Origin of the sequence: Acrocarpospora pleiomorpha, from assembly GCF_009687885.1 — a bacterium.
Classification (GTDB): Bacteria; Actinomycetota; Actinomycetes; order Streptosporangiales; family Streptosporangiaceae; genus Acrocarpospora; species Acrocarpospora pleiomorpha.
This window is the reverse complement of record NZ_BLAF01000040.1, coordinates 1-56,637: the sequence shown is the minus strand read 5'-3', so window position 1 is coordinate 56,637 and position 56,637 is coordinate 1. Positions and strand designations below refer to the sequence as shown.

Here is a 56,637-nt window from a genome sequence, read left to right as displayed (position 1 = left end):
GGCGGGCGTGCTCTCGCACGGCCAGCGCCAGTGGCTGGAGATCGGCATGCTCATCGCGCAGGGCCCGCGCCTGCTCCTGCTGGACGAGCCGGTGGCCGGCATGTCCTCGGACGAACGCGCCCGCACCGGCGAGCTCCTCACCTCCATCGCCAAGGACCACACGGTCATCGTGATCGAGCACGACATGGAGTTCCTCCGCAGGTACGCCTCCCAGGTGACCGTCCTGCACGAAGGCAAAGTCCTGATCGAAGGCTCGGTGGACGAGGTACGCGCCGACCCCCGCGTCCAGGAGGTCTACCTGGGCCGCGCCCGCGAGGAGGCCGCCCACGATGCCGTCACGTGACCTCCTTCACGCCCGTCATGGGCTCGCCCCCCTGAAAGCCAGTCACGGGAAGGCCGCGCACAATGTTGTCAGTTGACCGTCTGGAATCCGGATATGGCCGCGCCCGCGTCCTGTTCGGCGTCTCCCTCGAGGTGGCCCCCGGCCAGCTCGTCTGCGTGATGGGCCGCAACGGCGTCGGCAAGACCACCCTGCTCAACACCCTGATGGGCGTGCTCCCCACCACCGCCGGCACCGTCACCTTCGCCGACCGCGACATCACCAAGCTCAAACCCCACGAGCGGGTACGGCTAGGCCTCGGCTACGTCCCCCAAGGCCACGAAACCTTCCCCCAACTCACCGTCCACGCCAACCTCCAGGTCACCCTCGACGCCTCCGGCAACCCCGCCTCCGCCCTCGACGAGGCCCTGGACGTCTTCCCCCGCCTGAAACCCCTACTCAAACGCCGCGCCGGCTTCCTCTCCGGCGGCCAGCAACAACAGCTCGCCATCGCCCGCGCCCTTGTCACCCAACCCAAACTCCTCATCCTCGACGAGCCCACCGAGGGCATCCAGCCCTCGATCATCATCGAGATCGAGGAGGCGATCGAGCAGCTGCACGCCTCCGGCATCGCCATCCTCCTGGTCGAGCAGTACCTCGACCTCGCCATGCGCCTGGCCGACCGCTACGTCATCCTCGACGCCGGCCGCGTCGTCCACGCGGGCACGGCCGCCGACCTCCAGGGCGAGGAGGCCCGCCGCCTGCTCGCCGTGTGACGCGCGGCCGTGACCCCGCGATGGGCATCACCCGTCCAGCTGCCAGGTCGCCGGACGGGTGATCGGCGCGCCCGCGCCTGGAGGTCTAGAGCGAGAGTTGCCACTCGTTCCAGACGTCGAGCAACTGGTAGCCGAGTCGTTCGTTGATGGCGATCATGCGGGCGTTCGTGACCGCGTTCCAGGTGATTATCCGGGTGGCGGTGGGTTCCTGGTTGTGGAACCAGGTGGTGTTGGCCTGTTTCATGATCAGGCCGAGGTGGTGGCCGCGGTGTTCGCGGAGGACGGCGGTGTCGGTTTGGCGGCCCCAGCCGTCGGGGGTGTTGTCGGCGATGATGCGGGTGAAACCGACGGCGTGGCCGGTGGCGCGGTGGCGGGCCACCGTGGTGTAGGCGGTTTGCTGGGCTTTGGCCCAGCCCGCTTCGAATGTGCGGACTCGGGCGGCGTCCCAGCGGATGGGTTCGACGTCCATGCCGTCGGTGGGGGCGTCGTTCATGGCGGCCATCAGGGTGGCGGCGTCGTCGACGAGGTCGTCGGGGGCCGCGTCCTGCCAGCGGTCCAGGATGTAGTCGGGGGAGAGGCTCGCCACGCCTTTCTCATACGCGTTCCAGTCGACGGCGGTCAGGTCGAGGATGCGTCTGGCCTGGGCGGAAGCGGCTTCGAAGCCGTGTTCGCGGGCGAAGGCGCCGCCGGGGGAGTCGGGACGGGCCTCGGCGAAGATGACCTGGCGGTCGTGGGCTCGGGCGCGGGCGATGGCGTGTTCGAGGAGGGCGGTGCCGATGCCTTGGCGGCGGTGGGCGGAGCCGACGTGGAAGATGCGTAACAACGCCGCGTGCGCGTTGTCGGGGCCCGGGAAGTGCACCGCGACGCCGCCGACGATCTGGCTGTCGAGGCGGGCGACGTAGGTTTCGCCGGGTTGGGCGACCCAACCGTGTTCGGCCACCACGGCGAAACGCGGGAAGGACGAGACCGGGCCGGGTTCCTCATCGGCGGCGGCGATGGCGTGGAACGAGTGCAGGCGGTCGCCGGGGTCGGCGTAGTCAAGACGCTCGATGTCCATGCGTCCAGCAAACCCTCTGGCGCGGGCGCCGAGCGACCGGATTTATCCGCTTATAGCGGATGGGACGCGCGTTACTGGCGGTAGCCCTCGACCTCGGTGACCGAGCGGGTTTCCGCGTTGTCGGGGTTGTCGCCGACCTGGCGTTTGGCGCGGCGCTGGCGGAGCAGGTCCCAGCACTGGTCGAGGGACTCTTCCAGGGTCTTGATCCGGGAGCGCTCCTCGCTGCTGGAGACCTGGCCCGCGGCCAGCCGCTCGCGAAGCTCCCGTTCCTCCTCCACCAGTTCGCCGATCTTGGAGAGGATCTCGTTGTCCCGCATGACGTGCCTCCTTCTCGCTTTTCCGACACTCTATGTCCTGGCGATCACCACGCCAGTACGGGCCTGGTTTGACAGATTTGAGAGTTTTGAGAGGTTGTCGGGGATGTTGCCGACAGTGGGAGACGCAGCGGTGAGCCATACCCAAGCCGAGGTCCAGAGCCAGCCGGAGATGTGGACCAGGACCCTGGCTGTCCCGTACGCGGATCTGCCCCGAGCCGGGCTGAACGTGCTCGGGGTCGGCTGCGGGACCTCGTTCTACATCCTCGACGCGTACGCGCGACGCCGGCAGAGCCTGGGCCGGGGGCGGACCAGGGCCACCATCGCCACCGAGTTCGCCGACGAGGATCCGTACGACATGGCGATCCTGCTGTCTCGGTCGGGCACGACCAGCGATCTGCTGCCGCTGGCGGAGCAGCTGTCCGAGCGCATGACCACGGTCGCGATCACCGGCACGCCCGGGTCGCCGATCACCGAGCTGACCCACCGGCAGGTGCTGCTGGACTTCGCCGACGAGCGGTCGGTAGTGCAGACCCGCTTCGCCACCTCGGCGCTCACGCTGCTGCGCGCCTCGATCGGCGAGGACGTGAGCGGACTGCCCGCCGAGGCCGAGCACGCCCTCCAGGAGCCGCTGCCGGATCCCGCGGACTTCGATCACGTCGTCTTCCTGGGGACGGGGTGGACGCTGGGGCTGGCCGAGGAGGCGGCGCTCAAGTGCCGGGAGGCGGCCAAGTTGTGGACGGAGTCGTACGCGACGCTGGAATACCGGCACGGGCCGATCGCGTGCGCGGGGCCGCGGAGCCTGGTGTGGTCGCTGGCGCCGTTGCCTGAGGACGTCATCGGCGCGATCGCCGGGACGGGGGCGACGCTCAGGATCGCCGCAGCCGATCCGCAGGCGGAGCTGGTTGTGGTGCACCGGCTGGCGGTGGCTTTCGCGCGGCATCGAGGGCTGAACTGCGACAGCCCTGATCATCTGTCCCGTTCGGTCGTGACCGGATGACGTTGATCACCACCGCCGAGATCATCGACAACGCCCGGCGGCGGCGGGTGGGGGCGGGCGCGTTCAACGTGATCGAGATCGCGCACGCCGTGGGCATCGTGACAGGGGCGGAACGGATCGGGGAGCCGGCGATCCTGCAGGTCAGCGAGAACACGGTCGCCTATCACGGGGGGATCGACGCGATCGGGGCCGCCTGCCTGGCGGTCGCCGACGCGGCGCGGGTTCCGGTCGCGGTGCATCTCGATCACGCCACCACGTGGGAGCTGGTGGAGCGGGCGGTGCAGCTGGGGTTCTCGTCGGTGATGTTCGACGCGTCGGCGTTGCCGTACGGGGAGAATGTCGCGGCCACCGCGGAGATCGTGCGGCGGTCCGGGGTGTTCGTGGAGGCGGAGCTGGGGGAGGTGGGCGGGAAGGACGGGGTGCACGCGCCGGGGGTTCGTACCGATCCGGCCGAGGCCGCGGCCTTTGTGGAGGCGACGGGGGTGGACGCGCTCGCGGTGGCGGTGGGGACGTCGCACGCGATGGTGACGCAGGACGCCGAGCTGGACTTCGAGCTGATCACGCGGCTGCGGGAGGCGGTCGAGGTGCCGCTGGTGCTGCACGGTTCGTCGGGGGTGCCCGACGCGGGGCTGGTCCGGGCCGTCCGGCATGGGATGACAAAGATCAATATCGCGACCCAGCTGAACGTCATGTTCACCGCTGGAATTCGTGGGGGATTGACCGACTCCAAAGTGGTCGATCCCCGGCACTACCTGGCCTATGGGCGGGCCTCGGTGGCCGGGCGGGTCCAGCAGCTCCTAGAGGTGCTGACAGTTTGAGCTCCCGGGTCTGCTACTGTGCAAGACATGCTGCGCGGTCTGCTTCTTAGCTGCCGCGGCGAGGGCCTGTAGAAGCTAGGCCGGCTCCCTCGTCGCGGAGCGAGCCATGCGCGTCGGCCACTTCTCTGTGAATCCGACCACCAGGAGCCCTTCCGTGTATCCCCAGCAGCAGCGCAGCCCCATGCCGTTCCAGCGTTACGCCCCCTTCGAGCCGATCCGGCTGACCGACCGCACCTGGCCCGATCAGGTCATCGACCGCGCGCCGCGGTGGTGCGCCGTCGACCTCCGGGACGGCAACCAGGCCCTGATCGATCCGATGGACGCCCACCGCAAGCTCAAGATGTTCGAGCTGCTGGTCCGGATGGGCTACAAGGAGATCGAGGTCGGCTTCCCGGCCGCCTCGCAGACCGAGTTCGACTTCATCCGCCAGATCATCGACGAGGGCCGGATCCCCGACGACGTGGTCATCCAGGTGCTCACCCAGGCGCGGCCCGAGCTGATCGAGCGCACCTTCGAGTCGGTGAAGGGCGCCAAGCAGGCCATCGTGCACCTGTACAACTCCACCTCGACGTTGCAGCGCCGGGTCGTGTTCGGTCAGGACAAGGACGGCATCACCGCCATCGCGGTCGAGGGCGCCAAACTGTGCAAGAAGCTCGCCGAGGACATGGGCGACACCGAGATCTACTTCCAGTACTCGCCGGAGTCGTTCACCGGCACCGAGCTGGAATACGCGGTGGAGGTCTGCAACGCCGTCAACGACGTGTGGCAGCCGACCCCGGACCGCAAGGTGATCCTCAACCTGCCGGCCACCGTCGAGATGGCCACCCCGAATGTGTACGCCGACCAGATCGAGTGGATGCACCGCAACCTGGCCTACCGGGACTCGGTGATCCTCTCCCTGCACCCGCACAACGACCGCGGCACCGCCGTGGCCGCCGCCGAGCTGGGATACCAGGCGGGCGCGGACCGGATCGAGGGCTGCCTGTTCGGCAACGGCGAGCGCACCGGCAACGTGTGCCTGATCACGCTGGGCATGAACCTGTTCTCGCAGGGCATCGACCCCGAGGTCGACATTTCCGACATCGATGAGATTCGCAGGGTTGTTGAGTACTGCAACCAGCTGCCCGTGCATCCGCGGCACCCGTGGGGTGGCGAGCTCGTCTACACCGCGTTCTCCGGGTCGCATCAGGATGCGATCAAGAAGGGGTTCGAGCATCTGGAGCGGGACGCCGCCGCGGCGGGGGTGCCGGTGGACGAGTTCACGTGGGCGGTGCCGTACCTGCCGATCGATCCTAAGGACATCGGGCGGACGTACGAGGCGGTCATCCGGGTCAACAGCCAGTCGGGCAAGGGGGGCGTGGCCTACATCATGAAGGCCGACCACCACCTCGACCTGCCGCGGCGGCTGCAGATCGAGTTCTCGCGGGTGGTGCAGGCGCGCACCGACGCCGAGGGCGGCGAGGTGACGCCGGCCGCGATGTGGGCGGTGTTCACCGATGAGTACCTGCCCAATCCCGACCGGCCGTGGGGGCGGCTCGGGCTGCTCGCGCACCGGAACGTGTCCTCCGCCGACGGGCAGGATGTGATCAGCGCGGACGTGCGGGTGGACGGCCAGATCCGCGAGATCCAGGGCCGGGGGAACGGGCCGATCTCGGCGTTCTGCGACGCGCTCGCCTCGGTCGGGGTGGACATCCGGGTGCTCGACTACACCGAGCACGCGATGAGCGCCGGCACGGACGCGAAGGCCGCCTCCTACGTGGAGGGGGAGATCGGCGGGCAGGCCCTCTGGGGGGTCGGCATCGACGCCAACACCACGACCGCGTCGCTGAAGGCGATCATCTCGGCCGTCAACCGAGCGCACCGCTGACATTCGGCTCCGGGCCACCTGACGAGGTGGCCCGGAGCCGAGTTTTTGTCGGCGGCTCACGTTAGGCTGACACTTGCAGATTTGCTTAATTGCCCATCATGGCAAGCGAGGAGGAGAGGCCATGGGACGGGGTCGGGCCAAGGCAAAGCAGGTGAAGGTCGCTCGCGAGCTGAAATATCGCGATGGCGGCGATCTGGAGTCGCTCCGACGGGAACTGGGCGTCGATGGGGCGCCCGCCGCGAACCGGAGCGACGACAGCGAGACAGAGCAGTACGAAACGGAGCAGGGCGTCTAGTAATGCCCGTGCCGCTCTACCAGGCCAAGGCCGAACTGTTCAAAACCCTCGGCCATCCGCTCCGCATCCGGGTGCTCGAGCTCCTGTGCGAAGGGCCGAAACACGTGCGCGACCTGCTGGTCGAGATGGAGGTCGAAGCGCCCAACCTCTCCCAGCAGCTCGCGGTGCTGCGCCGGGCCGGGCTGGTGACGGCCCGGCGCGACGGGACGACCGTCGCCTACGAGCTGGCCGGTCCCGACGTGTCCGAGTTGATGCGGGCGGCCCGGGGGATCCTCACCGAGCTGCTGGTGGGGCAGCGTGAACTGCTCGCCGAGCTGGAGCAGTCCCGGCGGAACTAGTCGGGGATGCCGAGGAAGCGGGCCAAGCCGCGCATGTTGTGGTCGAAGAGTTCGGCCCGGTGGGTGACCACGTTGTTGAACTGGCCGAAGAGCTCGAAGCTGATCATGCCGTACAGGCCGGTCCAGGCGGCGATGGCGCGGGTGATCACGTCGTCGGAGACGCCGGGTATGAGGGATCTGATGATCTCGGCGTCGGTGCTCAGGATGGGCGGGACCGGGGGGCAGATGTCCGGCGGCGACAGGCGCCCGGCGCGATGGGCGTCGCCGAGGATGCGCCCGTAGACGGTGGTGGCGCGGGTGGCCGGGCCGACCGTGTCCTGCGGGGCGCGGTAGCCGGGGACCGGTGAGCCGTGGATCAGCGCGTATTCGTGTGGGCGGGCCAGCGCCCAGTTCCGGACCCCGTGGCAGACGGCCAGCCAGCGCGCGCCGAAGTCGTCCGGCGGGCTCGCGGCGTCCGCGTCCTCGGCGGCGGCGCCCACGGAGTTGTAGCCGTCCACGATCAGGGCAGTAAGCAGATCATCCTTGGTCGGGAAATAGCGGTGCACGGCGGAGGACACCATGCCCATCTCGCGCGCGACCGCGCGCAGCGACAGGCCGCTCGCCCCCTCGCTGGCCAGCTGGACTCGGGCGATGTCGGTGATCTCCCGGACCAGTTCGGCCCGGACACGTTCCCGTGCGGTACGGCTTGCGTTCACATGGGCACCATACCAGAGCGCCGCGATAAATCGAGAGCAGTGCTCTTGACGATTGGTGCTCTAATGGGAGAGCATTGCTCTCATAAAGAAGGGTTGCTTGTCCGCACTCGAAGCCGAGAAACAGGAGCACATCATGGGTAAGCACGTCATCGTCGGAGCAGGTCAGGTCGGCCGCCAGGCCGCCGAAATGCTGGACGCGCAGGGGCACGAGGTCGTCCTGGTGTCCCGGTCGGGCTCCGGGCCCGAGCACATCACGAAGATCGCCGCCGACGCCTCGGACGCCGACGCGCTCGGCCGCGCCGCCCGGGGAGCCGATGTCCTCTACAACTGCGTGAACCCGAAATATCACCGCTGGCCGACCGACTGGCCGCCCATCGCGAGCGCGATCCTCCGCACCGCGGAGGCCAACAGCGCCGTGCTGGCCATGGTCGGCAACCTGTACAGCTACGGTCCTGTGGACGTCATGACCGAGGATCTTCCGCTGGCCGGGACGGGCCACAAGGCCAGGGTCAGGGCCGAGATGTGGCGGCAGGTGCTGGCCAGCCACGAGGCCGGGCGGATCCGGGGCACCGAAGTGCGCGGGTCTGACTATTTCGGTCCGGGCTCCACGGACCAGGCGTACCTGTCCATGCAGGTGATCGGTCCGGTGGCGGCGGGCAAGCGGGCCGTCGTGCTGAGCGATCCCGATATTCCGCACTCGTGGACGTACCTGCCGGATGTGGCGCGGGCGTTGGTGATCGCGGGAACGGATGAGCGGGCCTGGGGGCGGCCCTGGCACGTGCCGACGACGCCGCCGCTCACCATCCGCCAGGTCGCCGAGCGGGTCGCCACCCTGGCCGGGGCACGATCTCCCCGGATCACGGAGATCCCCGTGTGGGGGGTCAACGTTCTGGGGCTGTTCATGCCGTTCATGCGGGAGCTTCGCGAGACCCGCTACCAGTTCGACCGGCCGTTCGTGCTGGACTCCTCCGCCTTCCAGAAGACCTTCGGCGTCGCGCCGACGCCGATCGACGAAGCTCTCAAGGCGAGCATGCAGCATCTCGCCACGCAAACCCGGTGATGTCGTCTTATGTAGGGTCGGGGGATGCTGCGTATTGGAGTGATCGGGCTCGGGGATATCGCCGCGAAGGCGTACCTGCCGGTGCTCGCCGCCACCCCCGGGCTGGACTTACGGCTCTGCACGCGTGACCCGGGGACGCTGCGGCGGCTGGGTGACACCTATCGGGTGTCCGGCCGGTTCTCGCGGGTGGATGATCTGATCGACGATGGGATCGACGCGGCTTTCGTGCACGCGGCCACCGCCGCGCATGTGGAGATCGTCAGTCGGTTGCTGGAGGCGGGTGTGCACGTCTTCGTCGACAAACCGCTCGCTTATCACTTCGTGGACGCGGAGAAACTCGTCCGGCTGGCGCGGTTGCGCGAACGTTCGCTGATGGTGGGGTTCAATCGCCGGTACGCCCCCGCGTACGTGGTTCTGGCCGGACTCCCGCGCGACATAGTGATCATGCAAAAGAACCGGGCCAACCTTGCTGAGGACCCGCGAGTCGCGATATTTGATGATTTCATCCACGTGGTCGATACGCTGCGTTTCCTGGCTCCGGGCGAGGTCACCGGGACCCGGATCAGGACGCGGGTGGTCGGCGGGCTGCTCGAACACGTCGTCCTCGAACTCGACGGGGACGGGTTCACGGCACTAGGGATCATGAGCAGGGTCAGCGGCGCCGCCGAAGAGACCTGCGAAACCATGGGCGGCGGCATCAAACGCCGCGTCACCAACCTCGGCGACGTCGTCGACTTCACCCCCGGCGAAACGCTCGTCCGGCGTCCGGACTGGACGCCGGTATCCCGGCAACGCGGCATCGAGCAGGCCTGCCACACCTTCCTGGACGCGGTCAGCGCGGGCAGGCTGCTCGATGCCGATGACGCTCTCGAAACCCATCTCCTCTGCGAACAGATCGTGACGCAGGAATCCGAGTGATCCCACGCGAGCAGATCGTCACTCAGGAGCCTGAAGGATCTCAGGGGTAGAGGCCACGCAGCCGGTGTGCTTCCGCTACCCGGCCGACCCCGATCGCGTGCGCCGCTTCTCGCAGGGTCAGCCCGCGGTCGGCGGCGAGCGTGTTCACCTCGCGGAACGCGCCCTCCATCAGGTCGCGTAACTTGATCTCGACCTCGTGGGCGCTCCACGAGTAGGCCTGGGTGTTCTGCACCCATTCGAGATACGACACGATGACGCCGCCGGCGTTGGCCAGGATGTCGGGGACGATGGTGGCGCCCTGGTCGGCGAGGATCAGGTCGGCTTCCGGGGTGGTCGGCCCGTTCGCCCCCTCCACGATCAGCCGAGCCTTCACCCGATGCGCGTTCGCGCCGGTCAGCACCCCTTCCAGGGCGGCCGGGACCAGCACGTCCACATCGAGTTCGAGAAGCTCGTCATGGGCGATCGTGTCCGCGTGCGGGTAGCCGGGCACCCCGCCGTTCGCACTCGCCCAGGCGCGCACATCGGCGACATCGAGCCGCTCCGAGTAGATCGCCCCGGACGCGTCGGAGACCGCCACCACCCGGCACCCCGCGTCCGCCAGGTACTGCGCCGCCAGCGCCCCCACCTTGCCGAACCCCTGCACCGCGACCGTGCGGCCGTCGGCACTGCCCAGCGCGGCCAGCGCCGCGATCTGCACCCCACGCGAGGTCGCGCCCGCCCGCCCGAGCGACCCGCCGAGCGTGGTCGGCTTCCCGGTCACGACACCCGGCACGGAATATCCCGCGTTCACGCTGTACGTATCCATGATCCACGCCATGGTCTGCTCGTCGGTGCCGACGTCCGGGGCCGGGATGTCCTTCTCGGGTCCGATGAGAGGTTGTATCTCGTTGGCGTACCGCCGGGTCATCCGCTCCAGCTCGCGACTGGTGAGCGTGGCAGGATCCACGGCCACGCCGCCCTTCGCGCCGCCGTACGGGATGCCCACCAGGGCGCATTTCCACGTCATCCACATGGCGAGCGCGGTGACCTCGGCCAGATCGGTGTCCGGGTGGAAGCGGATGCCGCCCTTCGCCGGGCCGCGCGAGAGATTGTGCTGCACGCGATACCCCTGGACGACTTCCATCCGGCCGTCCTCCCGCCGTACCGGAACCGAGACGGTGAGGGATCTGCGCGGGGTGGCCAGCATTCGATGCAGGCCGTCATCAAGTCCGAGGAAGCGCACCGCCTCGGCGAGCTGGAACCGGGCGGCGTCCAACGCCTGCTGCCCCGGAGCCATGCCCTGAATTCCCGACGTCGTTGTCGGGAAGTCCACGATGGTCATGTCGGAGAGTTCTCCTCCATCTAGTGTCGGTGCGCCGCACGGGGACGGCTCCGGCCCATCCCGTCGTCATTGACGGAACGTTCCCACCGGCACCGATCCCCGTGCGACGCCTCTACCTGAGATCCAATCCTGGCGTCGCCCGCCAGGGGAATATGCCGAGTCGGCGGAATAGGTCTACCTGTTGGCCGTTTTGGAGCGTGTCGCAATTGGGGCGGCCCACCACCGTGCGTCTATGCGGAGACGTAAGCCTCCGAGAGCTCCCACAACCGGGCCGCGAGCTGGGCGTCATCGGCCTGCGGGTTGACCTTCGCCCCGGCCCGCAGCCCGTCGTGGTAGGCGCCGTCGGCGACCTCGGACGCGCTCACCAGGGCGATCAAAGGGCCCGCGCCGTCCGCCGCGCCGATCGTGACCCGCCGGAGGAGCGGGATCCGGTTCACCACTCCGACCAGTCCGGAGCCGGACGCGAACCGGATCTCCTGCTCGACCCCGCGTTCCTCGGCGACCCGCCGCGGATTGAAGCAGACCGCCGTCACCCGGGAACCGGCTTCGCGGCGGGCCAGTTCCCGGGTGAACAGGATGTTCATCAGCTTGCTCGTCGAGTAGGCGATCCAGCCACCGCCGTAGCGGCGTCGTGTCCATTCCAGGTCGTCGAGGTCCAGCTTGCCGAACCGGTTGCCGACGCTGGCGGTCGTGACGACCCGGGCGCCGCTCTCCCGCAGCCGTGGCAGCAGAAGCGTCGTCAGCAGGAACGGCGCGAGGTGGTTGGCCTGGAAGGTCAGCTCGTGGCCGTCGGCGGTGACGCGTCGCTCCGGCACCAGCCCGCCCGCGTTGTTGGCCAGCACGTCGATGCGCGGGTAGCGGTCGAGCAGGCGGTCGGCCAGCGCGCGCACCTCGGAAAAGCTGGCGAAGTCGGCGATCTGCGGCTCGGTGCCGAGCCGGGCCGCGATGTCTCGCGTACGCGTGGCGGAGCGCCCGACCGCGACGACGGTCGCGCCCCGCTCGGCCAGACGAAGGGCGGCGGCCGCGCCGATGCCGGAACTGGCGCCGGTGATCACGACGGTACGCCCATGAAGATCCTTAGACATGAGACAGAGTGTCTCACCTTGAGTCGCAGATGTATAGTAGGGGTGATGGTACGAGGACAAGCACTCAGAGATCATGTGGCGAGCGGCATTCTGGAGGCGGCCGCGGCGCTCATCGCCGAGCGGGGCGAATCGGTGAGCATGACCGATGTGGCCACCGCGGCGGGCGTCGGCCGCGCCACCCTCTATCGCTACTTCCCGAGCCGCGAAGCGCTGCTGGCCGCCCTGCTCGAGGCCGGCCTCGCCGAGGTGGCCCAGCGGCTGGCCGATGCCCGGCTCGACGACACCCCGATCCCCGAGGCGTTCGCCCGGGGCACCCGTGCCGTCCTCGCAGCGATGCTGAAATACCGCGGGCTCGGCTCGTTCCCGCTGACGCAGGCCCAGAAGCAGGCGGCCGACACGGCGATGTTGGCGCCGTTGCGTGCTCTCTTCGACCGCGCCGCCGAGGAGGGGGCGCTGCGTTCCGACCTGTCGCGCGAGGCGCTGGTCGAGGTCTACCTGAGCCTGCTGGAAGGGACGAACGCGCGGGTGACGCTCGGTGGCCTCGGCAGTCTCGGCGTCGAACCGGCGGCCGCGGCGATCACGGAAGTGTTCCTGCGCGGGGCCTTGGCCGGCTGATCGCGGCCGATCTTCGCGCGGGGGTGCGGGCGATGTCGTCCCTGCGGTATCACTTGGGGGTGGCACACCTGGTGATCGGGCCGTTGTTGCGGCATGTCGATGGGTTCACGGCGACTGTTTGGGTGGAGACCAGTGCGTCGTGCACGGTCACCGTGGTGGCGGGGGAGGAGCGGGTTTCGGAGCGCACTTTCACGGTGCACGGGCATCACTATGCGGTGGTCGATGTGCCGGTTCGGGAGGCGGTGCCGTACCAGGTGGAGCTGGATGGGGTGGGGGTGTGGCCTGAGGAGGGGATGGAGCGGAGTGTCGTCCGGCCGGTGCGGCGGCTGGAGAAGGTGGTGTTCGGGTCGTGCCGGACGAGTGTGCCGCATGATGCGGCGCATCTGGTCAGTCATGGGGTGGACACACTTCGGGCGTATGGGCATGGGATGACGGTTGACGATCAGCTGCCTGATCTGCTGCTGATGCTGGGCGATCAGGTGTACGCGGATGAGCCGTCGGCGGAGATGGTGGGATATATCCGGGAGCGGCGGGGGAACGCCGCGCCGGTGGATGAGATCGCGGACTTCGAGGAGTACGCGGAGTTGTATCGGCAGGCCTGGACGGATCCGGAGATCCGGTGGGTGCTGTCCACGGTGCCGACCGCGATGATCTTTGACGATCATGATTTGCGGGACGACTGGAACACCTCGCAGCCGTGGCGGGAGCAGATGGCCAAGCTCGCGTGGTGGCGGCGCCGGGTGGTCGCGGGGCTGGGGGCGTATTGGGTCTACCAGCATCTGGGCAATCTGACGCCGGCTGAGCGGGCCGTCGACGAGGTCTACGGGAAGATCCGGGAGGCGGCGGACGGAGCCGAGATCCTCGACGCTTTCGCGGAACGGGCCGACGCCGATCCGACCACCAGCCGCTGGAGTTACGCGCGGGACTATGGCGGCATCCGGCTGATCATGCTGGACACGCGTTGTGCGCGCCATCTGGTGCCCGGGGAACGTTCGGTGCTGGACGCGACCGAGTGGGCCTGGCTGGAGCAACAGGTCGCGGGAGACTACGACATGCTCCTGGTCGGCTCGTCCGTCCCCGTCCTGCTTCCGGCCGGAATCCACCATGTCGAAGCCTGGAACGAAGCGCTCGCCGACGGCGCGTGGGGCAAACGGGTGGCTCGATGGTCCGAACGTGTCCGCCAAGCCGTCGATCTGGAGCATTGGGCGGCATTCCGGCGTTCGTTCGAGCGCCTGTGCACTCTGCTGGCCGGAACCGGGAAGACCGTGCTCCTGCTGTCCGGAGACGTGCACTACTCGTATGTCGCCAAGGTCAAGGGCGCGCCCCTCTACCAGCTGGTCTGCTCCCCGATCAGAAACCCGCTCAGCCGCACGCTCCGCCTGGCCAACATCATCGCCCAGTTCGGCGTCGCCACCCTGGTCGGCGGACTGATCGCCAGAACCGCCAGACTCCCCAAACCACCTTTCAAATGGCGGATCACCAACGGCCCGTGGTTCTCCAACGCCCTGGCCACGCTGACCTTCCCGACCGACGGCGTCCCCGAAGCCCGCTGGTACAGCCCGACGACCGCCGCGGACCCACCCGAACTCACCGAGATCTCCCGAGTACCGCTACCCGGGAGACCGGCCTAGAGCTTCGGCGACCGGGCTTGGAACTCGCCGAGCACTGCGGCGAGTTGGTCGATTGCCCAGGAGAGGTCCTCGGCGGTGATGACCAGTGGGGGAGCCAGGCGGATGGTGGAGCCGTGGGTGTCCTTGGCGAGGACGCCCTTGGTCATCAGGGACTCGCAGACCTGGCGGCCGCTGGCCAGGGAGGGGTCGATGTCGATGCCCGCCCACAGGCCGCGGCCGCGGACCGCGACCACGCCGGGGAGGGCGCGCAGGCGGTCGTGCAGGGTGGCGCCTAGTTCGCGGGCCCGGGCCTGGAACTCGCCGCGCTTCAGGATGGCGATGACCGCGTTGCCGACCGCGCAGGCCAGCGGGTTGCCGCCGAACGTGGACCCGTGCTGGCCTGGCTTGATCACCCCGAGCACGTCGGCGTTCGCCGCCACCGCGGAAACCGGGACGATGCCACCGCCCAGCGCCTTCCCCAAGACGTACATATCCGGAATGACGCCCTCGTGGTCGCACGCGAACGTCATCCCGGTGCGGCCAAGCCCGGACTGGATCTCGTCGGCGATCATCAAGATGCCCGCCGATGTGCAGATCTCCCTGACCTGCGGCAGGTAACCGTCCGGCGGCAGGAGCACGCCCGCCTCGCCCTGGACCGGCTCGATCAGCACCGCCACCGTGTTCTCGTCGATGGCCTCCCGGATCGCCTCCGCCGAGCCGTACTTCACGATCGTGAAGCCCGGCGTGTAGGGGCCGTAGCCGTCGCGCGCGTCCGGGTCGGTGGAGAAGCTGACGATCGTGGTGGTACGGCCGTGGAAGTTGTCCTCCATCACGATGATGTTCGGCTCGCGGATGCCCTTGACCTCGTGGCCCCACTTGCGCGCCACCTTGATCGCGGTCTCCACCGCCTCGGCGCCGGTGTTCATCGGCAGGATCATGTCCTTGCCGCACAGGTCGGTCAGCCCATCCGCGAACGCCGCGAACTGGTCGTGGTAGAAGGCCCGGCTGGTCAGCGTGAGCCGATCGAGCTGCGCCCGGGCGGCGGCCAGGATCTCGGGATTGCCGTGGCCGAAATTGAGCGAGGAGTATCCGGCCAAGCAGTCCAGGTAGCGCTTGCCCTCCACGTCGACGACCCAGGCGCCCTCGGCGGAGGCGATGACGACCGGGAGCGGGTGGTAGTTGTGCGCGCTGCGGCTCTCGGCCAGCTCGATGAAATCCCGGGTGTTCACAGGCGGATCTCCAAAGTGCAGCACTTGGGCCCGCCGCCGGCTTTGCGCAGCTCGGTCAGTTCGACGGGAACGACCTGATAACCCTGCCTGGTCAGGGTATGGCAGAGCCCGGCCGCCTCGGCGTTGATGACGATGTTTTTGCCGTCGCTGACCGCGTTGAGCCCGAGCACCAGCGCGTCCGCCTCACCCGCGATCACCGCGTCCGGGAAGAGCCGCCGCAGCACCGTCAGGCTGCCCTCGGAGAACGCGCCCGGGTAGTAGGCCACGTTGCCGTCGCCGAGCGCGAACAGCGCGGTGTCCAGGTGGTAGAAGCGCGGGTCGACCAGCCGCAGCGTGATCACCGGCCGGCCCAGGAACTCCTGCGCCTCCATGTGGGCCGCGATGTCGGTACGGAAGCCGGTGCCCGCCAGGATGACCTCGTCCAGGGTGAGGAAGTCGCCTTCGCCCTCGTTCGTGAAGGCCGCCTCCCGGACCGGATAGCCCCGCTGGGCGAACCACTCCAGGTAGGCCGGGCCCTCCGCGGCCCGCTCCGGGTGCGCGAACCGCGCGCCGTAGACCTTGCCGTCCACGACCAGCGCCCCGTTGGCCGCGAACACCATGTCCGGCAGCCCGTCGATCGGGTCGATCGCGCTCACCTGGTGCCCGAGCGACTCGTAGGCGCTCTTCAAGGCCTCCCATTGCCGTACGGCTGTCGCCGCGCTGGCCCCCAGCGTCGGATCCATCCACGGATTGATCCGGTATGTGACTCCGAAGAACTCGGGCCGGCACATCAGGAAATGCCGGGTGGTCGCCACCCGATGGTCAGGAAGACCCACTGTCATGTGAGCAGGAATCACGAAATTTCTCCACAAAGAGGGCCACGGGGTTGCTGTCTTCAGGGTAGAAATAGCGCGACTTCCCGCCAATGCGGCGACATTGCGCCTCAGCGGTGATCGATTGCGTTTTCCGGGGCCCGACCGGCGATTCGTTACGCCGGACGGGGGGTGATCAGGCGGGTGAGCACGATCGCGCTCTTGGTCCGCACCACGAAAGGCTCGGCGGCGATGCGCTCGATGACCTGCTCGACATGGCGCACGTCGGTGGCCCTGATGTGCAACAACGCGTCGGCCTCCCCGGTGACCGTGCAGGCCGAGACGACCTCGGGCAGCCGCGACACCGCCAGCGCGATCGCGCTCGGCGAGGTCTTCCCCTGGCAGAACAGTTCCACGTAGGCCTCGGTGGTCCACCCCAGCGCCGACGGCTCGACCTGCGCGGTGAACCCGGTGATCGCCCCCGTCTGCACCAGCCGGTCCACCCGCCGCTTCACCGCCGGAGCCGACAGCCCGACCTGGCCGCCGATCTCCGCATATGTCGATCGGGCGTCCTCGACCAGGGCCCCGATGATGGCACGATCCAGCTCGTCCAACTTCACGCCCCCTGTATATCGCCCTGGCGGACGACGGGGCGCGGCGGGCAGCCATGATCAAAACCTTCTATGAGCGCCGCTCCCGGAACGCGGCGCTCCAGAACGTCCCAGCCGAGATCAGGTCCGCGCGACCAGATCGTCGAACTCGCCCGACTTCACCGCCCGCAGGAACGCGGCGATGTCCGCGCGGCCGAAGACCAGCGCGGGACCCGTCACGAAGCGGGAGTTGCGGAAGGCGACCTTGTTGTCGGCGAGGCGGGCCACCTCGACGCAACTGCCGCTGGGATTGCTATGGGTGCTCTTGCGCCACGTGGTGCCGCTCAGGTCGTTCGCGTTGGGGACGTGGTCCATCGTGCCCTCCAGATTTCTCGTTCTGAGGGCAAGACTATGCCGTGCACGTGCATCCGTGTTTGCAGTTGTGTTTGCAGGTGTGCGTGCACGCTAGAGAGTTTTGAGGATGTCCTCCAGGAACGCGGCGGTCCGGGAGACCGGCATGGCCTCCACGCAGAGGGTGTTCATGACCTGCATGTAGCGGTCGACTTCTTCGGGTTTCTCCAGGTAGAGGGCGCTGGTGAGCTGCTCCAGATAGACCACGTCGGGGAGTTCGCGCTCGTCGAACCGCAGGATGGTGAACGGACCTCCGGCGGCTGCGTGGCCGCCCCGGTCGAACGGCACGATCTGCAGGGTCACATTCGGGTTACGAGTCGCGTCGAGCAGGTGCTCGATCTGCCCGCGCATCACCTCGACACCGCCGAGCGGGCGGCGCAGCGCGGCCTCGTCGATCACCGACCAGAGTTTGACCCCGTCCGGGCCCTCCAGGCGCTTCTGCCGGGCCACGCGTAATGCCACCCGGCGGCCGATCTCGTCGTCCGGGGAGTCCTCGTGGCCCAGTTTGATGACCGCGCGGGCGTAGTCCGGCGTCTGCAGCAGGCCGTGCACGAACTGGACCTCGTAGCTGCGGATGATCGCCGCGGCCTCCTCGAGGCCGACGTAGACCTCGAACCAGCTGGGCAGCAGATCGCTGTACTTGTGCCACCAGCCGGGGGTGTTGGCCTCCCTGGCCAGGGTGAGCAGGACGGCCCGCTCGTCGGGGTCGGTCAGGCCGTACATGGTGAGCAGGTCCGCGACGTCGCGTTCCTTGAAGCTCACGCGGCCCAGCTCCAGGCGGCTGATCTTCGCGTGCGAGGCGCGGATGATGTGTCCCGCGTCGTCCGGGGAGATCCCCTTCGCCCGGCGCAGCCGCCTGAGCTGCGCGCCCAGCAGGATGCGCAGCACGGTGGGACCTCCGCGCGAATATGGGAGGACGCGCGGTTCCTCGCTTGCGTCAGGCGCCACGTTCACGTCGACTCCAGGGCTGGGACGGACGACTGCCGGAACAGTGAACCATTGTCGCATTGCGGGCACGTTGCGGGTAGCCGATCTTAGACCCGAGCTGACAACTCCATGGTTATGAATATTTACCGGGAATCTGGGGATGTACGTACCGATGCACGTGCATCCGTGATTGCATATGATGTTACAGGGAAGGCCGAAAGTTCACCTTCAAGGACGGCGATGACCGCACATCTGGCAGGGCTGGGAGCCGCGACCGCGCCTTCTTGGCTCATTCCGGAGTTCGAGTCGGTTGTGGGGCCTGACTTGAGCTGGCCCGCACCCGCCAGCTGCGCTCTGCGAGCGGGTGCGGGCTCGGCCTCGGTCGCCAGGCGGTTCGCCGTCCAGACCCTGCGCGAGTGGGGCCTGCCGCAGGTCGCCGACGATGTCCAGCTGGTGGTATCCGAGCTGGTCACCAACGCGCTGCGGCATGCCCTGCCCGACGGCATGAACTCCGGCGCGTCCGGCGCCCCCGTCCAGCTGCGGATGGTCAACCAGAGCGTGCACGTCGCCTGCGCGGTCCTCGACCCGAGCGAGCGGGTGCCGATGATGTGCCCCGAGGATGATTTCGCCGAGTCCGGGCGGGGCCTGCTCCTGGTCCAGGAGCTGAGCCTCACCTGGGGCTGGACCATCCTGCGGGGCACCGGCAAGGTCGTCTGGGCGATCTTCACCGTTCCCGGGGGTTAAAGTCGGGCCAATTCCCGCTCAGGAGCCGCCGCGTGCGCGGTCTTCGGGAGCAGGCGGTCGAGCCAGCCGGGCAGCCACCAGTTGGCCCGCCCCAGCAGGGCCATCGTGGCGGGCACCAGCACCATCCTGACGACGGTCGCGTCGATCAGCACGGCGGTGGCCATGCCGACCCCCGTGGTCTTGACGGTCACGTCCGGGTCCAGCGCGAAGCCGATGAAGACCGCGACCATGATCGCCGCGGCGCTGGTGATCACCTTGCCGGTGGCGGCCAGGCCGCGCACCACGCTGCCCCGGGCGTCGCCGGTGGCCAGCCAGTCCTCCCTGATCCGGGAGAGCAGGAAGACCTCGTAGTCCATGGACAGGCCGAACAGCACGGTGAACATCAGGATCGGCACCCAGCTGGAGATGGGCCCGCCGTGCGGCAGCCCGACCAGGCGCGCGCCCGCGTCGGTCTGGAAGACCACGGTGATCACGCCGTACGCGGCAGCCACCGAGAGCAGGTTCATCACCGCCGCCTTCAGCGCCACCACCGGGGCCCGGAACAGCACGGTGAGCAGCAGCAGGGACAGGGCGACCACGAACGCGACCACGATCCACAGCCGCTCGGCCAGCCGGTCGGAAATATCACCGAATCCTGCGACAGTTCCGGTCACCATCACGCCGTCGGGCAGGGTGGCGCGCAGCCGCTTGACCAGCTCCGTGGTGCGCTCGTCCTGCGGTCCCGTGGCCGGTTCGACCGTGAGGACCGCGGCGTCGCCCTGGACCAGCGGGGGCGTGACCGCCTTGACCCCGACCTGGCCCGGCAGGGCGGCGGTCACCTGGGCGGCCAGCGGAGCGGGCATGGCGAGCACGATCGGGCCGTTGGCGCCGGAGCCGTACTCCGCGGCGACCAGGTCGTAGGCGACCCGGGTGGTGTTGCTCTCGGGCTGGCTGCCCGCGTCCTGCGGCCAGGTGCGCATGCCCAGCGTGGGGGCCGCCAGGGCGAGCAGCACCACCAGGGCGGCCAGCGCGGACCGGAGCGGCCTGGCGCCGACCCAGCGCGCCCAGCGTTCGGTCCGGGTGGGGCCGGTGCGCACCGCCGTACGGACCGGGTCACCCGTGCGCTCGCGGCGGGGCAGCACCCGGCGGCCGGCCAGCCCCAGCATGGCCGGGACCAGGGTGAGAGAGGCGATCATGACCGCGCCCACGGTCGCGAACGTGGCGTACGCGAACGAGGCGTACACCGGCAGGGTGGACAGGTTGAGACCGAACAGCGAGACCAGCACGGTCAGACCCGCCACGAGCACCGAGGAGCCCGCAGTGGCGGTTGCCTCGGCCGCCGCTTCGCGCGGAGACAAGCCCCGGCGCAGCCCTTCCACGTGCCTGCTGACCAGGAACAGCGCGTAGTCGATGCCGACGCCCAGGCCGACCATCGACGCGATGGTGGGAGCAGTTGACGAAATGTCGGTCACGGCCGCCAAAAGCGTGATGAGCGAGGTGCCGACGCCCAGACCCATCAGCGCGACCAGGATGGGCAGCCCGGCCGCGACCAGCGAGCCCAGCGCGGCCACCAGGATCAGCAGCGCGGCGATCACGCCGACCGCCTCGGCGGAGCCGCTGGGCGCGGAGAAGTTCTCCGGCACCTCGCCGCCGAACGCCACGGTGAAGCCCGCCTTCTCGACCGGTCCGGCGGCGGCGCGCAGCGCGTCCACACCCTCGGAACCGGAGAAGTCGGTCACCGGGACGCTGTAGTTGACCGCGACCAGCGCCGTGTCGCCGTCCGCCGACAGGCGGGGCGGCGCGACCATGGCGACGCCGCGCATCCCTTTCAGCCGGGCCGCCAGCTCGGTCAGCAGCGGCTCGGGAACGGCCCGATCGCCGTGGACGACCACGCGGGCGGTGGCGCCGGACAGCTCGGGGAAGTGCTCGGCCAGATAGGCCGTCCCCACTTGATAGGGAATGCCGGGAATCGAGTAATCGTCATGCGTGTCGCCCCCCGCGACCCCGGCCACGCCGACGGCGGCGACCAGGGCGAGGAGCCAGGCGAGGAGCGTGCGCCACGGATGGGCCGCGGACGCGCCGCCGAGGCGGCCGAGAAGACGAGCCATGGGGTGTCCTTTTCATCAGGTTGCACCCCTACGGTCGGTCAGCCCTCTTGCCCGCCTCTTGGCGCCGTCTTGGAGTCCACTCCGAGCGCCGCCTCCTCGGCCTCCGCCGCCCACGTGGCAGCGCCGTAGACGCGCGCGATCACAGCCGCGTGCCGGTAGCTCGCCACCGCCTCCGCCGGCCGCCCGGCGGCCAGCAGCAGATCGCCGAGCGTGTGCGCGACCGGCCTGGCGGCCACCGACAGGGACGTGGTCCCGGGCACGAGGTCCTCGATCTCGCGGAGCGTCTCGATCATCTCCGCCATCTCGGCCGGGGTGCCGAGCCGCGCCGCCGCCTGGCCGCGCATCACCGCGTACATGGAGTAGTAGTAGTCCCGCCGCAGCGCCTGCCCCCGCGCCCGCGCGGCCTGGGCCTGCTCCACCTGGCCGGCCGCGAGCAGGGCGAGCGCCACGATGTCGGCCGCGATCGGCCCGTACGTCTCGAACAGCAGGTCGATGGCGGGTGCGTACTCGGCCAGCCTGCCCTGGCTGAGCCGGATCCCGAACACGGCGAAGGCGTGCCCGCCCTCGGCGTGGAACGAACCGGCCCGCGCCAGCGCGGTATACGCCTCGAGGTAGCGCTGCTCCGCCTCCTCCAGCCGCCCGGCGATCTGGACCAGCGCGGCCTCGGCGACCATGCCGACCGCCCCGGCCTCCACCATCTGGTACGCCTTCGCGATCTCGTGCGCCCGGTCCAGGTGCGCCCGCATGCGCCCGACGTCGCCAAGCACGCAGCGCCCCCGGGCCGCGAGGAACTCGCCGTACCAGCGGTAGGCGACCATGTGGTGGGCCACCGCGATCTCGATCAGCCGCTCGCTCAGCTCGACCACCCGCCGCGGTTCGGCCTCCATGCGGCAGCACCGGATCTGCACCACCAGGTTGATGGCCTCGGCCGCGGGGTCGTCCATGGTCGCGACCAGCGCGTCCAGCTCCGCCGCCGCGGCGGCGGCCCGCGGATCCTCCTCGCCCTCCATCTCGGAGTACACCATGTCCAGCAGCCGGCACCGCGTCAGCGGCTCCAGGTCGTCGCGGCGCAGCACCCGCGCCAGCAGGTCCAGCGTGCGCTCGTCCACCACCCCGTACGGCGTGATCTGCCAGGGCGTGGCCTCGGTCCAGGAGGTGAACGCGGTGATCAGCAGGTCGTCCCGGCCGGTCTCCTCGGCCAGGTCGATCGCGCGCTGCCGGGTCTGCCTGGCGGCGGCCACGTCCCCGGACAGCACGTGCGCCTGGACCAGCCGGGCCAGCAACTCCATCCGGCGGCCATCCCGGTCGCCCACCTCTCCGGGCACCCGCTCGAAGCACTCCAGCGCCTGCGCGAACAGGTCCGCGGCGGTGTCGTGGGCATAGCGGCGGGTGGCGAGCTCCCCGGCCCGGATGGAGTAGTTCATGGCCCGCTCGGCGGTGGCCGAGGTGGCCGCCCTGGCGTAGTGGTGGGCCAGCGCGGGCAGGTCGCCCGGATGGAGCCGGGCGATCGAGTCGGCCACCCGGGCGTGCGTCCTGGCCCGGCGCATCCGGGACAGGTCCTGGTGCAGCGTGTCGCGGACCAGCGCGTGGGCGAACCTGACCCGGCCCGGCGCGGGTTCGGTGAGCAGCCCGGTGAGCACCCCGGCCTCCAGCGCCTCCAGCACGCCGTCCTCGTCGGTGTCGGCGGCCTCGACCAGAACCTCCACCTCGGCCTCGCGGCCGACCACGGCGGCCAGCCGGAGCACGCTCACGGCCGGTGCGGGCAGCCGGGCGAGTCGCCGCCTGAGCACGTCCCGCACCCCGTCGGGGACCGCGCCCAACCGGCCTTCAGAATCCAGCAGCCGGGCGCTCTCCCGCACGTAGAACGGGTTGCCGCCGGTCTGCTCGGCGAGCGAGGCGAGCGTGTCCCGGTCCACCGGCCTGGCGCAGATCGAGGAGACCAGCGCCTCGATGTCGGCGGCGGACAGGCCGGCGAGCGGCAGCCGGATGGGGGAGTGCCGGGCCAGCTGGGCGAACGCGTCCTCCTGCGACTCGGTCACGTCGGACGGGCGGAACGCGGCCACCAGCAGGATGCGCGCCCCGGCCAGCTCCTCGGCCACGGCGGTGAGCAGGCCGAGCGTCTCGGCGTCGGCCCGGTGCAGGTCGTCCAGGATGATGGCGATGGCCCGGCCGGGACCGTTCCCACCCGCGCTCATCCCGCGCAGCCACGCGCAGACCGCGCGGTGCAGCCGGAACCGGCCGATGGCCGCGTTCTCCTCGGTGGGGTGCTGCCCCTCGCCCAGCAGCGGCGCGAGCTCGGCCTGGTAGGCGCCGAGCGGCACGTCCCCGGTGAGGGGGCGGAGCGCTTCGATCCAGGCCCAGGCGGGCGGCGCGCCGTCGTCCTCGGGGCAGCGGCCGGCGGCGATCCGCCAGTGTTCGGGGCCGAGCCCGTCGATGAGCCGGTTGATCAGGGTGGACTTGCCCGCGCCCGGCTCGCCGCTGATCAGCACCAGGCGTGACTCGCCCGCGAGCGCGTCCCGCGCGGCCGTGGCCAGCACGGCCAGTTCGGTGTCCCGCCCGACGAACAGCGGTTCCGTCGCCCGGGTCTCGGCCGGTTCGCGGGTCCCGGCGGCGACCGGCCGCGGGGCGCGGGGCCGGGTGGCGGCGGTGAGCACGGCCAGGTCCTGGTTGAGGATGGCTCGTTCCAGTTCGACCAGCGCGGGGCCCGGGTCGAGGCCGAGTTCCTCGGCGAGGGTGTGCCGGGCGCGGCGCAGCGCGGCCAGCGCGTCGGCCTGCCGTCCGCTGCCCCACAGCGCCAGCGCGAGCAGCCGCCAGCTCTCCTCCCGGAGGGGATGGCGCCGGGTGAGCAGTTCGGCTCCGGGCACCGCCTCGATCGGGGGCGCGGAGTGCAGCGTCACCTCGACCAGTAACTCCTGCGCGCCGAGCCGGATCTCGCCGAGCCGGACGGATTCGGCGATCGCCCACTCCTCGTCGGCCACTTCGGCGAACGCCTCGCCCCGCCACAGGCCGAGGGCCTCGCCGAGCGCCTTCCTGGCCGCGGCCGGGTCGCTCTCGCTGAGCGTTCTGGCCTGCGCGGCCAGCCGCTCGAACCGCCAGGCGTCCACGGCGTCGGGGTCCAGCCGGATGGCGTATCCGGGGGCGGCGCTGACGATCACTTCGGCGGGGGCGCGCGGGGGCCTGTCGGGTTCCAGCAGGCGGCGCAGGTTCGCCACATAGGACTGGAGCGAGGCGGTCGCCTTGGCGGGCGGCTCGCCGCGCCACAGGTCCTCGATCATCCGGTCGACCGAGACGACGTCGCCCCGCATCGCCACCAACAGAGCCAGCACCGCACGCTGCCGGGGACCCCCCAGCGGTACGGATCCGTCGCCCACACGGGCGTCAAGCGGTCCGAGCACCCGCAGGAGCACCGGCACACGAGCCATCACGTGGCCAAGCGTAGTACTGCCTCGGTCCCAAGACCGTCCCAAGAGGGCTTCAAGACGGCAGGTGGAGATTTATCAGCACACAGACCAACGAAGGAGCAGAAATGTCCACCGCCACCCAAGACCGTCCGTACGTCCACGAAATGGTGATCATCCACCGGGTGTTCCGGCGCGAGTCCCGGCTGCTGCCGCAGGTCGTCGGCCGGGTCGCCGCCGGGGATGTCGCGCGCGCCAAGGTGGTCGCCGAGTACTACCGCACGTACGCCGAGGGCCTGCACCACCACCACACCAACGAGGACAACCTGCTCTGGCCCAAACTGCTGGCCCGGGTCGACCTGGAAGCCGAGCTGGTGCTCCGGATGGAGGCCCAGCACGAGGTTGTGGCCGACACGATGGAGCGAATCACCGCCCTGCTACCCGAGTGGGAGCGCACCGCCGCCCTCCACCTGCGCGACCAGATCATCGCCGAACTCGGCAGGCACCGCGACGCGCTGGTGGAGCACCTGGGCGAGGAGGAGGAGCGCATCCTGCCGCTGATCTCCGAGCACATCACGGTCGCCGAATGGAACGCCCTGGGCGAGCAGGCGTTCCGCGAGATGGCCAACGACTCCACGACCAAGAAGCTGATCTCCCTCGGCGCCATCCTGGAGGAGATCACCCCGGCGGAGTACGCCCACTTCATGGCCGACAAGCCCGTCATGGTCAAGCTGATCTGGAACCTGCTCGGCAAGCGCGTCTACGCCAAGCAGATCAAACTCATCCGAGGTTAGCCCTGTTCGGCGTCTCCCGTCGCGGCTTCCATAGCCTCCTCCGGGCTGGCCTCCAGGTCCTGGTCGGCGGAGGCCTTGTCCAGCGCGGACGCCTTGTCCAGCCGCACCCAGCTGGTCACGCTCTCCACTGAGAACAGCACCACCAGATACGCGGTGAGCAGCCCGGCCACCCAGGTCAGCTGTCCGAACGCGGCTCCGGCTCCGATCACCAGCAGCCGGACCTCCCAGCCGAGACCCGCTTGGAAGATCCAGGCGGGCGGCCAGATGCTCTGCCTGGTCCGGTAGACGGTGTCGTAGGTGTGGTAGCCGACGATGTAGATGAGCACGAAGAGCAGCCACTTGGGCGTCTGCTCGGCCAGGCCGAGCAGGATGATGGTGAGGAACTCCGCGCCGCGCAGCAGCGGCGGGGTCAGCCAGTCGAAGCGGCCCAGATGGTCCCGGGGCGCGGTCGGCACCACCAGCGCCACCAGCACCAGCGCCGGGACCAGCAGGATCGGGCCCTCGGTGAGCACGCCGGCGACCGCCAGCGCGACGATCGCGAGCAGGGCCGCCAGGGTCGCCGGAACCGGCGGCAGGCCGGGCCCGAGGCGGTTCTTCAGGACGGCGACCAGCGGTCCGTCGTCGCGGTAGGCGAGCAGCCGCTCGGTCTGGATCCGGCGGCGCTCCTCGTCCGGGTCGGGGAGCGGGGTGACCTGCTGCGGGTGCGTGATCATGCGAGCGACCTCAGGAGACGTCCGGTCAGGGTGTAGGTGGCCGCGACGCCGCCCCAGACGATCAGGGTGAGGAACGTCACCCGGGGGTCGAAGAACGCGGTGACCAGGGCGATGGCGGCGAACCGCTCGCCGATCGGGAAAACGATCATCTTGCGGGCCCAGTGCATCGGGCGGAACCGCCCGGCCCTGGCCCAGAACCGGAGCATGGCGTGCACGCCGCCGCTGCGGCTGAGCTTGCGGGTCTCCAGCGCCTCGCGCAGCGGCCGGTCGTCGGCCACGGTCAGCTCCAGGGTGGGCAGCGGCACCGGCGGCTTGCGCCGGTTGGCGGCCCCGAAGGAGAAGTCCAGCAGGTGCTTGACCGACTGGAGCGCCAGCGCCACAAGGGCCAGCGTCCACACGCCCTCGCCGTCGCCGAACTGGCCGGAGACGGTCGCGCCGACGGCCAGGCCGACGAAGCAGGCATACTCTTTGAACCGGTCGAAGGTCGCGTCCAGCCAGGCGCCGAGCACGCCGAACTGGCGGGCGTAGCGGGCGACCTGGCCGTCCACGCAGTCGAAGACGAACGCGAAGTAGATGAGCACGCCGCCGGCCACGTAGCCGGGCCGGGTGCCGGTCGCGAACGCGCCCGCGGCCAGCAGGCCCGTGAAGATCGAGATCAGCGTGACCTGGTTGGGGGTCAGGCCGCGGCGGGCCGCCCAGCGGGCCAGGAAGCGCGAGTAGGTGCTGACGAAGAACGTGGTGAAGAAGCCGTCGGCGCCCTTGACCGCGTTGTCCAGCCGGGCCCGGTCCTCGTTGAAGGCAGCCATCTCGGCGAGCGCGGCCACCGCCTCGGCGGGGTCGTGCAGGCGGCGGTAGAACAGGTCGCGGCGGCCGCGCACGCCGACCGAGACGCCCCGCCGGACCAGGCCGAACACCAGCAGCTCGGTGACGTCGTCCTCCGGGCCGACCAGGTGGACCAGGTCAGCTAGCTCGCGGGCCACCTCGGCCAGCGTCGCCACGTGCTTCTGCTGCACGTGGATGGGCCCGAGCAGAGCCGCGTTGGGGCGGGTGACCGCGTGGTGGGCGGTGCCCACCGAGATCACCCGGCCGCGCCCGGCCCGGGTGCGCTGCGGCAGCCCCTCCAGCACGGCCGTGCCGATCTCGGGCTCGGCCTCCTCGATCGGGGGCGGCTCGGGCGCGTTCTCGTCCCGCTCCTCGCGCAGGATCAGCGCGATCGCGCCGCGCTTGGCCTTGGTCAGCTGGTAGATCAGCTCGTCGTGCAGCAGCGCGTTGGCGGGCAGGATCAGCACGTTGTCGGTGGACCCCTCCACCGCGTCGGCCAGCGCGCGCAGGTCACCGGCCACGTCGGCGCTCTCGGCCACCCGAGCCGGCTGGACGCGGAACGCCGCCGCGTCGGCGGGCCTGGCGATCGTGACGGGCTCGGGGTCGAGGGAGGCGAGCTGCTGGAGCAGCCTGCCGTACACGGTGGGGGCGCCGGGCAGCGACGGCAGCGGCAGGTCCGTGGGGGGGACGGGCGGCGCGCCGGCCTCGGAACCGATCGGGCCGGGCGAGGAGCCCAGCAGGACCACGCGGGTCATGGCACCCTTTCAGGCGGGGGTCAGTCATTCAGGGCGGCGGTTACCAGGTGGCCGGTCAACCATCTGATACGGAAAGCCCGCCAGCGCGCCAAAGCTTAGTGACCTTTCGGTTAAGCCGTAGCACCCCAGGTTTACCCCACGTCAACCCGATGTCCAAGCTAGGGACGGCTTTTCCGCCCCAGGCAGCACCCCAATTCTTACCGAAATTTCCCTATTTGTGACCCGGAGTAGCATGAGCGGGTGAGTCTTTACCGTGACGAGGGCGTCGTGCTGCGCACCCACAAGCTGGGAGAAGCCGACCGAATCATCACCATCCTCACCAAGCGCACCGGCAAGGTCAGAGCCGTCGCCAAGGGCGTGCGCAAGACCAAGTCCCGGTTCGGCGCCCGGCTGGAACCCTTTACCCACGTGGACGTGCAGCTGCACACCGGCCGCTCGCTGGACATGGTCACCCAGGTAGAGACCCTCCGGCCGTACGGCGAGGCGCTGGGCGCCGACTACCCCCGCTACACGGCGGGCACCGCCATGCTGGAGACCGCCGACCGGCTCACCCCCAGCGAGAAGGAGCCCGCGCTCCGCCAGTTCCTACTGCTGGTGGGCGGGCTGCGCACGCTGGTGGACGGCTCGCACGAACCCCGCCTGGTGCTGGACGCGTTCTTCCTGCGCTCCCTCGCGGTGGCCGGCTACGCCCCGGCGCTGGCCGAGTGCGCCCGCTGCGGCGCGGAGGCGGTCCGGGCGTTCGCGATCGTCGCGGGCGGCGTGGTCTGCGGCGCCTGCCGCCCGACGGGCGCGGCCGTGCCGGCGGCGGAGACGATCGCGCTCATGATCGCTTTACTGCGCGGGGACTGGCCCGCCGCCGACGCCTCGCACGCCCGCAACCGGGTCGAGTGCAGCGGCCTGGTGGCCGCCTATCTCCAGTGGCATCTGGAGCACGGGATCCGCTCGCTACGCCACGTCGAACGCACGGAGTCTTCATCCGCCCCGCACGTTTCCCCCACACGGAGCTAATACCCTCGTGGGCATGGTTCGACCGCCTACCCCGCATCCGTCAGGGGCCACCCCGCCCGCAATCCCGCGCGAGTCCGTGCCCCGGCACGTCGCGATCATCATGGACGGCAACGGCCGCTGGGCCAAGGCCCGTGGTCTGCCCCGTACGAAAGGGCACGAGGCGGGCGAGGCTTCGCTGTTCGACGTCATCGAGGGGGCGATCGAACTCGGCATCCCGTACCTGTCGGCGTACGCGTTCTCGACCGAGAACTGGAAACGTTCGCCCGACGAGGTGCGCTTCCTGATGGGCTTCAACCGGGACGTGATCCGGCGGCGGCGCGACGAGCTGAACGCGATGGGCGTGCGGGTGCGCTGGGCCGGCCGGCCCGGGCGGCTGTGGAAGAGTGTCATCTCCGAGCTGCAGACCGCCGAGGCCATGACCACCCGCAACGCCACCCTGACCCTGCAGTTCTGCGTCAACTACGGCGGCCGGGCCGAGATCCTCGACGCCGCCGTCCGGCTCGCGGGCGACATCGCCGCCGGCCGGGTCAAGGCGGGCCGGGTGAACGAGCGGCTGTTCTCCCGCTACCTGGACGAGCCGGAGATCCCGGACGTCGACCTGTTCGTCCGCTCCTCTGGGGAGCAGCGCATCTCCAACTTCCTGCTCTGGCAGACCGCGTACGCGGAGATGGTCTTCCTCAACCGCCTCTGGCCCGACTTCGACCGCCGCGACCTCTGGCAGGCGTGCGAGATCTACGCCCAGCGCGACCGCCGCTACGGCGGCGCCATCCCCAACGCCGTCTAAGCTCTGCGCCGCGCCCGATACGCGGCCACGTGCATCCGGTTCCCGCAGGTACGGCTGTCGCAGTAGACCCGGGACCGGTTGCGCGACTCGTCCACGAACACGTGCGAGCAGTCGGGGGCCGAGCAGGTCCGCAGCCGGTCCCGCTCACCCTCGACCAGCACGTGCGCCAGCGCCACCCCGCAGTCGGCCGCCAGATGCTCGGCCAGCGAGGCCCCGGGCGCGAAGTAGTGCACGTGCAGCGGGAACCCGTCGTGCTGGGTCAGCCTGGGCGTGATCCGGGTCCGCCCGAGCAGCGTGTTCAACCGCTCGATCGCGACCGGATCGTCCGGGGCGGTGAACACGTCATGGAAAGCGCTCGCCAGCGCGCGCACCTCGGCCAGATCGCCGGGGTTCAGGAACTCCACCCCGCTGACCTTCCGGCGGAGCACGAAGGCGGCGAGCTCCTCCATGTCCGCGGGCGGGGTGTTGACCAGATCGACCGCCGTGGCGAGCGAGTACACCATGTCATGACTGAATGGCATGTTGACTCCTGTCGAGCCCCGTCTTCAACTTGTCCAGGAAGCGTATCCCCCCGGAAGGACTCCTGCGGCCGCTCCAGTTCTCAGCGCGGACCTGAGCAGTCGGCGCAGGTGCCGAAGACCTCCACCGTGTGCGTGATCTCCACGAACCCGTGCTCGGCCCCGATCGCCTCCGCCCAGCGCTCCACGTCGGGCCCGGCCACCTCCACGGTCCGGCCGCACACGCGGCAGACCAGATGGTGGTGGTGCACGCCACTGGCGCAGGCCCGGTAGACGGCCTCGCCGTCGTCGGTGCGCAGCACATCCACCCGGCCGTCGTCGTTGAGCGCCTGCAGCGCCCGGTAGACCGTGGTCAGCCCGATCTTCGCGCCGACCGACCGCATCTCGGTGAAGATGTCCTGCGCGCTGCGGAAGCTCTCGCTCCTGCGGAGAATCTCGTGCACCGCGTCGCGGCTTCTGCTCATGATATGGACTCCCGGGTACGGCTTCGCCGTACGAATCTACCCACCGCGAGGGCCACGGCGAACCCGGCGAGGGCGAGCAGGACGATCGCCGCGCCGGACGGCACGTCCAGGTAGAAGGAGGACGTCAGCCCGCCCACCGTGGCGAGCACGCCGAACAGCATGGCCAGGGCCATGGTGGCCCGGAAACTGCGGGTCAGCTGCTGGCTGGTGGCCACCGGGACCACCATGAGCGCGCTGACCAGCAGCAGGCCCACCACCCGCATGGCGACCACCACGGTGACGGCCGCCACCACGGCGATGAGCAGGCCGAGGAAGCGGGTGGGCAGGCCGGCGGAGCGGGCCACCTCCTCGTCCTGGCAGAGCACGAACAGCTCGCGGCCGAAGACCGCCAGCACGGCCAGCACCAGCACGGCCAGGACGGCGATGACCCACACGTCCTGCCGGTTCACGCTGGTGATCGCGCCGAACAGGTAGGAGTTGAGCGAGGCCGTGCTGCCGCCGGGGGTCAGGTAGATCAGCATGACGCCGCCCGCCAGGCCGCCGTAGAACAGCAGCGCCAGCGCCACGTCCCCGCTGGTCCTGCCCCTGGCCCGGACCAGCTCGATGACGACCGCGCCGAGCGCGGCCACCACGACGGCGGTCAGCACCGGCGCGGTCCCGGTCAGGAAGCCCAGCGCCACGCCGGTCAGCGCGACGTGGCCGATGCCGTCGCCGAGCAGGGCCAGGCGGCGCTGCACGATGAAGGTGCCGACGGCGGGCGCGGTCAGGCCGACCAGCACGGCGGCGGCCAGCGCGTACCGCATGAAGTCCAGGGACAGCAGCTCTATCACGTCATAGATCCAGGTTCTCGGTGCGCGACCCGATCGCGGCGTCCGACCAGCCGGAGAGCGCTCCGGCGCCGGGGTGGGGGGCGTGCGGGTGCACGTGGTCGTGCCCGGGCAGCGCGTGCGCGCCGACGGCCTGCGGGGGCGGGCCGTCGTGCACCACGCAGCCCTCCTTGAGCACGACCGCGCGGGTGATCAGCGGTTCCAGCGGGCCCAGCTCATGCGCCACCAGCAGCACGGTCCTGCCGCCCTTGATCAGCCCGGCCAGGGTGTCGGCCAGGTGCCGCTGGCTGGCCGCGTCCACCCCGGCCGTGGGCTCGTCCAGCACGAACACGTCCGGTTCCCCGGCCAGCGCGCGGGCGATCAGGACCCGCTGCTGCTGGCCGCCGGACAGGGCCTGGACGGGGTCCCCGGCCCGGTCGCTCAGGCCCACCTCACGCAGGGCGCGGGCGACCGCCGCCTTGTCCGCCGCGCTGGTGGGGCGCAAGCGGCTCTGGCGGGCGATCCGGCCGGAGGACACGATCTCGCGCACGGTCGCGGGCACGCCGCCGCCGACCGAGAGGCGCTGCGGCACGTAGCCGACGCGCCACCACTGCCGGAACCGGGCGGGGGGCGCGCCGTACAACTCGGTGGCGCCGCCGGACAGGGGGATCAGGCCGAGCAGCGCGCGGATCAGGGTGGACTTGCCGGAGCCGTTGGCTCCGAGGACGGCGACGACCTCGCCCTCCTCGATGGCGAGGTCGATGCCGCGGAGGATCTCCCGGCCGTCCAGGCTGATCCGCCCGGCGGTCATCCGGAAGGCCGTCGTGGCGGGCACGTTCACCGCCTTTCCCAGGTCGTGCGCGGCAGGTGCGGTCATGTGCAGCCAAGCGCGGTGCGGAGGGTGGCGAGGTCGCCCCGCATGGCGGTCAGGTAGTCGCCGCCGGCGGGCTGGCTCTCCAGCGGATTGAGCACCGCCGTCTTCGCGCCGACCTCTTGGGCGAGGACCTCGGCGACCTTCGGGCTGACGAGCTCCTCGGTGAAAATGGTAGTCACCTTCTTCTGCTTGGCGATCCCGGCCACCTCGGCCAGGCGGGCCGGGGAGGGCTCGGCGTCCGGGTCGATGCCGCTGATGCCGATCTGTTCGAGCATGTAGCGGTTGGCCAGATAGCCGAAGGCCGAGTGGCTGGTGACGATGGCGCGGTTGGCGCAGGTGGTCAGCCCCTGCTGGAACTCCTTGTCCAGCGTGTTGAGGTCGGCGGCCGTGGCGGCGGCGCGCTCCCGGTAGCCGGACGCGTGCGCCGGGTCGGCGGTGGCGAGCCGTTCGCCGAGTTTGGTGGCGATGGTGGCGAAACGGTGGGGATCAAGCCAGATGTGCGGGTCGTAACCGATGTCCTCGTGCGCGTGCCCGTCTTCTTCGTGCTCTTCCTCGTGCGTCACGGTCGCGAGGGTGGGGACGACTGTCGCGGCGTCGAAGCCCTCGCCGGCGGCGTGCTGCTGGACGGCCTCGTCCACGGCCGGCTGCACGCCCTTGATGTAGACGATCAGCCCGGAACTCTGGATGTCGGCGACCTGCCGGGGTGACAGCTCCAGGTCGTGCGGCTCGACACCCGGCTTGGTGAGCCCCTCCACGGTCACGTCGGCCCCGCCGACGCGCTGGGACAGCCACTGGAGAGGATAGAAGGCGGCGGCGACGTGGAGCTTGCCCCCGGCCTGGGCCGATTGAGGAGATCGATCGGCGATGGACCCGCAGGCGGGCACGGTGAGCAGAGCCGCCCCCGCGACGGCTATGAGACTACGCAAGCGCAAATTTCCGGACATCACGCTTACGAGTATGAAGGAAAATGAAAACGGTTGTCAAAACTGTCCGGTTTATCCGCCGTGTCAGATGACCCCGAACCGGGTGAGTGCCACTAGCAGGAGAAATGTGCCCAGTGCCACCCGAAGCAACCGCCCACCCGGCCGCAAGGACGGCCAGGACATGTACGCCAGCCACGCCACGAACCCGAACACCGGCAGCACCGCCAGCCCGCCACGCCAGTCCGCCACGGCGAATCCCACCAGCAACAGCACGACCAGCAGGACCGGCACCAGCCAGCGCGGCAGCTGGTAAAGAAACACCAGCACCGTCGCGCTGCGCTGCTCGACCGCCCGGCGGAACCCGGTCGCGCCGGGCGTGAAGAACTGTTCCCCCGCCGGCAGCGGACGCTTGGCCGCGGGCTTGCGGGCCGGCGGCCCTGGCTTGGCCAGCGGGTGCGGTGATTTGCGGGGTTTAGAGGTATCGGCCACGGTCACGAGCCTAACGCCGCGACTCCACCAGGGTGATGGCATGCTGGGGCCCATGCTCGCCGTGATCCGCTATTCGGTGCCCGAGGCGCAGACCGACCAGTTCACCGGTCAGGCCGCGGAGATCCTCGATCTGCTCGCCGCCCAGGACGGATTCGTCCGCGGCCAGGTGAGCCGCTCGGTGGACGAGCCCAACCTGTGGGCCCTGGTCAGCGAGTGGGACGGCGCGGGTTTCTACCGCCGTGCCCTGTCCGCGGCCAGGATGGCGATGTATCCGCTGATGACCCTCATGATCAACGAGCCCAGCGGCTACGAGCAGGTGTACGGAAAGGGCTGAGCGGGTCACCTCGGGATTCCCCTAAGCTTGGCGGATATCAATCCCAGCGCCGACACCCAGCCGGATGGAGCCGCACTCATGGCACGTCGTACCGACGTCATGGAAACCATCGTCAGTCTCGCCAAGCGCCGCGGGCTCGTGTACCCGTCGAGCGAGATCTATGGCGGACTGCGCGCTTCCTGGGACTACGGTCCGCTCGGGGTCGAGTTGAAGAACAACGTGAAGCGCGAGTGGTGGAAGAGCGTGGTGCAGGGCCGCGACGACGTCGTGGGCCTGGACTCGTGCGTGATCCTGGCCCGCGAGGTCTGGGTCGCCAGCGGCCACGTGGAGACCTTCACCGACCCGCTGACCGAGTGCCAGTCGTGCCACAAGCGGTATCGGGCCGACCACCTCGAAGAGGCCTACATCGAGAAGCACGGCAAGGCCCCGGAGCACGGCCTGGCCGACCTGGTCTGCGTGAACTGCGGCACCAAGGGCGCGTTCACCCAGCCCAAGCAGTTCAGCGGCCTGCTGAAGACCTACCTGGGCCCGGTCGAGGACGAGTCGGGCCTGGCCTACCTGCGCCCGGAGACCGCCCAGGGCATCTTCATCAACTACCTGAACGTGCAGCAGTCGGCCCGCAAGAAGATCCCCTTCGGCATCGGCCAGCAGGGCAAGTCCTTCCGCAACGAGATCACCCCGGGCAACTTCATCTTCAGGACCCGCGAGTTCGAGCAGATGGAGATGGAGTTCTTCGTCAAGCCGGGCACCGACGAGGAGTGGCACCAGTACTGGATCGACGAGCGCCTGCGCTGGTATGTCGATCTGGGCATCGCCAAGGACAACCTGCGGCTCTACGAGCACCCGAAGGACAAGCTGTCCCACTACTCCAAGCGCACGGTCGACATCGAGTACCGGTTCAATTTCACCGGCGCGGAGTGGGGCGAGCTTGAGGGCATCGCCAACCGCACCGACTTCGACCTGAGCAGCCACGGCAAGGCCTCCGGGGTGGACCTGTCGTTCTTCGAGCAGGAGACCGGCGAGCGGTATGTGCCGTTTGTCATCGAGCCTGCCGCCGGAGTCGACCGGGCGGCGCTCACCTTCCTGCTCGACGCGTACACGGTGGATCAGGCTCCCAACGCCAAGGGCGTGATGGAGGAGCGCACGGTCATGCGCCTGGACCACCGGCTCGCGCCGGTCAAGGTCGCGGTGCTGCCGCTGTCCCGCAACGCCGACCTCTCCCCGAAGGCCAAGGACCTGGCCGCCCAGCTGCGCCGCCGCTGGAACGTGGACTTCGACGACGCGGGCGCGATCGGCCGCCGCTACCGCCGCCAGGACGAGATCGGCACGCCGTTCGCGATCACGGTCGACTTCGACACCCTGGAGGACCACGCGGTCACCATCCGGGAGCGGGACACGATGGCCCAGCAGCGGGTGAGCCTCGACCAGGTCGAGGCCTACCTGCGCCAGCACCTGAACGACTAGCCCGCCCACGGGATCAGCGTCCGCGAGCGCGGTCCCAGTCCTTGGCTGTGCCCACGGGTCCGTCCAGGAGGTCGAAGACCTCCTGGACGGACCCGTTTCGTCATGGCCAGAGTGGCGACTGATCGATTCCGAAAGATGAAGTAAAACGCTGATTTATGGGGGTTTTCGGGGCGGTTTGCTGACATGGGGTGATTGTTGCTTTGGGAAGGGGACCCATGTCTACTCGTTGGAAGGCGGCGGCGCTCGCCTCGGGGCTCGTGCTGGTGACGGCGGGGCCCGCTAACGCGGAACCCGCGCCGCGCCCGGAAGCCGAGCTGCTGCTCGTGGTGGACGACTGCCCGTTCCTCGAACTGTGAGCGAGTCCCAGCGGCTCGAACGCGCGCTGTTCGAGGTCAAGAGAGTGATCGTCGGCCAGGACAAGATGGTCGAACGCATGCTTGTGGCCATCCTGGCCCGCGGCCACTGCCTGCTCGAAGGCGTACCCGGCATCGCCAAGACGCTGGCCGCCGAGACCCTGGCCGCGGTGGCGGGGGGCTCGTTCGCCCGGATCCAGTTCACACCCGACCTGGTGCCCTCCGACATCGTCGGCACCCGCGTCTACCGCCCCTCGACCGAGAGCTTTGACACCGAACTCGGGCCGGTGATGGCCAACTTCGTGCTCGCCGACGAGATCAACCGGGCCCCGGCGAAGGTGCAGTCCGCCCTGCTGGAGGTGATGGCGGAACGGCACGTCAGCATCGGCGGCACCACCCACCCGGTGCCGACCCCGTTCCTGGTGCTGGCCACCCAGAACCCGATCGAGTCCGAAGGCGTCTACCAGCTCCCGGAGGCCCAGCGGGACCGCTTCCTGATGAAGATCGACGTCGGCTACCCGACCGAGTCCGAGGAGCTCGCCATCCTCTACCGGATGAGCGTGGACCCCCCGCGGGCCGCCCAGGTCCTCGGCCCGGACGAGCTGCTCGCCCTGCAGCGCACCGCCGAGACCGTCTTCGTGCACCACGCCGTCGCCGAATACGCCGTCCGCCTCGTCTACGCCACCAGAACCCCCGACAGGTACGGCCTGCCCGAGCTCACCCGCCTGCTCGCCTTCGGCGCCAGCCCCCGGGCCACCCTCGGCCTGGTCGCCGCCTCCCGCGCGCTGGCCCTGATGCGCGGCCGCGACTACGTGCTCCCCGGCGACGTCGCCGACCTGGCCGTGGACGTGATCGCGCACCGCCTGGTGCTCTCCTTCGACGCCCTGGCCGAGGGCATGTCCGCCCGCCACCTGGTGGAACAGCTGCTCAGGACCATTCCGCAGCCCAAGATCGCGCCTACCCAGGAGGAGGAAGCGGCGTGAGACCGCCCGAGGAGGTGCTGCGGCGGCTCGAACTCACCGTCACCCGCAAGCTGGACGGGCTGCTCCAGGGCGACCATCTCGGCCTGCTGCCGGGGCCGGGGACGGAACCGGCGGAGGCCAGGCCGTACCAGGCGGGGGATGACGTGCGGCGGATGGACTGGAACGTCACCGCCCGTACCGCCCTGCCGCACGTCAGGGATATGGTCGCGGACCGGGAGCTGGAGGTGTGGGTGCTGCTGGACGCGACCGCCAGCATGGACTTCGGCACGGGCCTGATGGAGAAACGCGCGCTCGCGCTGGCGGCCGTCGCCTCGGTGGGCTTTCTCACCCAGCGCACCGGCAACCGGATCGGCGCGCACGTGCTCCAGTCCGGCGCGATCCGGCGGCTGCCCGCCAGGACCGGCCGGGCGCACCTGATGGCGCTGATGCGCACGATCATGACCCTGCCCCGCGACGGCGAGGGAGTGCCCAGGATCGGCTTCGCCATGGACCAGCTGCGCCGGACCGTGCTGCGGCGGGGTCTGGTCGTGGTCGTCTCCGACTTCCTGGACCCGGCCGAGACCTGGGAGACCCCGCTGCGCCACCTCGGGGTGCGCCACCAGGTGCTGGCCGTCGAGGTCGCCGACCCCCGCGAGCTGACCCTGCCCGACGTCGGCGTGATCACCCTGGTGGATCCGGAGACCGGGCGGCGGCAGGAGATCGCCAGCGGCAGCGCCCGGCTGCGGGAACGCTATGCTGCCGCCGCCGAAGCCCAGCGCGGGAGCATCCGCGCCGCCATCCGCCGGGCCGGGGCCGCCCATCTGGCCCTGCGCACCGACCGGGACTGGCTGCGCGACCTGATCCAGCACATCCTGCTGCAACGCCGCCTGGCCCGGCTGGCGGGAGGCGCAGGATGAACTTCCTCGCGCCGCAGTGGCTGCTGCTGCTCATCCCGGTGGTCGCGATCGTCGCCGCCTACCTGGTCATGCAGCTGCGCCGCAGCAAGTACGCGGTCCGCTTCACCAACCTGGACCTGCTCACCAGCGTCGCCCCCAGGGGGCCGGGATTTCGCCGCCACGTTCCGGCCGCCGCCTTCTCGGTCATGCTCGTCCTGCTGGTCATCGGGTTCGCCCGCCCGACCGCGGAGGTCCAGGTGCCCCGGGAGCGGGCGACCGTCATCGTCGCCTTCGACGTCTCCGCGTCCATGCTGGCCGAGGACGTCGAACCGACCAGGTTCGCGGCCGCCCAGCAGGCCGCGCGCCGGTTCGCCGAGGGGCTGCCCCCTCGTTTCAACCTCGGTCTGGTGGCGTTCTCGCAATACGCGTCCATAGCCGTCCCGGCCACCACCGACCGGCAGGCCGTCCTGGACGCGGTCGACCGGCTGTCCACCTCCGCGGGCACCGCCATCGGGGAGGCCGTGTTCGCCTCCCTCGACGCGATCAGCACGATCGACGCGCAGGCGGGCGCGGACCCCCCGCCCGCCCACGTGGTGCTGCTCTCGGACGGCTCGATCACCACCGGGCGTTCCATCGCCGAGGCCGTTGCCGAGGCCACCGGCCGGCGGGTGCCGGTCTCCACCATCGCGTACGGCACGCCGCGCGGCATGATCCAGATGGACGGCCGCACCGTCCAGGTCCCGGTGGACGGCCCCGCCCTGAAGGACCTGGCCGACTCCACCGGGGGCCGCTTCTACGAGGCCGCCTCCGGCGACGAGCTGCGGGCCGTCTACGACGACATCGGCAGCTCGGTCGGGTTCCGGGTCGAGCGGCAGGAGGTGTGGCCGTGGTTCGTCGGCCTCGGCCTGCTCGGCGCGGTCGTCGCGGCCGGAACGTCCCTGTTCTGGTTCTCCCGGATCCCCTAGGAAGGCGCGCGTGACAGATCCCATCGGACTCGGGACGCCCAGCGGGCCGGGATTCCAGCAGGTGCCGATCGAGTGGCGGCCGGTGGCGCGGGCCGTACCGGAGCGGCAGGAGGAGCGGCGGCGGGGGGCTCTGGCGTCGGCGACGCTGGTGGCGCTGCTGGTCGGCGGCGTCGCCGGTGGCGCGGCCGGATGGCTGACGGGGCGGCCGGAACAGGAGCAGCGCGCCGTGGCGCTGCCCCGGTCGGCGGCCGGGCCGCTGCCGTCGGCGGGCAGCCTGAGCGGCACGGCGTCGACGGTGCTGCCGAGCGTGGTCTCGGTGGAGGCCGGGCGTGGCTCCGGTTCGGGCTTCGCGATCGACCAGGTCGGCCATGTGCTGACAAATGCTCATGTGGTGGATGACGCGGATTCGGTGACCGTGATCCTGCACGACGGGCGGCGGCTGTCGGCGCGGGTGATCGGCAGCGACGAGGCCTACGACCTGGCGGTGCTGCAGGTGGAGGCGGGGTCCGGGCTGGTCCCGGCCATGCTGGCCCGCTCGGCCGACGTCCGGGTGGGTGACCAGGTGCTGGCGATCGGGTCGCCGCTCGGCCTGGCCGGGACGGTCACGTCGGGGATCGTCAGCGCCCTGGACCGGGAGGTCCAGCTCGGCAACGGCGGCAGGCAGACCGCGCTGCAGACCGACGCCTCCATCAACCCGGGCAACTCCGGCGGGCCGCTGGTGAACGTGCGCGGCGAGGTGGTGGGCGTGAACACGGTCATCGCCACCCTGTCGCGGCGCGGCGGCAACATCGGCATCGGGTTCGCGATCCCCGTGGACCGGGCGGCCTCGGTCGCGGAACGCATCATCCGGGACTAGGTTCGATAGATGAGGCTGCTCGTGGTGGAGGACGAGGAAGACCTCGTCGACGCGCTCAGAGTCGGCCTGGTCCGGGCCGGTTACGCGGTGGACGTCGCCTACGACGCGCCTACCGCCGACGAGAAACTGAAGGTCAACGCCTACGATCTGGTCCTGCTCGACCTGAACCTGCCGGGCGGGGACGGGTTCGAGCTGTGCCGGGCGGTCCGGCGCGGCGAGGGCGGCGGCCAGGTCCGCATCCTGATGGTGACCGCCAGGGACCGGCTGGACGACCGGGTCAAGGGCCTGGACGAGGGCGCCGACGACTACCTGGTGAAACCGTTCGCGTTCCCGGAGCTGCTGGCCCGGGTGCGGGCGCTGCTGCGGCGCGACTCCGCCGGGGGGACCGCCGTGCTGGAGGTCGGCGACCTGCGCCTGGACACCGCGCGGGTGGAGGCCTACCGGGGCGGGCGCCCGCTCAGCTTGACCCCCAAGGAGTTCGGGGTGCTGCACTACCTGATGACCCGTCCTGGGCACGTCGTCTCCACCGAGGAGCTGCTCGAACACGTCTGGGACGAGCACACCGACCCGTTCACCAACACGGTCCGGGTGACCGTGGGCACGCTCCGGCGCAAGCTGGCCGGGGACGGCGACTCTCTGATCGAGACCGTGATCAGCAGGGGCTACCGGCTGCGGGGGGCCACGTGAGGCTCTTCGTGCAGACGATCAGGTTCCGGTTGACCGTGCTCTACTCCGGGCTGCTGATCGCCTCGGCCGCGCTGGTGCTGGGGGCGATCTACTTCGCGGTGTCCAAGACCACCGAGCAGCGGCCGTACACGGTGGAGTACGCCAAGGCCCAGACCCGGTCCGGGGAGTATCTGGGGAAGATCCCCGTGGTGCAGGTCGAGGAGGTGGAGAACGCGGTCAACGTGCGCACCATGGAGACCCTGCGCAACTACTCCTTCGGCACGCTGGCCGGGCTCTTCCTGGCCGCGCTGGTGATCGGCTGGGTGCTGGCCGGGCGGGCGTTGCGGCCGATCCGGTCGATCACCAGGACCGCCGCCGAGATCCAGGCCACCGACCTGGCCCGGCGGATCAACCTGGCCGGGCCCCGGGACGAGCTGCGCGACCTGGCCGAGACCGTGGACACCATGCTCGGCCGGCTGGAGGACGCCTTCCGGGCCCAGCGCCAGCTCATCGACGACGCCTCGCACGAGCTGCGCAGCCCGCTGGCGATCATCCGGGCCAACCTGGACGCGGTGCTGACCGCGCCGGAGGCCACCGATGAGGAGCGGCTGCGCGCGGTCGCCATCGTGGACCGGGCCACCACCCGGATGACCCGCCTGGTCGAGGACCTGCTCGCCTCGGCCCGCCGCCAGGCCCCCGCCTTCGTGGACGCCGACGTGGACCTGGCCGCCATCGCCAACGAGGCCTGCGAGGAGTTCGCCGCCCTCGCCCTGGCCAGGAACCTGACGCTGCGGCGGCTGCTGCGCCCCGGCCTGTCCACCGTCGGCGACCACGACGCGCTGCGCCGCGCGGTCGGGAACCTGATCTCCAACGCGGTCCGGCTGGCGCCGGCCGGCACCGAGGTGATCGTGGCGGCGGGGGAGCGCGACGGCTGGGTGTGGGCGGCCGTGCAGGACGCCGGGCCCGGCATCGCCGAGGACGATCGGGACCGGGTGTTCGACCGGTTCTGGCGCGGGCACGCCAGCCGCAGGGACCGGCACACCGGGCTCGGCCTGGCGATCGTCCGCCAGATCGTCGAGTCGCACGGCGGCCTGGTCCGGGTCTTCTCCGAGCTGGGCACGGGCAGCACGTTCGTGCTCTGGCTGCCCGGGCCGAGTCCCGGCGAGGTTCCTGAGGGTAATCCCGCGGATTTTAATTAGAAAGTCGTGATCTGGGCAGCCGCAGCGGTGATTCGCCTGGTCGGCGGCTATGCGGCTGTCCATGGGACGGGTTTCTGATTAATCAGGGGCAGACGGTGCCGTTGCCGGGGACCTTGCCGTCCAGGAAATAGGCGTCGACGAGCATGTCGATGCAGGTGTTCTGGCCGTACGCGCCGTGGCCTTCGCCCTTCAGCGTCAGCAGCACGCCGGTGCCCAGTTGCTCGGTCAGCTTGGGAGCCCACTCGTACGGCGTGGCCGGGTCGTTGGTCGTGCCGATCACCACGATCGGCCCCGAGCCACGGGCGTCGATGTGCTTGTTGCTGTCCTCCCCGCGCGCGGGCCAGACGCTGCAACCGCCCGCGCTGGCGACGTCGGGCCCGAAGATCGGCGACTTCTTGCTCATCTCCTTGGCCAGGCTGACCGACTCCTGGACGCTGGGCCGGTCCGTGGTGTCCGCGCAGAGGATCGCGATCAGCGACGACTGCAGGGTGTTGTAGCTGCCGTCCGGCTGGCGCCCGGAGTAGGAGTCGGCCAGATTGAGCAGGCCCGCGCCGTTGCCCGCGATCGCGTCCGCGATGGCCTGGGTGAGCAGCGGCCAGGTCAGCTCGCTGTACAGCGCCTCGGCGATGGCGACCCTGGCCGTGTCGTCGGTGACCAGCCGCCCCTGCACGTTGAGCGGCTTGCGCCGCAGCGAGGAGAGCAGGCCGAGCACGGCCGTGTTGCCGTTGAAGGGGCAGTCCTGCGTGGCGCAGTCGGCCAGGTAGTTCTCGTACGCCCGCTGGAATCCCTTCGCCTGCGTCTTGGACTGCTCCAGCAGTCCCAGCGCCGGATCCACCGCCGCGTCCAGCACCATCCGCCCGGTCCGCTTCGGGAACTGCGTCGCGTAGAGCGCGCCCAGGTGGGTGCCGTAGGAGAACCCGAGGAAGTTCAGCTTCGGATCGCCGAGCCGGACCCGCAGCATCTCCATGTCCCTGACCGCGTTCAGCGTCCCCACGTACGGCAGGATCTCCCCCGAATGTTTCTGGCACGCCTGCGCGAACTCGGTCAGCAGCCGGGTCTGGGTGGGCACGTCCAGGCTGGGTTCGGCCTGCAGGAACGCCTCGAAGGGCTTGGGGTCCATGCAGCGCACGCCGTCGCTGCGCTCCACCCCGCGCGGGTCGAAGCTGACCAGGTCGTAGCGCCCGCCCAGGCTGCGGAACGCCGCCGCCGCGTCCGTCAGGGTGCTGACCCCGGAACCGCCGGGGCCGCCGAAGTTGAGGAGCAGCGAGCCGATCTTGGCGCCGGGTCCGGTGGCCCGCAGCCGGATCAGCGCGATACCGATCGTCTTGCCGTCCGGCTTGGTGTAGTCCAGCGGGACCTCCATGGTCGCGCACTGGAAGCCCGCCGTCGGCGCGATCTTCTCGCACGCGCCCCAGTTGATCTCCGCGGGTTTCGCCCTGGTCTCCGGGGCGGGCGCGGTCGTCCCGCACGCGCACAGAGCCAGTAGCGCGGCAACGGCCGCCAGACGCCTCATCAATACCCCCGATAGTCTGTGAGGCTTCTTCCCGGCAAATGGTCTACACCAATTAACGCGCAGGCAACATTTCGCACCTCTGAAAAATTGGTTTATACCACTTCGCGGAGGGTGAGAAGAATGGTCGTTTTTTACGCTTCACTGAATTGGATTAGACCGGTTTATGGGCCTCTGCCTGCGGAAATGGTTACATGTGACAGTCGTGACGATTCGTGGTGTTCTTTATCGGTAGAGTCGCTGAAAGCGGGGTCGGTCTGCGTTTGCTGGAGGAGCTCATCGTGCCGAAATACGTCTACGACTTCACCGAGGGGAACAAAGATCTTCGCGATCTACTCGGAGGCAAGGGCGCCAATCTCGCGGAAATGAGCAATCTGGGTCTTCCCGTGCCGCCCGGGTTCACCATCACCACGGAGGCGTGCCGGAAGTATCTGGCCGACGCTGAGATTCCGGTCGAGGAGATCGCCACGCACCTGGCCAAGCTCGAGGCGGCCATGGGCAAGCGCCTCGGCGACCCCGAGGACCCGCTGCTGGTGAGCGTACGTTCCGGGGCCAAATTCTCGATGCCGGGCATGATGGAGACCGTCCTCAACATCGGCCTCAACGACGCCTCCGTGCACGGGCTCGCCGCCAAGTCGGGCAACGAGCGGTTCGCGTGGGACTCCTACCGGCGGCTGATCCAGATGTTCGGCCGGACCGTGCTCGGCATCGACGGGGAGAAGTTCGAGGAGGCGCTGGAAGAGCTCAAGGGCGGCCGGGCCGACCTCGATCTCGACGCGGCGGATTTCCGGCGCCTGGTCGGGACGTACAAGGAGATCGTGCGGGCCGAGAAGGGCCGGGAGTTCCCCGGCGACCCGCGCGAGCAGATGGAGCTGGCCATCCGCGCGGTCTTCGACTCCTGGAACGCGTCGCGCGCGGTGCTCTACCGGCGCCAGGAGCGCATCCCCGCCGACCTCGGCACGGCCGTCAACGTGGTCGCCATGGTCTTCGGCAACCTTGGCATGGACTCCGGCACCGGCGTCGCCTTCACCCGCGACCCCGCCTCTGGGCAGCAGGGTGTCTACGGCGACTACCTGCAGAACGCACAGGGTGAGGACGTGGTGGCGGGCATCCGCAACACCGTCCCGTTGCAGGAACTGGAGAAGATCGACCCGACCTCCTACCAGGAGCTCGTGGACATCATGGGCCGCCTGGAGGGGCACTACCGGGACCTGTGCGACATCGAGTTCACCATCGAGCGCGGCAAGCTCTGGATGTTGCAGACCCGGGTCGGCAAGCGGACCGCCGCCGCGGCCTTCCGGATCGCCGTGCAGCTCGTCGACGAGGGCCTCATCGACATCGACGAGGCCGTCGTCCGGTGCACCGGCGACCAGCTCGCCCAGCTGATGTTCCCCCGCTTCGCCGACGGCGCGAAGAACACGCTGCTGACCAAGGGCATGAACGCCTCCCCGGGCGCGGCCGTCGGCCGGGCCGTCTTCTCCTCCGCCCGCGCCGTCGAACTCGCCGCCCAAGGCGTGGACGTGATCCTGGTACGGCGCGAGACCAACCCCGACGATCTCTCCGGCATGATCGCCGCCAGGGGGGTGCTGACCTCGCGCGGCGGTAAGACCTCGCACGCCGCCGTGGTGGCCCGCGGCATGGGCAAGACCTGCGTCTGCGGCGCCGAGGCCCTGGAGGTGGACTCCAGGGCCCGCCGCTTCACCGTCGGCGGCACCGTCGTCGAGGAGGGCGACGTCGTCTCCATCGACGGCAGCACCGGCGCGGTCTACCTGGGCGAGGTGCCCGTGGTGGCCTCGCCCGTGGTGGAGTACTTCGAGGGCATGCCCTCCGGCGACGAGCTGGTGGCGGCCGTCCACCGGATCATGGCGCACGCGGACGGCAGCAGGCGGCTGGCCGTCCGCGCCAACGCCGACACCCCCGAGGACGCGGCCCGGGCGCGGCGGTTCGGCGCGCAGGGCATCGGGCTGTGCCGTACCGAGCACATGTTCCTGGGCGAGCGCCGCCAGCTGGTGGAGGACCTGGTCCTGGCCGAGACCCCGGCCGAGCGGCAGTCCGCCCTGGACGCCCTGGAACCCCTGCAGAGGGCCGACTTCGCCGGCCTGTTCGAGGCGATGGCCGGGCTGCCGGTGACGATCCGGCTGATCGACCCGCCGCTGCACGAGTTCCTGCCCGACCTCGTGGACCTGTCGGTCAAGGTGGCCACCGGCGCGGGAACGGAGAAGGACGCCCGGCTGCTCGCCGCAGTCAAGCGGCTGCACGAGCAGAACCCGATGCTCGGCCTGCGCGGGGTACGGCTCGGCCTGGTCATCCCCGGCCTGTTCGCCATGCAGGTCCGCGCGATCGCCCAGGCGGCCAGGCAGGCCACGAAGGCCCGCGCCGAGATCATGATCCCGCTGGTCGGCGCGGTCCAGGAGCTGGAGAGCGTACGCGAGGAGGCGCTCACGATCCTCGCCGAGGCCGGCGTGCACGCCCTGATCGGCACCATGATCGAGGTCCCGCGGGCCGCGCTGACCGCCGGGCAGATCGCCGAGGCCGCCCAGTTCTTCTCCTTCGGCACCAACGACCTCACCCAGATGACCTGGGGCTTCTCCCGCGACGACGTCGAAGCCTCCTTCTTCGGGAAATATCTGGATCTGGGGATCTTCGGGGTGTCGCCGTTCGAGTCCCTGGACCGGGACGGCGTCGGCCGCCTGATGCGGATCGCGGTCGAGGAGGGGCGCGCCGCCAGGCCCGATCTCAAGCTGGGCATCTGCGGCGAGCACGGCGGCGACCCCGAATCGGTCCGGTTCTGCCACGAGATCGGCCTCGACTACGTCTCCTGCTCGCCGTTCCGGGTTCCGGTGGCGCGGCTGGAGGCGGGCCGGGCCGCGCTCCGCAGCGCGGGATCCGACACCCGATAGCCGTAAACCGTTGGCGACCGGGCTCCAGCGCCCGGTCGCCAACGGACACGGGGCCACTGTTTCCATCGCGTTTGTCGTTGAGAGCGGTGTTTGCGGGTACTGTCTCACTCCCTGCAGAGAAAGGGGGAACTCGTGACGCCGTACACCGAACACGACCAGGCACGATGGGTTCCCGAACCGGTGGGCCACACCGAGCGCGGGCCGTTCGAGCGGGACCGGGCGCGCGTCCTGCACAGCGACGCGCTGCGCCGGCTGGCGGCCAAGACGCAGGTCGTCACCCCCGGCGAGCGCGGCATGCACAGCCCGCGCACCCGGCTCACCCACTCCCTGGAATGCGCCCAGATCGGCCGCGAGATGGCCGGGGTCCTGGGCCGCGACCCCGACCTGGTGGAGACCGCCTGCCTGGCCCACGACCTCGGCCACCCGCCCTTCGGCCACAACGGCGAGACCGCCCTGAACGCGGTGGCCGCCCGCTGCGGCGGCTTCGAGGGCAACGCGCAGAGCCTGCGGCTGCTCACCCGGCTGGAGGCCAAGGTCCTCACCGAGGACGACCGCAGCGCCGGGCTCAACCTCACCCGCGCCGCCCTGGACGCCGCCATCAAATACCCGTGGACCCGCGAATCCGGCCCCAAATACTGCGTCTACCCGGACGATCAGCCGGTCTTCGACTGGGTACGGCAAGGGGCCCCACCCGGCCGGGTCAGCTTTGAGGCGCAGATCATGGACTGGGCCGATGACGTCGCCTACTCCGTGCACGACCTGGAGGACGCGCTGCACTCCGGCCACGTCACCCCCAAGGCGCTCCGCGACCCCGAGGAGCGCCGCGAGGTCTGCCGCACCACCCGCGCCTGGTACGCGCCCGACACCGACCTGGGCGAGCTGGAGGACATCTTCGCCCGCCTGGCCGCCGGACCAGTCTGGCCCGCCCACTTCGACGGCGGCCTGGCCGACCTGGCCGCGCTCAAACGCCTCACCAGCACCACCATCGGCCGGTTCTGCCGCTCCGCCCAGGAGGCCACCAGGGCCGCCTACCCGGCCGAGTCGGCGGGCCGCCACGACGCCGACCTGATCGTGCCGCGCCTCACCCGGCTGGAGTGCGCCCTGCTCAAAGGCATCACCGCGCACTACGTGATGACCCGCGACGACCACCACGCCACCCAGGGACGGCAGCGCGAGCTGATCGCCGAACTGGCCTCGCTGATCATGCTGGGCGCGCCCGCCACTCTGGAGCCCGCGCTCCGCCCCGCCTTCGAGCTCGCGGTGGGCGACGCCGGCCGGCTGCGCGCCGTGGTCGACCAGATCGCCTCCCTCACCGACGCCTCCGCCATCGCCCTGCACGGGCGCCTGACAGGTGCGAGGATCGGCCGTAGGGAAGGAGCACCCTGACATGTCTCATCACGATTCGCGGTTCGTCATCATCGGTGGCGGCCTGGCCGGTGCCAAGGCTGCCGAGACCCTGCGGGCCGAGGGGTTCGACGGGCCGGTGACGATCATCGCGGCCGAGCAGGAACGCCCGTACGAGCGGCCGCCGCTCTCCAAGGGCTACCTGCAGGGCTCGGCCGAGCTGCCCGAGGTCTATGTACACGAGGACGGCTGGTACCGCGCGCACGACGTGGACCTGCGCCTCGGCGTACCGGCCACCCGGGTGGTGCCCGGGGAGCAGGTGGTCGAGCTGGGGACGGGGGAGCGGCTGCCGTACCTGCGGCTGCTGATCGCGACCGGGTCCACGCCGCGCCCGCTGCCGGTGGACGGCGCGGACCTGGACGGCGTGCACTACCTGCGCACCCTGGCCGACAGCCAGGCGCTGCGGGCCGCCTTCGGCCACGGCGGCGACGTGGTGATCATCGGGGCGGGCTGGATCGGCCTGGAGACGGCCGCCGCCGCCCGCAAGGCCGGGTGTCGCGTGGTCGTCGTCGAGCCCGAGCCGACCCCGCTGAACCGCACCCTCGGCAGCAGGATCGGCGAGGTCTTCGCCGGCCTGCACCGGCGCAACGGCGTCGAGTTCCGCCTCGGCGCGTCCGTGACCCGGCTGCGCGGCGAGGGCGGGCACGTGCGCGCCGTGGAGATCTCCGGCGGCGAGTCGCTCCCGGCCGACGACGTGGTGGTCGGCATCGGCGCCGCCCCCAACATCGAGCTGGCCGCCGGCGCCGGGCTCGACGTCGGCACCGGCATCCTGGTCGACGCGTCCCTGCGCACCAGCGACCCCGCCGTCTTCGCCGCCGGGGACGTCGCCGAGGCCGCCCACCCGCTGCTCGGCCGCCGGATCCGGATCGAGCACTGGGCCAACGCCCTCAACCAGGGCCCGGCCGCCGCCCGCGCCATGATGGGCCTCCCGGTCAGCTACGACCTGCTGCCCTACTTCTACACCGACCAGTTCGAACTGGGCATGGAGTTCTCCGGCGACATCGACGGCCACGACCAGATCGTCATCCGGGGCGCGGACCTGGAGTTCATCGCGTTCTGGCTGCGGCAGGGCCGGGTGATCGCCGGCATGAACGTCAACGTCTGGGACGTCGTCGACGACATCCAGGCGCTGATCCGGTCCGGCCGCCAGGTGGACCCGGCCGAGCTGGCCGACCCGGAAACCCCGTTCTAGTCCGAATCGACATGCTGGTCGGTTACAAAAGAGAGGAAGAGTTTCGATACCGTCACGCAGGTGGAGATCATGCGATCGGGGACACTGGCGCTCGTTCTGCTCACGGCCGCGTGCAGCGCACCGGCCGGAGTGGCCGGCGTGAGCACCAATCCTCCCTCGCCGCGCGCGTTGTCGGCCGCAGAACCGACCGTGGACGGCACCGCCACGCCGGGCACGACGTTCGCCGCGGCCGTCGTGCCCCCGCCCGGCGACGAGCCCGTCCGGCTGCCCCCGCCCAAGGTCTCCCGGTTCAGCTACGTCTACCCGGTCAAGGGCTGCAGGACCACCTACGAGCGCAGGCGGCTGGTGCTGCCCAAGACCACCATCTGGGCCGGGCGCGGCTGCGCCTTCGTGGCCCCCGTGGACGGCGTGGTGCGCGAGGTCAACGTACAGAATAAGTGGAAACCCTCCACTGACCAGGGCGCCCACCGGGAGGGCCGGTATGTCACCGTGCTCGGCGAGGACGGCGTGCTCTACCTCGGCGGCCACCTCGACACGGTCGCGCCGGGCATCCGGCCGGGAGTGAAGGTCAAAGCGGGGCGGCTGCTCGGCCGGGTGGGCAACACGGGCAACGCCCGGAGCACGGCGAGTAATCTGTATTTCGCGGTCAGCTGGCCGGCGCCGCCGCAGTACTGGTGGATCCGGCGCGGCATGGTCGACCCCTGGACGTTCCTGGACGCCTGGTGGGACGGCAACCGCACGTTCTCCCCCCGGGCGGCCATGCTGGCGGTGCGCGAACGGGTTGGCACGCTCCCGGCGTGCTCGGTGCTGTGCGCGGGCAAGGCACAGGAGCCGAAACCCAAACCCACCCAGAAGCCCGAGGAGGAGGAGCCTAAGGTGATCGTCCCATTGAACGTCGAGCCCGCCCGTTCCGGCCAATAGACTCGCGACGTGGCAGGCCGGATCAGTGATGAGGACATCGCGCTCGTGCGCGAACGCGCGCAGATCGCCGATGTCGTGGGCGACTATGTGCAACTGCGCAACGCGGGCGGCGGCAACCTGAAAGGGCTCTGCCCCTTCCACGATGAGAAGTCGCCCTCGTTCAACGTCACCCCCGCGCGGGGCATGTACTTCTGCTTCGGCTGCTCCGAGGGCGGCGACGTCATCACCTTCATCCAGAAGATCGACGCGCTGACCTTCGCCGAGGCGGTCGAGCGGCTGGCCCAGCGGGTCGGCCTCCAGCTCCGCTACGAGCAGGGCGGCTACGTCCCCGGGCGGCAGCAGGGCGAACGCTCCCGGCTGATCGAGGCGCACCGCGCCGCCGCCGAATACTACGTCTCCCAGCTGTCCACCCCCGAGGCCGCGGCCGGCCGCCGGTTCCTGTCCGAGCGCGGCTTCGAACGCGTCGACGCCGAGCACTTCGGCATCGGCTACGCCCCCAACGAGTGGGAAGCCCTCACCCGCCACCTGATGGGCCGCGGCTTCACCAGCCAGGAACTGCTGCGCGGCGGCCTGGCCGCCGAAGGCCGGCGCGGCCCGCGCGACCGCTTCCGCGGCCGCCTGATCTGGCCGATCCGCGAGATCACCGGCGACGTCATCGGCTTCGGCGCCCGCAAGCTGCTGGACGCCGACGACGGCCCCAAATACCTCAACACCCCGGAAAGCCCGATCTACCACAAGAGTTCCGTGCTGTACGGGATCGACCTGGCCAAACGGGAGATCTCCAAGCGTTCCCAGGCCGTCATCGTCGAGGGCTACACCGACGTCATGGCCCTGCACCTGGCCGGCGTGCCCACCGCCGTGGCCACCTGCGGCACCGCCTTCGGCGAAGACCACATCAAGGTGCTCAGGCGCATCCTGTTCGACCAGGGCCAGGGCGAGGTGATCTTCACCTTCGACGGCGACTCGGCCGGGCAGAAGGCCGCGCTGCGCGCCTTCCAGGACGAGCAGAAGTTCGTCACCCAGACCTATGTCGCGGTCCAGGCAGACGGCCTCGACCCGTGCGACCTGCGGGTCAAGCAGGGCGACGCGGCCGTCCGGGACCTGGTCGCCAGCCGCGAGCCGCTGTTCGCCTTCGCCATCCGCAGCGTCATCTCCCGCTTCGACCTCAACACCAACGAGGGCAAACTCTCCGCCCTGGACGCCGCCGCCCCCGTCGTCGCCTCGATCAAGGACCGCGCGCTGCGCGGGATGTACGCGGTGGATCTCGACCGCTGGCTCGGCTTCATGAACGAACGATTCGTGGTCGAGCGCATCCAGGAGATCGCCGCCCGCCCCGCGGAGACGCGTCCCGCGGCCCGGCCCGCCCGCGCCGGCGGCCGCAAGGAGCCGATGGACCCGATGGCCCGGCTGGAGGCTGAAGCCCTCAAGCTGGCCGTCCAGCGCCCCGCCCTGCTCGGCCCCGAGTTCGACGCGCTCGACGCCGAGACTTTCGCGCAACCCGAGCACAACGCCCTCTACCAGCTCATCCTCGCGGTCGGCGGCACGGCGGCAGGCGGCCCGGGCGGCAGGGAGTGGGTGGAGCGGCTGCTGAACGGCGCCGCCGAGGAGCTGCGCCCGCTGATCACCCGTTTCGCCGTGGAGGCGGTCCGCGCCGACGTGAACGGCGAAGGGCGATACGGCACCGCCGTGCTGGCGAAACTCCAGGAAGTGACCGTGGGCCGCGCATTGGACCGGTTGAAATCGCGAATGCAACGCCTCAACCCGATCGACGAACAGCAGGAGTACAACCGGATGTTCGCCGAACTGGTGGCACTGGAGCAGCAGCGACGCGTGTTGAGAGAACGCGCCGCCGGGGCGTGAATAACAATACTTTCCTGATCTCACAGCGCCGAAACATTGGTTTGATATCGATTCGGTAATGACGCAGGTCTTACCTTGGGTGACAAAAATAGGCCTGCCGTTTTGCTGTGCCTATACCGCAGACTGTGTTCCGTGGGTGCATCGGTGCTACCAAGCGGGCCGCCATCGGTAGACCAGGTGGCGGAGCTCGTCGTGAAGGGAAGGGAGCGCGGAAGCGTCACGGTAGACGACGTGGCCGCCGCGCTCGACCGATCCGAGCTGCCTGCGGACGCGCTGGAGCGCGTCGTGCGCATGCTCGCCGAGAACGGGGTCGAGGTCCTGGAGCCGCAAGGCGACGAGGAGACCGCGAAGCCCGACGAGGAGGATGTCGGCAAGCGAGCCCCGACCAGCGACCTGGTCCGCATCTACCTGCGGGAGATCGGCCGGGTGCCGCTGCTCACGGCCGAGGAGGAGGTGGAACTCGCCAAGGCCATCGAGGCCGGCCTCTTCGCCGAGGACAAGCTCTGCGAGACACCGTCCATCCGGGTCGCCCGTCCCGAGTTCGAGGACCTCGTCTGGGAGGGCGTCCGCGCCAAGCAACGCCTGATCGAGGCCAACCTCCGCCTCGTCGTCTCCATCGCGAAACGCTATGTCGGCCGTGGAATGTTGTTCCTGGACCTGATCCAGGAAGGCAATCTCGGTCTCATCCGTGCGGTCGAGAAATTCGATTACACCAAGGGATATAAGTTTTCGACGTACGCGACCTGGTGGATTCGCCAGGCGATCACACGCGCGATCGCGGATCAGGCGCGAACGATTAGAATTCCCGTTCACATGGTGGAGACGATCAACAAATTGGTCCGCGTGCAGCGCCAGCTTCACCAGGATCTCGGCCGCGAACCCGCGCCGGAGGAGATCGCCGCGGAAATGGACCTGCCCATCGATCGGGTGATCGAGATTCAGCGCATCGCGCAGGAGCCGGTCTCGCTGCAGTCCCCGATCGGCGAGGAGGACTCCGACCTCGGTGACTTCATCGAGGACGCGGACGCCGTGGTGCCGATCGAGGCAGCCGCTTTCATCATGTTGCAGGACCAGCTGGACGACATCCTGGCGACGTTGTCCGAGCGGGAGCAGCGCATCATCCAGCTGCGGTTCGGGCTCGCCGACGGGCATCCGCGGACGCTGGAAGAGGTGGGTCGCGAGTTCGGGGTAACCCGGGAACGAATCCGTCAAATCGAATCGAAGACCCTGGCCAAACTCCGCCACCCGACGCGGGCTCAGATGTTGCGGGACTACCTGGATTGAGGCGTTTTCTGAGCGGCTGCGCCTTCGGGCGCGGCCGTTCGCTTCTCGAGATCCCCGGTCCAGTAGTTTCTTCTTATGCGTCTTTTCGGGTCCCGGCTTCCCGCTGATGTTCGTACCGCTTTGCATGGGGAGCGGCCGCTCAGCCATGCGCTGACGGCTGGGGGTGGCTACGCGGTCGCGACCCTGGAGGCGTTGCACCTGCCTGGCGGGATTCGGGTGCCCTGGTATGAGGTGGACCGGGCCGTCTGGGACCAGGAGGGCGTGACAGTCGTCATGACCGGGGGCGGGCAGCACCGGGTGGATCTCCCGGAGCCCGGCCTGCTGCCGGAGACGATCAGAGAGCGAGTCACCAACTCGATTCTGGCAAGCAGGTATGTACGGCTCAGCGAGCGCGGCGGCGTGCGACTGGTGGCCCGCCGCATCGCCGGCCGCGACACGGTCGAGTGGGAGTTCGTGTACGACCCTGAGCTCGACCCCACCGACCCAGGCGTCCGCGCCGCTGTAGAGCAGGCACTAGAAGAGGTCAGACGCGCCCTGGGCGTCTGACGCCCGCTACCGGCGGCTCTGGTCGCGACACGCCGACGGCGCGCCTTTCGCGTCGAAAGACGGCCGCAAGGCTCACGGCTCGCCACTCCGCGGGCGGAAGACGGCCGGGAGGTGCTCACGACTTCCCACCTGCGGGCGAAACCATGGTCGTGAGGCGCTGACGGCTCGCCTTCGGCAGGCGGAAAGATGACCGGGAGTGCTGACGGGTCGGCACCCTGTGGGCGAAACCATGGTCGTAGGGCGGCTCGCCCTTGGCTGGCGGGAAGATGGTCGGGAGGTGCGAAGGCGTGCCATCCTGCCTGGGCCGGAAGATGGACGGGAGTGCGAAGGCTCGCCATCCTGGCCTGCGGGCAAGTCGGGAAATATCGGGGTCAGGTTACGCGAGGGGTGTCGGATTCGGGCCAGCCGGTTGGGCTGGTCACCGTCTCCCGTTCGTGGCGCTCGGACTTGCCGCGAAAGGGAACGTGACCGCCGAACTTGTCATCGGCCATGTCCCTCGCGGCGTTCGCGGCCCTCGACACCCGAGCCCCCAGCAGCCCCGCCGCCTCCTGAACACGCGGATTGTCGGCCACCCGCTGCGCCGCACCCTTGATCTGCTCGTAGCGCTCGCGACCCGCCCGGGTGCCCAGGACATAACCCACACCCAGCCCAGCGGCGAACATCAGCTTGTTCCGCATCTTCCACCTCCCGGCTCATGTCTAACCGGTCCCTACCCTCAGGAACAGCATCTATCCAACCTCAGCCGATGTCCCCAAATGGATGTGACAGACCACCCCCCGAGTGCGCTAATCTAGTTCCGCGCCGCAAGGAAGGCCGAAAGGCCGGATCGCAAGGCGGCGGCAATCCCGTGTAGCTCAATCGGCAGAGCAGCCGGCTGTTAACCGGCAGGTTATAGGTTCGAGTCCTATCGCGGGAGCTCGAAGTCGAAGGTCTGTGGTCGCAAGCGGAGCTTGCTCCCGCAGGCCTTCTCGCGTTTACACGGGGGGGCGACCCCCCGAGCCCCCCGTGTGGGGGGCACAGGCCCCCCACGCCCCCTGAGGTTGCTAGCGCGTTGCCTTCTGGGGAGGCTCGTTTGCCTAGGTCTCCTCGTCGTTGCGCAGGGGCGACCCCCGAGTCCCGATGTGAGGGCACGGCCTCCCATGTCGCCGAGGTTGCTGGCGCGTTGCTGTTTTCGGGTAAGGGGTTGCTGGTTTCGGCGGGTCCCGATGGTTGTCCTGCTTGTGGGGGTTTTCTTTTGGGTGGTGGCTAGGGGAGGGGGGAGTTGTCGGGCATTGATAGGCGGAGGACCCAGAGGGATTTTTCGGGGACTGAGGTGAGGCGGTAGTGGATGCCGTTGAGGGTGGTGCGGTGGTAGCGGGGCCAGGTGGGGGTGGGGAGGACGGTTGCGGGTTGGTTGGGGAAGGGGAGGCTGGCGCAGGCGCGGAGGAAGGCGGTGGCTGTTTCTGGGGGGCTGCCGTAGGCCTGGCAGGAGATTGTTCGGACTTGGCCGGGGATGCGGCCGCCGAGGATAGCGGAGAGGCGTCCGCCTGAGGGTTGGTTGACGCTGCCGTGGCGGGTGTTTTGGTGGGGGTTGTGGCCTTCGTCGAACTGGAGTCCCCACTGTTGGGTCAGGTGGGTTTGGACGGTGGCGAGGTGGAGGCTGGTGGGGGCCAGGCGGTCGATTGAGATCGTTTCGCAGCCGGCGGTGAGGAGCAGGGCGGGCCCGAGGATGGTGAGCATGGGGTTCATCGGGCCTCCTGTGGCTACTGAGCGCGTCTGCAGGGATTCTCGCAGTAGTGGGAGGGAAAGGCTCGCAACGTTCCGTTGTCATTCGTGCACAGATTTGGATGACAAATCATCGGACAGTGGCAGAAAATGTGATCTGCTGCGCCTGAAGGCGTGGCTGCCGCGGATCGACATGCGCAGTGGTGGGGGAGGGCCACCGCTAGAGGGTCACAGCGCCGCCCGGAATCGGCGTGGGGGCCCGCGAGTGGAATGTGGCGGTTTTTCAACGTGGGCACGTGGTGGAAGAGGGTCGCGAAAGCCGTACAGAACGAGGATGAGGGGGTGGATAAGGCAGCGGCGGAGGAGTTCATCCGGCTTTATCATGCGGAGAATCCGGCCGCGGGGTCGATACGGCCCAGGCTGCGGGATGCTCTCGCCGAGATCGATCGGACCGGGAGTTACACGCATACGCCGGGCGAGCTGGCGTTCGGGGCGCGGGTGGCGTGGCGGAACAGCAGCCGGTGCATCGGGCGGCTGTACTGGAAGTCGCTGCGGATCAGGGATCGGCGGCATGTGGACACCGCCGACGGGATCACCGACGAGTGCGTGGAGCATCTGCGCGTCGCGGGGAACAAGGGGCGGATTCGTCCGACGATCACCGTGTTCGCTCCGGACCGTCCGGGGCGTCGGGCGGCCAGGATCAGGAACGAACAGCTCATCAGGTACGCGGGTCATCGCCAGCCGGACGGCTCGATCGTGGGGGATCCGCTCTACGCCGACTTCACCGATCAGGCGCGGGCGCTCGGCTGGGAGCCTCCCGGTGGGCGGTTCGACGTGCTCCCGCTGCTGATCGACGTCAAAGGGGTCACCGAGCTCCGTACCCTGCCCGCTGAGGTGATCATGGAGGTGCCGATCACGCATCCGCACTATCCGTGGTTCGCGCAGCTCGGGCTGCGCTGGCATGCCGTGCCCGCGATATCCAACATGTGCCTGGAGATCGGGGGGCTCTGCTATCCCGCGGCGCCCTTCAACGGGTGGTATATGGGCACCGAGATCGGCGCGCGTAACCTCGCCGACACCGACCGATACGACCAGTTACCGCTGATCGCTCGCCATCTGGGCATGGACACCAGTAACGAGCGCACGCTCTGGCGTGATCACGCCCTGGTCGAACTCAACGTCGCCGTGCTGCACTCCTTCGCCGAAGCGGGGGTCACCATGACCGACCATCACACCGAAGCGCGACGTTTCATGACCCACCTGGAGAAAGAGGAACGCTCCGGACGGGTCTGCCCGGCCGACTGGTCCTGGATCGTGCCGCCGCTCTCGGGCGCGCTCACTCCGGTCTTCCACCGCTACTACGACGATGTACGGCTGAGGCCGGCCTTCGCCCACCACCCCGCTGTTGCCGCTCCGACAACAGATAGAACATAATTCGGTCCTGAGAGGGGATCCCATGACCGAGGAACTGGTGCTGACCGACCTGGCCGACGGCGTGCTCGTGCTCACGTTCAACCGGCCGGAACGGCTGAACGCGTGGACCGACGAGATGGGGCGCCGCTACTTCGACCTGCTGGATGAGGCCGAGCAGAACCCCGACGTCCGGGTCATCGTGGTCACCGGCGCGGGCAAGGGCTTCTGCTCAGGCGCGGACTTCCAGACGCTCACCGCCATCCAGACCGGTGAGTACGCCGGAGAACCCGACAAACGACCGAACACCCATCCGGTGTCGATCAACAAGCCGATCATCGCGGCCGTCAACGGCGCCTGCGCGGGGCTCGGCATGGTGCACGCGCTCGTCTGCGACCTCGTCTTCACGGCGGCCGACGCCAAGTGGACCACCGCCTTCGCCCGCCGCGGCCTCATCGCGGAGTACGGCATGGCGTGGGTGCTGCCCAAGCTCATCGGGCAGGCCCGGGCGCTGGACATCCTGATGTCGGGCCGGACGTTCACCGGCGTCGAGGCGGCGCGGATGGGGCTCGCGCTGCGTGCCGTACCGGGCGAGCAGTTGCTGGCCGAGACCCTCGCCTATGCGCGGGACCTGGCTACGAACAGCTCGCCCTCGTCGATGGCGGTGATCAAGCGGCAGGTGTGGGGCGACTGGGACAAGGGCCTGGAGGACTCCCGCGACGCCGCCGAACGCCTGATGCTCGAATCATTCAGCCGTCCCGACTTCACCGAGGGCGTCGCCAGCTTCCTGGAACGCCGCCCACCGGAGTTTCCCCCGCTCACGGCACCATGATCAGCGCGGGTTTCCCGTCGGGACGTGAGAGCTGAGGCTCGTAGCGGGTGGGCGGCAACGGCCACGGCGACCATGAGGGCGGGCGGAAGCCCAGTAAGTACAAGGGTGGGCGGTAACGGCCACGGCGACCGCGGGGCCGGGCGGAAGCCCGGTAAGAAACAAAG

56 protein-coding genes and 1 tRNA gene (1 of these 57 only partly in view) are annotated in these 56,637 nt (G+C 69.8%); 34 read left to right on the top strand and 23 right to left on the bottom strand.

The window, feature by feature from the left end; all coding sequences use genetic code 11:
• Positions 1-343, top strand: partial view of an urea ABC transporter ATP-binding protein UrtD gene (gene urtD, locus Aple_RS30740; protein WP_155348205.1) — the 3' portion only. 419 nt of this gene lie to the left of the window's left edge; the window shows 343 of its 762 coding nt (coding positions 420-762); its start codon lies beyond the left edge, outside the window; it ends in the stop codon at positions 341-343.
• Positions 344-405: 62 nt separating this feature from the next.
• Positions 406-1,095, top strand: coding sequence for an urea ABC transporter ATP-binding subunit UrtE (gene urtE, locus Aple_RS30735; RefSeq protein ID WP_155348204.1), 690 nt, complete (start codon positions 406-408; stop codon positions 1,093-1,095).
• 85 nt (positions 1,096-1,180) lie between these two features.
• On the opposite strand, the gene Aple_RS55710 is transcribed toward urtE, so the two are convergent.
• Together Aple_RS55710 and Aple_RS30725 are read right to left on the bottom strand one after the other, a co-directional pair.
• On the bottom strand, positions 1,181-2,152 hold the full coding sequence (locus Aple_RS55710) for a GNAT family N-acetyltransferase (RefSeq protein ID WP_155348203.1): 972 nt from the start codon (positions 2,150-2,152) through the stop codon (positions 1,181-1,183).
• Positions 2,153-2,223: 71 nt separating this feature from the next.
• Positions 2,224-2,469 (bottom strand): DUF2630 family protein, encoded by a 246-nt coding sequence (locus Aple_RS30725; protein WP_155348202.1) that lies wholly within the window; start codon positions 2,467-2,469, stop codon positions 2,224-2,226.
• 130 nt (positions 2,470-2,599) lie between these two features.
• On the opposite strand from Aple_RS30725, the gene Aple_RS30720 reads away from it, so the two are divergent.
• From Aple_RS30720 to Aple_RS30700, 5 genes are all read left to right on the top strand, one after another.
• Positions 2,600-3,466 carry an SIS domain-containing protein gene (locus Aple_RS30720; protein ID WP_246264892.1) on the top strand — a complete coding sequence of 289 codons (867 nt, stop codon included), beginning with the start codon at positions 2,600-2,602 and terminating at the stop codon, positions 3,464-3,466.
• Entirely contained in the window at positions 3,463-4,284 is an 822-nt protein-coding gene (locus tag Aple_RS30715) for a class II fructose-bisphosphate aldolase (protein WP_155348200.1), read from the top strand. Before Aple_RS30720 ends, Aple_RS30715 begins: the two co-directional genes overlap by 4 nt.
• A 154-nt stretch (positions 4,285-4,438) precedes the next feature.
• Positions 4,439-6,151, top strand: coding sequence for a 2-isopropylmalate synthase (gene leuA / locus Aple_RS30710; protein ID WP_218038574.1), 1,713 nt, complete (start codon positions 4,439-4,441; stop codon positions 6,149-6,151).
• Between the two features lie 121 nt (positions 6,152-6,272).
• Positions 6,273-6,446, top strand: coding sequence for a DUF3073 family protein (locus tag Aple_RS30705; protein WP_155348199.1), 174 nt, complete (start codon positions 6,273-6,275; stop codon positions 6,444-6,446).
• 2 nt (positions 6,447-6,448) lie between these two features.
• A complete protein-coding gene (locus Aple_RS30700; protein WP_155348198.1) occupies positions 6,449-6,784 on the top strand; it encodes an ArsR/SmtB family transcription factor in 336 nt (111 codons plus the stop codon).
• On the opposite strand, the gene Aple_RS30695 is transcribed toward Aple_RS30700, so the two are convergent.
• Positions 6,781-7,479 carry a TetR/AcrR family transcriptional regulator gene (locus tag Aple_RS30695; RefSeq protein WP_155348197.1) on the bottom strand — a complete coding sequence of 233 codons (699 nt, stop codon included), beginning with the start codon at positions 7,477-7,479 and terminating at the stop codon, positions 6,781-6,783. The two genes, Aple_RS30700 and Aple_RS30695, sit on opposite strands and share 4 nt — an antisense overlap.
• 133 nt (positions 7,480-7,612) lie before the next feature.
• Here Aple_RS30695 and Aple_RS30690 point away from each other — a divergent pair, with 133 nt between their 5' ends.
• Both Aple_RS30690 and Aple_RS30685 read left to right on the top strand, forming a co-directional pair.
• Positions 7,613-8,539 (top strand): NAD-dependent epimerase/dehydratase family protein, encoded by a 927-nt coding sequence (locus Aple_RS30690; protein WP_155348196.1) that lies wholly within the window; start codon positions 7,613-7,615, stop codon positions 8,537-8,539.
• Between the two features lie 24 nt (positions 8,540-8,563).
• Entirely contained in the window at positions 8,564-9,457 is an 894-nt protein-coding gene (locus Aple_RS30685) for a Gfo/Idh/MocA family protein (protein WP_246264891.1), read from the top strand.
• Positions 9,458-9,497: 40 nt separating this feature from the next.
• On the opposite strand, the gene Aple_RS30680 is transcribed toward Aple_RS30685, so the two are convergent.
• A complete protein-coding gene (locus Aple_RS30680; protein WP_155348195.1) occupies positions 9,498-10,778 on the bottom strand; it encodes a Glu/Leu/Phe/Val family dehydrogenase in 1,281 nt (426 codons plus the stop codon).
• A 230-nt stretch (positions 10,779-11,008) separates the two neighbouring features.
• Positions 11,009-11,863, bottom strand: a complete 855-nt coding sequence (locus tag Aple_RS30675; RefSeq protein ID WP_155348194.1) for an SDR family NAD(P)-dependent oxidoreductase — start codon at positions 11,861-11,863, stop codon at positions 11,009-11,011.
• A 45-nt stretch (positions 11,864-11,908) separates the two neighbouring features.
• On the opposite strand from Aple_RS30675, the gene Aple_RS30670 reads away from it, so the two are divergent.
• Together Aple_RS30670 and Aple_RS30665 are read left to right on the top strand one after the other, a co-directional pair.
• Positions 11,909-12,478: a TetR/AcrR family transcriptional regulator gene (locus Aple_RS30670; RefSeq protein ID WP_170321743.1), complete on the top strand. Its 570-nt coding sequence runs from the start codon at positions 11,909-11,911 to the stop codon at positions 12,476-12,478.
• 32 nt (positions 12,479-12,510) lie between these two features.
• The gene (locus Aple_RS30665) at positions 12,511-14,109 is read left to right on the top strand and encodes an alkaline phosphatase D family protein (RefSeq protein ID WP_246264890.1); all 1,599 of its coding nucleotides are present in this window, start codon (positions 12,511-12,513) and stop codon (positions 14,107-14,109) included.
• On the opposite strand, the gene rocD is transcribed toward Aple_RS30665, so the two are convergent.
• The 5 genes from rocD to Aple_RS30640 all read right to left on the bottom strand — a co-directional run bounded on the left by rocD (position 14,106) and on the right by Aple_RS30640 (position 17,997).
• Positions 14,106-15,317 carry an ornithine--oxo-acid transaminase gene (rocD, locus tag Aple_RS30660; protein WP_155348192.1) on the bottom strand — a complete coding sequence of 404 codons (1,212 nt, stop codon included), beginning with the start codon at positions 15,315-15,317 and terminating at the stop codon, positions 14,106-14,108. The genes Aple_RS30665 and rocD overlap by 4 nt on opposite strands.
• Positions 15,314-16,138, bottom strand: coding sequence for a dimethylargininase (ddaH, locus tag Aple_RS30655; protein WP_246264889.1), 825 nt, complete (start codon positions 16,136-16,138; stop codon positions 15,314-15,316). The genes rocD and ddaH overlap by 4 nt, the downstream gene beginning before the upstream one ends.
• A 146-nt stretch (positions 16,139-16,284) precedes the next feature.
• Positions 16,285-16,728, bottom strand: a complete 444-nt coding sequence (locus Aple_RS30650) for an Lrp/AsnC family transcriptional regulator (protein ID WP_155348191.1) — start codon at positions 16,726-16,728, stop codon at positions 16,285-16,287.
• Between the two features lie 111 nt (positions 16,729-16,839).
• The gene (locus Aple_RS30645; RefSeq protein ID WP_155348190.1) at positions 16,840-17,073 is read right to left on the bottom strand and encodes a DUF397 domain-containing protein; all 234 of its coding nucleotides are present in this window, start codon (positions 17,071-17,073) and stop codon (positions 16,840-16,842) included.
• 90 nt (positions 17,074-17,163) lie between these two features.
• Positions 17,164-17,997 (bottom strand): Sco1979 family transcriptional regulator, encoded by an 834-nt coding sequence (locus Aple_RS30640; RefSeq protein WP_246264888.1) that lies wholly within the window; start codon positions 17,995-17,997, stop codon positions 17,164-17,166.
• Positions 17,998-18,276: 279 nt separating this feature from the next.
• Here Aple_RS30640 and Aple_RS30635 point away from each other — a divergent pair, with 279 nt between their 5' ends.
• Positions 18,277-18,780, top strand: a complete 504-nt coding sequence (locus Aple_RS30635; RefSeq protein WP_155348188.1) for an ATP-binding protein — start codon at positions 18,277-18,279, stop codon at positions 18,778-18,780.
• Here Aple_RS30635 and Aple_RS30630 read toward each other — a convergent pair.
• Positions 18,777-20,867, bottom strand: coding sequence for an MMPL family transporter (locus Aple_RS30630; RefSeq protein WP_155348187.1), 2,091 nt, complete (start codon positions 20,865-20,867; stop codon positions 18,777-18,779). The two genes, Aple_RS30635 and Aple_RS30630, sit on opposite strands and share 4 nt — an antisense overlap.
• Before the next feature lie 38 nt (positions 20,868-20,905).
• The gene (locus tag Aple_RS30625; protein ID WP_155348262.1) at positions 20,906-24,289 is read right to left on the bottom strand and encodes an ATP-binding protein; all 3,384 of its coding nucleotides are present in this window, start codon (positions 24,287-24,289) and stop codon (positions 20,906-20,908) included.
• Positions 24,290-24,393: 104 nt separating this feature from the next.
• Here Aple_RS30625 and Aple_RS30620 point away from each other — a divergent pair, with 104 nt between their 5' ends.
• Entirely contained in the window at positions 24,394-25,059 is a 666-nt protein-coding gene (locus Aple_RS30620) for a hemerythrin domain-containing protein (RefSeq protein ID WP_155348186.1), read from the top strand.
• Here the strand turns inward: Aple_RS30620 and Aple_RS55705 are convergent.
• A complete protein-coding gene (locus Aple_RS55705) occupies positions 25,056-25,772 on the bottom strand; it encodes a DUF5941 domain-containing protein (RefSeq protein ID WP_155348185.1) in 717 nt (238 codons plus the stop codon). The two genes, Aple_RS30620 and Aple_RS55705, sit on opposite strands and share 4 nt — an antisense overlap.
• Positions 25,769-27,349 (bottom strand): CDP-alcohol phosphatidyltransferase family protein, encoded by a 1,581-nt coding sequence (locus Aple_RS55700; protein WP_155348184.1) that lies wholly within the window; start codon positions 27,347-27,349, stop codon positions 25,769-25,771. Before Aple_RS55700 ends, Aple_RS55705 begins: the two co-directional genes overlap by 4 nt.
• A 240-nt stretch (positions 27,350-27,589) precedes the next feature.
• On the opposite strand from Aple_RS55700, the gene recO reads away from it, so the two are divergent.
• On the top strand, positions 27,590-28,357 hold the full coding sequence (recO, locus tag Aple_RS30605) for a DNA repair protein RecO (RefSeq protein ID WP_155348183.1): 768 nt from the start codon (positions 27,590-27,592) through the stop codon (positions 28,355-28,357).
• Between the two features lie 13 nt (positions 28,358-28,370).
• Positions 28,371-29,141: an isoprenyl transferase gene (locus Aple_RS30600; RefSeq protein ID WP_155348182.1), complete on the top strand. Its 771-nt coding sequence runs from the start codon at positions 28,371-28,373 to the stop codon at positions 29,139-29,141.
• On the opposite strand, the gene Aple_RS30595 is transcribed toward Aple_RS30600, so the two are convergent.
• The 6 genes from Aple_RS30595 to Aple_RS30570 all read right to left on the bottom strand — a co-directional run bounded on the left by Aple_RS30595 (position 29,138) and on the right by Aple_RS30570 (position 33,215).
• Positions 29,138-29,662 (bottom strand): CGNR zinc finger domain-containing protein, encoded by a 525-nt coding sequence (locus Aple_RS30595; RefSeq protein WP_155348181.1) that lies wholly within the window; start codon positions 29,660-29,662, stop codon positions 29,138-29,140. The genes Aple_RS30600 and Aple_RS30595 overlap by 4 nt on opposite strands.
• An 80-nt stretch (positions 29,663-29,742) precedes the next feature.
• The gene (locus Aple_RS30590) at positions 29,743-30,123 is read right to left on the bottom strand and encodes a Fur family transcriptional regulator (RefSeq protein ID WP_155348180.1); all 381 of its coding nucleotides are present in this window, start codon (positions 30,121-30,123) and stop codon (positions 29,743-29,745) included.
• Positions 30,120-30,953, bottom strand: a complete 834-nt coding sequence (locus Aple_RS30585) for a metal ABC transporter permease (protein ID WP_155348179.1) — start codon at positions 30,951-30,953, stop codon at positions 30,120-30,122. Before Aple_RS30585 ends, Aple_RS30590 begins: the two co-directional genes overlap by 4 nt.
• Position 30,954: 1 nt before the next feature.
• Positions 30,955-31,806 (bottom strand): metal ABC transporter ATP-binding protein, encoded by an 852-nt coding sequence (locus Aple_RS30580; RefSeq protein WP_170321742.1) that lies wholly within the window; start codon positions 31,804-31,806, stop codon positions 30,955-30,957.
• Positions 31,803-32,729, bottom strand: coding sequence for a metal ABC transporter substrate-binding protein (locus tag Aple_RS30575; RefSeq protein WP_246264887.1), 927 nt, complete (start codon positions 32,727-32,729; stop codon positions 31,803-31,805). Before Aple_RS30575 ends, Aple_RS30580 begins: the two co-directional genes overlap by 4 nt.
• An 81-nt stretch (positions 32,730-32,810) precedes the next feature.
• Positions 32,811-33,215: a DUF6703 family protein gene (locus Aple_RS30570; RefSeq protein WP_246264886.1), complete on the bottom strand. Its 405-nt coding sequence runs from the start codon at positions 33,213-33,215 to the stop codon at positions 32,811-32,813.
• A 40-nt stretch (positions 33,216-33,255) separates the two neighbouring features.
• On the opposite strand from Aple_RS30570, the gene Aple_RS30565 reads away from it, so the two are divergent.
• From Aple_RS30565 to Aple_RS30525, 9 genes are all read left to right on the top strand, one after another.
• Positions 33,256-33,549 (top strand): antibiotic biosynthesis monooxygenase family protein, encoded by a 294-nt coding sequence (locus tag Aple_RS30565; RefSeq protein WP_246264885.1) that lies wholly within the window; start codon positions 33,256-33,258, stop codon positions 33,547-33,549.
• A 99-nt stretch (positions 33,550-33,648) separates the two neighbouring features.
• Positions 33,649-35,013 (top strand): glycine--tRNA ligase, encoded by a 1,365-nt coding sequence (locus tag Aple_RS30560; protein WP_155348258.1) that lies wholly within the window; start codon positions 33,649-33,651, stop codon positions 35,011-35,013.
• Positions 35,014-35,228: 215 nt separating this feature from the next.
• Positions 35,229-35,369 (top strand): hypothetical protein, encoded by a 141-nt coding sequence (locus Aple_RS30555; protein ID WP_155348177.1) that lies wholly within the window; start codon positions 35,229-35,231, stop codon positions 35,367-35,369.
• Complete coding sequence (locus Aple_RS30550) at positions 35,366-36,349, top strand: AAA family ATPase (protein ID WP_246264884.1); 984 nt, start codon at positions 35,366-35,368, stop codon at positions 36,347-36,349. The genes Aple_RS30555 and Aple_RS30550 overlap by 4 nt, the downstream gene beginning before the upstream one ends.
• Positions 36,346-37,245, top strand: a complete 900-nt coding sequence (locus Aple_RS30545) for a DUF58 domain-containing protein (protein WP_155348176.1) — start codon at positions 36,346-36,348, stop codon at positions 37,243-37,245. The genes Aple_RS30550 and Aple_RS30545 overlap by 4 nt, the downstream gene beginning before the upstream one ends.
• A complete protein-coding gene (locus tag Aple_RS30540; protein WP_155348175.1) occupies positions 37,242-38,189 on the top strand; it encodes a VWA domain-containing protein in 948 nt (315 codons plus the stop codon). The genes Aple_RS30545 and Aple_RS30540 overlap by 4 nt, the downstream gene beginning before the upstream one ends.
• 10 nt (positions 38,190-38,199) lie before the next feature.
• Positions 38,200-39,045 (top strand): S1C family serine protease, encoded by an 846-nt coding sequence (locus Aple_RS30535; RefSeq protein WP_155348174.1) that lies wholly within the window; start codon positions 38,200-38,202, stop codon positions 39,043-39,045.
• A gap of 9 nt (positions 39,046-39,054) precedes the next feature.
• The gene (locus Aple_RS30530) at positions 39,055-39,732 is read left to right on the top strand and encodes a response regulator transcription factor (protein WP_170321741.1); all 678 of its coding nucleotides are present in this window, start codon (positions 39,055-39,057) and stop codon (positions 39,730-39,732) included.
• Positions 39,729-40,910, top strand: coding sequence for a sensor histidine kinase (locus tag Aple_RS30525; protein WP_155348173.1), 1,182 nt, complete (start codon positions 39,729-39,731; stop codon positions 40,908-40,910). Before Aple_RS30530 ends, Aple_RS30525 begins: the two co-directional genes overlap by 4 nt.
• Positions 40,911-40,992: 82 nt before the next feature.
• Here Aple_RS30525 and Aple_RS30520 read toward each other — a convergent pair whose 3' ends face one another.
• The gene (locus Aple_RS30520; RefSeq protein ID WP_155348172.1) at positions 40,993-42,423 is read right to left on the bottom strand and encodes an alpha/beta hydrolase; all 1,431 of its coding nucleotides are present in this window, start codon (positions 42,421-42,423) and stop codon (positions 40,993-40,995) included.
• A gap of 278 nt (positions 42,424-42,701) precedes the next feature.
• Between Aple_RS30520 and ppdK the strand changes: the two genes are divergently transcribed.
• From ppdK to Aple_RS30485, 7 genes are all read left to right on the top strand, one after another.
• Positions 42,702-45,320 carry a pyruvate, phosphate dikinase gene (gene ppdK, locus Aple_RS30515; RefSeq protein ID WP_155348171.1) on the top strand — a complete coding sequence of 873 codons (2,619 nt, stop codon included), beginning with the start codon at positions 42,702-42,704 and terminating at the stop codon, positions 45,318-45,320.
• A gap of 132 nt (positions 45,321-45,452) precedes the next feature.
• On the top strand, positions 45,453-46,706 hold the full coding sequence (locus Aple_RS30510) for a deoxyguanosinetriphosphate triphosphohydrolase (protein WP_155348170.1): 1,254 nt from the start codon (positions 45,453-45,455) through the stop codon (positions 46,704-46,706).
• A gap of 1 nt (position 46,707) precedes the next feature.
• Positions 46,708-47,916, top strand: coding sequence for an NAD(P)/FAD-dependent oxidoreductase (locus Aple_RS30505; protein WP_155348169.1), 1,209 nt, complete (start codon positions 46,708-46,710; stop codon positions 47,914-47,916).
• A gap of 69 nt (positions 47,917-47,985) precedes the next feature.
• Complete coding sequence (locus tag Aple_RS30500) at positions 47,986-48,837, top strand: M23 family metallopeptidase (protein WP_155348255.1); 852 nt, start codon at positions 47,986-47,988, stop codon at positions 48,835-48,837.
• Positions 48,838-48,846: 9 nt separating this feature from the next.
• Entirely contained in the window at positions 48,847-50,697 is a 1,851-nt protein-coding gene (gene dnaG / locus Aple_RS30495; protein ID WP_155348168.1) for a DNA primase, read from the top strand.
• Between the two features lie 144 nt (positions 50,698-50,841).
• On the top strand, positions 50,842-51,981 hold the full coding sequence (gene rpoD, locus Aple_RS30490) for an RNA polymerase sigma factor RpoD (protein WP_155338147.1): 1,140 nt from the start codon (positions 50,842-50,844) through the stop codon (positions 51,979-51,981).
• 75 nt (positions 51,982-52,056) lie between these two features.
• The gene (locus Aple_RS30485) at positions 52,057-52,527 is read left to right on the top strand and encodes a hypothetical protein (RefSeq protein ID WP_155348167.1); all 471 of its coding nucleotides are present in this window, start codon (positions 52,057-52,059) and stop codon (positions 52,525-52,527) included.
• A gap of 371 nt (positions 52,528-52,898) precedes the next feature.
• Here Aple_RS30485 and Aple_RS30480 read toward each other — a convergent pair whose 3' ends face one another.
• Positions 52,899-53,204 (bottom strand): YtxH domain-containing protein, encoded by a 306-nt coding sequence (locus Aple_RS30480; protein ID WP_155348166.1) that lies wholly within the window; start codon positions 53,202-53,204, stop codon positions 52,899-52,901.
• Positions 53,205-53,370: 166 nt separating this feature from the next.
• On the opposite strand from Aple_RS30480, the gene Aple_RS30475 reads away from it, so the two are divergent.
• Positions 53,371-53,443, top strand: a tRNA-Asn gene (locus tag Aple_RS30475).
• A gap of 329 nt (positions 53,444-53,772) precedes the next feature.
• Here the strand turns inward: Aple_RS30475 and Aple_RS30470 are convergent.
• Positions 53,773-54,255, bottom strand: coding sequence for a hypothetical protein (locus Aple_RS30470; RefSeq protein ID WP_155348165.1), 483 nt, complete (start codon positions 54,253-54,255; stop codon positions 53,773-53,775).
• A gap of 318 nt (positions 54,256-54,573) precedes the next feature.
• Between Aple_RS30470 and Aple_RS30465 the strand changes: the two genes are divergently transcribed.
• Positions 54,574-55,665 (top strand): nitric oxide synthase oxygenase, encoded by a 1,092-nt coding sequence (locus tag Aple_RS30465; protein WP_246264883.1) that lies wholly within the window; start codon positions 54,574-54,576, stop codon positions 55,663-55,665.
• A gap of 22 nt (positions 55,666-55,687) precedes the next feature.
• Positions 55,688-56,473: an enoyl-CoA hydratase-related protein gene (locus Aple_RS30460; RefSeq protein WP_155348163.1), complete on the top strand. Its 786-nt coding sequence runs from the start codon at positions 55,688-55,690 to the stop codon at positions 56,471-56,473.
• Positions 56,474-56,637: the final 164 nt, after the last annotated feature.

Coding starts and splice junctions, on each gene's coding strand:
- urtE (WP_155348204.1), top strand. CDS start 406: ATGTTGTCAGTTGACCGTCTGGAATCCGGATATGGCCGCGCCCGCGTC.
- Aple_RS55710 (WP_155348203.1), bottom strand. CDS start 2,152: ATGGACATCGAGCGTCTTGACTACGCCGACCCCGGCGACCGCCTGCAC.
- Aple_RS30725 (WP_155348202.1), bottom strand. CDS start 2,469: ATGCGGGACAACGAGATCCTCTCCAAGATCGGCGAACTGGTGGAGGAG.
- Aple_RS30715 (WP_155348200.1), top strand. CDS start 3,463: ATGACGTTGATCACCACCGCCGAGATCATCGACAACGCCCGGCGGCGG.
- Aple_RS30705 (WP_155348199.1), top strand. CDS start 6,273: ATGGGACGGGGTCGGGCCAAGGCAAAGCAGGTGAAGGTCGCTCGCGAG.
- Aple_RS30700 (WP_155348198.1), top strand. CDS start 6,449: ATGCCCGTGCCGCTCTACCAGGCCAAGGCCGAACTGTTCAAAACCCTC.
- Aple_RS30690 (WP_155348196.1), top strand. CDS start 7,613: ATGGGTAAGCACGTCATCGTCGGAGCAGGTCAGGTCGGCCGCCAGGCC.
- Aple_RS30685 (WP_246264891.1), top strand. CDS start 8,564: ATGCTGCGTATTGGAGTGATCGGGCTCGGGGATATCGCCGCGAAGGCG.
- Aple_RS30680 (WP_155348195.1), bottom strand. CDS start 10,778: ATGACCATCGTGGACTTCCCGACAACGACGTCGGGAATTCAGGGCATG.
- Aple_RS30675 (WP_155348194.1), bottom strand. CDS start 11,863: ATGTCTAAGGATCTTCATGGGCGTACCGTCGTGATCACCGGCGCCAGT.
- Aple_RS30670 (WP_170321743.1), top strand. CDS start 11,909: ATGGTACGAGGACAAGCACTCAGAGATCATGTGGCGAGCGGCATTCTG.
- Aple_RS30665 (WP_246264890.1), top strand. CDS start 12,511: ATGTCGTCCCTGCGGTATCACTTGGGGGTGGCACACCTGGTGATCGGG.
- ddaH (WP_246264889.1), bottom strand. CDS start 16,138: ATGACAGTGGGTCTTCCTGACCATCGGGTGGCGACCACCCGGCATTTC.
- Aple_RS30645 (WP_155348190.1), bottom strand. CDS start 17,073: ATGGACCACGTCCCCAACGCGAACGACCTGAGCGGCACCACGTGGCGC.
- Aple_RS30635 (WP_155348188.1), top strand. CDS start 18,277: ATGACCGCACATCTGGCAGGGCTGGGAGCCGCGACCGCGCCTTCTTGG.
- Aple_RS30630 (WP_155348187.1), bottom strand. CDS start 20,867: ATGGCTCGTCTTCTCGGCCGCCTCGGCGGCGCGTCCGCGGCCCATCCG.
- Aple_RS30625 (WP_155348262.1), bottom strand. CDS start 24,289: ATGGCTCGTGTGCCGGTGCTCCTGCGGGTGCTCGGACCGCTTGACGCC.
- Aple_RS30620 (WP_155348186.1), top strand. CDS start 24,394: ATGTCCACCGCCACCCAAGACCGTCCGTACGTCCACGAAATGGTGATC.
- Aple_RS55705 (WP_155348185.1), bottom strand. CDS start 25,772: ATGATCACGCACCCGCAGCAGGTCACCCCGCTCCCCGACCCGGACGAG.
- Aple_RS55700 (WP_155348184.1), bottom strand. CDS start 27,349: ATGACCCGCGTGGTCCTGCTGGGCTCCTCGCCCGGCCCGATCGGTTCC.
- Aple_RS30600 (WP_155348182.1), top strand. CDS start 28,371: ATGGTTCGACCGCCTACCCCGCATCCGTCAGGGGCCACCCCGCCCGCA.
- Aple_RS30595 (WP_155348181.1), bottom strand. CDS start 29,662: ATGCCATTCAGTCATGACATGGTGTACTCGCTCGCCACGGCGGTCGAT.
- Aple_RS30590 (WP_155348180.1), bottom strand. CDS start 30,123: ATGAGCAGAAGCCGCGACGCGGTGCACGAGATTCTCCGCAGGAGCGAG.
- Aple_RS30580 (WP_170321742.1), bottom strand. CDS start 31,806: ATGACCGCACCTGCCGCGCACGACCTGGGAAAGGCGGTGAACGTGCCC.
- Aple_RS30565 (WP_246264885.1), top strand. CDS start 33,256: ATGCTGGGGCCCATGCTCGCCGTGATCCGCTATTCGGTGCCCGAGGCG.
- Aple_RS30560 (WP_155348258.1), top strand. CDS start 33,649: ATGGAAACCATCGTCAGTCTCGCCAAGCGCCGCGGGCTCGTGTACCCG.
- Aple_RS30555 (WP_155348177.1), top strand. CDS start 35,229: ATGTCTACTCGTTGGAAGGCGGCGGCGCTCGCCTCGGGGCTCGTGCTG.
- Aple_RS30540 (WP_155348175.1), top strand. CDS start 37,242: ATGAACTTCCTCGCGCCGCAGTGGCTGCTGCTGCTCATCCCGGTGGTC.
- Aple_RS30530 (WP_170321741.1), top strand. CDS start 39,055: ATGAGGCTGCTCGTGGTGGAGGACGAGGAAGACCTCGTCGACGCGCTC.
- Aple_RS30520 (WP_155348172.1), bottom strand. CDS start 42,423: ATGAGGCGTCTGGCGGCCGTTGCCGCGCTACTGGCTCTGTGCGCGTGC.
- Aple_RS30505 (WP_155348169.1), top strand. CDS start 46,708: ATGTCTCATCACGATTCGCGGTTCGTCATCATCGGTGGCGGCCTGGCC.
- Aple_RS30500 (WP_155348255.1), top strand. CDS start 47,986: ATGCGATCGGGGACACTGGCGCTCGTTCTGCTCACGGCCGCGTGCAGC.
- Aple_RS30485 (WP_155348167.1), top strand. CDS start 52,057: ATGCGTCTTTTCGGGTCCCGGCTTCCCGCTGATGTTCGTACCGCTTTG.
- Aple_RS30480 (WP_155348166.1), bottom strand. CDS start 53,204: ATGCGGAACAAGCTGATGTTCGCCGCTGGGCTGGGTGTGGGTTATGTC.
- Aple_RS30470 (WP_155348165.1), bottom strand. CDS start 54,255: ATGAACCCCATGCTCACCATCCTCGGGCCCGCCCTGCTCCTCACCGCC.
- Aple_RS30460 (WP_155348163.1), top strand. CDS start 55,688: ATGACCGAGGAACTGGTGCTGACCGACCTGGCCGACGGCGTGCTCGTG.